Origin of the sequence: Actinomadura montaniterrae (assembly GCF_008923365.1) — a bacterium.
Lineage (GTDB): Bacteria > Actinomycetota > Actinomycetes > Streptosporangiales > Streptosporangiaceae > Spirillospora > Spirillospora montaniterrae.
Window position 1 is genome coordinate 116,905 of the sequence record NZ_WBMR01000002.1, and the last position, 57,671, is coordinate 174,575.

Consider the following 57,671-nt stretch of genomic DNA (forward strand, 5'->3'; position numbering starts at 1 on the left):
CGCGACCGCTGGGCGGTGGACCTGGAGGACGCGGGAGAGGACCCGCGCTGGACGATCGTGCTGCGCGCGATGATCTCGCAGACCTCCGCCTCGGCGTCGCCGCTGCGCTACGAGGCGTTCGCCGAGGCCGACCTCGCCTGCGTCTTCCTCGTCGACGCGATCATCGCGTTCCGCAGCGACCTGACCTTCTTCATGGCGGTGCGCGGCTGGTTCAACACCAACTACGCCGACTACGTCGACAACAAGGAGGGCGCCCGCGAGAACCCCATCCTCAGCGGCTTCGTGCTGCTCTCGCCGCGCCAGAAGCGCTTCCTGGCCCACATCTCCAAGCCGGAGGGCGGCAAGCCGGGCGTCCACCCGCCGCTGCCCGACTTCGTCCGGGACGCGATCGCCGGCAGCCGCTTCTCCGCCACCCTGCTGATCGAGCCGGGCCTGTTCCACTACGAGCTGGGCTGGCCCAACATGCTGCGCTGGCACACCACGCTCGGTCCGCTGGCCGTCGAGGTCGAGGGCGGGTTCATCTTCCGCGTCTCCACCACCGAGATGGTGCTCGGCACCAGCTTCCTCGCCCGCGGACGGCTCGACCTCAGCGCCGGCGTGGACCTCGGGCTCGTCGGCATGCGGATCACCGCCACCGCGCGGGTGGCCTTCGGGGCGCGCTACATCGGCGTGGTCGACTTCCGCGACCCGCTGAACGACTCGGCCGTCTACGGCGCGATCGGGCTGGAGGTGCAGGTCTCCTTCGCCATCGAGTTCTGGATCAAGATCCCGCTGGTGTTCACCACCATCCGGCTGTCGTTCGGCTTCAGCCTGGAGATCACCTTCAGCGCGGGCCTGGAGATCGGCGTCAAGGGGCTGAGCATTCCCGGCGTGCGCGGCACCGGCACCGTCGGCGTCTCCTGCTGCGGCCACAGCCTGCAGGCCACCGTCAAGATCGCCTTCGAGGAGGGGAACGTCGAGGCGGCCCTCGACCGGACGAGGCAGTTCCTGTCCCTGGGGCTGGAGGCCACCGAGGTCGAGCCGGTACCGGGCACCGGCGGCGCGCTGGACGCCGCGCCGCGGTTCACGTCCGCGCTGGGCGCGCGCCGTGCCGCCCTGCCGCCGCGCGCCCTGGCGGCCGTGATCGGCGAGCGGGCGGCCGCACCGGTTCCCGATGTGTTCCACGTGCCCGGCTACGTCCTGTTCGTTCTGCGGGACGCGCCGAGCTGGGACGCCGACCACCAGATCTACTTCGTCCTGCTGCCGCAGGCCGAACGGCTGCACCGGGACGCGCAGGGACGGCTGGTCCCGGACGAGGACGGCTTCCCGATCACCGAGCCCGAGCTCGGATTCCTGCCGCCACCGCCCGCCGACGGCACCACGGTCGCCAAGGACTTCTCGCTGCGCGTCCCGAAGCCGGCGGCCGGAGAGAGCTACACCCTGCGGCACTTCGAGCCCCTGCCCACGCCCCAGTTCGTCGACGTGACCAGCGCGGTCACCGCCGGCGCCCCGATCACCTGGGCGGTGAACTGGGCCGCACGGATGTACACCGGCGGCTCGGCCGAGCGCCGCGTGGTGAACCCGACCACCGGCCAGGCGAGCGACCCCGCCCCCTTGCAGGACGGGCTCAGCCTGGCCCAGCACCTCGGCAACGCCTTCAAGCAGACCTACACCGGCGCGGGGGACACCGCGGTCGCGCACCCGGTCGGCGATCCCGGTGCGCTGCCCGGCTACCGCCCGCCCGTCAGCGACCCGCGCGTGCAGAACCCGTCCGACAGCTCCTTCGAGGCGGCCGTCCGCGGAGCGTACGAGCAGTTCCGCGGCTCGCCCTTCCTCAAGCGCGACCCGCAGGAGCTCTACGAGCAGCTGCTGGAGGCCGCGTTCGACCCGAGCACGACGATCTACGCCGCCGACGGCGCCGCGCAGGACGGCGGCGACCCCGGCACGGTCGGCGCCGTCCAGGCCGACCAGCAGGCCCACCAGCTGCGCGGCGTGATCATCCACGACATCATCGCCGACCTGCGCGCCTTCCACGCCGAGCCCGACCCGGCCAGGCGCGCCGCGCTGGCCGCCGGGTCGCTGGCCTTCCAGATGGGCCTGGTGTTCGCGGTGCGCACCGCCGACGGCCGCCGTCCCGCCTGGCTCGACCAGGTGGCCACCGGCCTGGACGCCCAGCCGTCCATCAGCCAGCGCGAACGGCCCGACGCCACCGGCCCCGGCGCCGCCGGCCAGGACGTGCGGTCCTTCAACGTCGCCCAGACACGGTTCGACCTGTTCCCGCCCGAGTTCCAGCAGGTGCGGCAGTACAGCGACGCGAGCACCATCGCCCTGGCCTGGGACCTGAGCTGGCAGCGCCAGGCACCGCCGGGGGTCAGCCGCGTCCAGAACGACCCCGACCACCACCTGGCCCACTACCTGGTGCGCCGGCGCGCCCTGGACGGTGACGAGGCCGAGCGCACCACCACGGTGAAACCGGTCAAGGTGCTGCACCGCCACACCACCGACGTCGCCGCGGCCGGCCAGGTCACGCCGACCGACACCCTGTCGCAGCTCCAACCGCGCTTCCAGGTGGTCGACCACTTCCCCGACACCGCCGCCGACCGCGCCGCGCTGCCGCGCGAGGGACGCGGCTACGTCTACACCATCACGCCGGTCGACTTCGCCGGCAACGCCGGACGCCCGCTGACCCTCATCGCGACCCGCTACCCGTCCACGCCCCCGGCAGTGCCGGTGGACGGCGACCTCACCGTCAGCTACAGCATCGCCCCGTCCGACCTGGCGCCGACCGGCGCGGTGACCCCGCAGGTGATGGAGCCGCGCCAGGTCCACGTCGAGTGGAGCGAGGCGGCCCGCCAGGACGGTCCGGCGGTGCCGATCCGCACCTACCGGCTGGTCTTCCGCCGCGAGAGCACCGTCCCGATCGGCTCCTACGGCCTGGACAGCACCACCCAGCGCGGCCGCACCGCCGGGCTGCCCACCTCCAACGCCCGGCCGCTGCCCACCGACATCAAGATCGACCTCGACCATGTCTTCGGGCCGCCCGGTGCGCGCGCGGCGGTGGTCCCGGTCGCCGCGCTGCGGGACGCGGGCGTGCTGCCCGACGGCGCCTGGCGTCCCGAGGCGTGGCGGGTGTTCTTCCAGACGATCTGCGACCGGGACGTGCCGTCGGCCCTGGCGCCGGTGCAGCTCCTGCTCGCCGCCGAAGCGGTCGCCGCGCCGCCCGCCACGCCCGCGCCGACCGACCGCGTCGAGCACTCGGGCAACCCGCGCGAGGAACGCCGCCCGGCCGAGCTGGAGTGGCTGCCGCGCCCGACCGGCTTCGCGGTGGTCCGGCCCGAGGACGAGCGCGCCGAGCCCGGCCTGGCGCACGCGCCCATGCCGCTGCCCGGTACGGCGGACGGCGGCCCGCCGCCGTTCGTGTTCACCGGCGACATCGGCGCGGGCGTCGGGTTCCGGCCGCATCCCCTGGGCATCCGGGCGATCCGGTTCCGCTGGAACCAGGGACCGAGCGGCGACGCCGCCTACCCCCTGGAGCTGAACGCCGGGTACCGGCTGTACGAGCTGGACATCGACGCGGCCACCACCGACACCTTCGCCAGCGCCGCCCGGCTCGGCGCGGAGCTGCGGCTGCGGCAAGAGGTCCAGATGCTCCCGGCCGGCGACCTGCCGCTGGTGCCCGGCGACACGCTCGACACCAGCCAGTGGGAGGCGTGGTACCCCGGGGCCGTCCAGCGGCGCCGCCCGCCCGACCCGTCCGCCCAGGGCGTGCGGGACGAGCGCGGTCCCTGGTACTCCTGGCAGGACTCCTACCTCGAATGGCCCGAATGGCCGGGCGTCACCCAGCCCGGCGGCAAGCGCGAAACGCCGCTGCATCCGCTGCTGGAACGCCTGGTGGAGCGACTGCGCGCGCTGCGCCCCGGCAGCGTCACCGACCCGCGGGGCCGGGTCGCCGACGGCTACGCCGCCGCCCTGCAGCTCAGCCCGCCGACACTGCCGAACGACCTGGCCGGTTTCCTGGCCAGTTGCCCGCCGGGCGCCGACCGCTACGGCTGGGGCGCGCTGCAACGTCTCGGACTGTCGGTGACCTTCAGCCTCCACGACCCCGACACCGGCGCCGTGCTCGGCCCGAAGCTGCTGGAACTGCTCAAGGAACTCTTCGCACGCCTGGAGAGCACCCCCGCCGACCCCGACGCCGCGGCCTTCGCCGCGCTGCGCCGGCATCTGCACGTCGAGCTGCTGTTCCAGCCCGGACGCAGCATCCAGCTCGGCGAACGTCCGGCCGCGGGCGACGACCTGCTGGCGCTCGTCCAGATCAGCCTGCGGCCGGCCGTGCGTCAACGGCTGCGCTACCGCGCCGTCACCCTCACCGGACGCTCCAACGCCGACATCGAGGTGCGCCTCACCCTCTCCGCGCCGTGCAGCCTGGTCATCCGGCCCGACGGCGGCGCCGGGCAGCAGGAGCTCGAACCGCGGCCCGCGCCGATCGCCCGCACGATCCGGCTGCCGCTCAACGGCGAGGCGGCCCTGCTGCTGCGCGGCGCCACGCTGCCCGCGACGGTCGAGGTCCGTCCGCAGGCCCGGCTGACCACCGATCCCGCGCCGTTCGACCCGGCGATCGCGCCGCTGCTGGACTACGACCCCGGCCGCAAGCTGCTCAGCGCCCGCACCCTGCTCAGCGCCGACCAGCTGGCGCTGCTGCGCCCCTCGCTCGCCGCCGCCGACCTGCCGGCGGCGGAGAACCTGGCCGGGACGGTCCGGACCGAGGACTTCGGCCCGGCCGACGAGCGCACCCACCACTTCACCGTCGCGACCGGCGCGCTGGCCGCCGCGTTCGCCGGGCCGGGCGACGGCGTCCCCGAGCACGTCCAGTGGATGCGGCTCAAGTACTACCTGGAGACGTTGAACAGCAACGACCCCAAGGTGCCCGATTCGGGCAAGGTCACCCTCCCCGCCGACGCGGCCGGGATCGCCAAGGCGCTGCCCGACGTCCTCGCCTGGACGGCGCGGTTCTTCGACGCGAGCGGCGCGGTGAACGTGGGACCGGACGGCCTCGGCGCGACCGGCGCCGGTCCCTGGACCGCCACGGCCTACCCGCGCGCCGGTTCGCCCGCGCCGGCCACGCCCGGCGCCGACGGGCGCCTGACCTACACGCAGCTGATCGAGGACCGCTGGGCGCACACGCTGCGCTACTACCTCCAGCCGTACGGCCGCTACGACCTGCTGTGGCAGAGCCTGCGCCGCTCCCCCACGCTGTTCCCCGGCCGCGCGGCCGCCGAGGCCGACACCCCTGCCGTGCAGGTGGATCCCGACGCGGGCGGGCTGGACGTGGTGCTGGACCGAACGCAGGCCGTCGACGCCCCGCTCGTCCTCGGCTCGCGGCGGCTGGACGAGCCGGCCACCCCGGCGCGTCCGCCCGCACCCGGCGCGATCTGGGAGGTGATCGTCGCCCAGCACCACGAGCAGACCCTGGCCGAACGCAACCAGACCCTGGTCCGCCGGCTCTCGTTCCGGCAGGTCGCCTTCACCCTGCTGCGCCGCTTCGGCTACTCCGACTGGTACGCGTGGGTGCGCGGCTTCGCCAAGGAGCACCAGCGCGAGCTTCCCGTCCGCCTGGTCGAGGACGCCTACCCGCCCGTCCCGGACGCGCTGCCGGGCGCGCCGGACCATCTCGTCCTGGACGGCACGACGGACCAGGACGAGCTGCGCGGCCTCGACCTGCCCGAGCGCGTCGGCGACTTCTCCCAAGGCGTCCTCGCCCTCCAATGGCGGGCCCTGCCGTTCTACTACGAGCACCGCCTGCTGGTGATCGCCCAGACCGACGGCACCGTGTCGCCGGTCAACGGCGTCACCCAGCGCGACCTGACCTACCGCTCGCCACTGCCGAGCGCCACTGTCAGCGGAACGGACATCGTGTGGCACCGGCTGCCGCCGTTCCCGCCCCCGCTCCGCGCCGACGGCATGTTCCAGCAGGACACCCGCGTCCGCACCATCACGATCCCGCTGCGCCGGTTCTGGGACAGCCTGCCCGACGAGGCCCAGCGGCGCTGGCCCGCCGAGGCGCCCGACGCCGCGGGCGGCGCCGCCACCGCGCGCAAGCCGGGCGCCCTGCCCGACCCCGAGGTGGTCTACCAGATCGTCGAGTTGTTCAGCGGCAACATCGAGGTGCAGGCCGAGTGCTTCTACGACCCGGTCGCGCAGAGGTTCACCCACCGCCAGCTCGGCAAGCACTTCCTGGTGGCGCAGACGACGCTCGCGCCTCCGGCCGGCGCGCTCGGCGACTTCCCGCTGGCGGTCGATCTCGTCCAGGTGAGCGAGGAGCAGCTGAGCACCGGCTATGACACCGGCGGCCTGCCACTCGACACGCGCAACCGGGTCGCCATCGACGCGCACGGACGGCTGCTGCTCGCCGGAGTGATGACCAGGGGCGACCGCGACGCCCTGGTCCGGCTGATGCGCGCACCGGACGCGGCCAAGATCCGGAACCTGTTCGACAGGTGGTACACCACCGAGCCGGTCAGCGCCCCCGCCGCGAACCTGCCCGACCGGCTCCGGGCGCTCATCGACTTCCTGCCCGCGCCGGCCCTGACCCTGGTATGGCAGGGCCCCTCGGACGCGGCCGCCGCGGACCTGCGGCGGCTCCCCGGCGACAGCGCCTTCACCGGCGCGATCGCGCAGATCATCACCCAGGCCACCGGTGCGGCCCCGGACGCCGTCACTCGCGTGGAGATCCCCGCCGGACCCGAGCAGATCCCGGACGAGCTCCAGAACAAGGTGGCGCTCGCCCGCGACGCGTCCGGAACCCGGTACACCGGCATCACCTGGACCGGCGCGATGAGCGGCGACGACATCGCCGCGCTGCGCCGCTGGGCCCGCTTCCCCGAGTTCGCGGACGCCGTCGAGAAGCTGATCACGGCCGTACACGACGCGAGCACGGGCACTCCGCCGCCGTCGGTCACCGTCCCGTTCGCCGTCGCCGTCCGTCCCGTCCAGGGTGGGCTCAGCGGCGCCCTGGCCGACAAGCTGCTGCTCGGCGCGGTGCTGATGCGTTACCACGGCATGATGCGCGCCGACGATCCGGCCGCGCTGGCGGCGTCCTATCCGGGACGTCCCGACCAGCTCGCCCTCCGGCGGCTGCACCGCACCAGCCAGGGCAGCGGCATGCGCGGCCGGTCCCTGGTGATCCGGGCCCGGCGCGGCAGCGCCGCGCCGAGCGACCCGCGACCGATCGATCCGACCGACCTGTGACGGCCCTTTCACGGCCGGAACCGGCGGTGCCCGCCGGCCACGAGCGGACCAGGAGGAGCAGATGGCGAAACTTCCCGACCTGCCGAAGGTGAGGATCGCGGGCCCCTTCTGGACGGCCGAGGCCGACGTGATCCGGCTGGCCGACCCGGCCACGAACTTCGCCTTCCGCACCCTGTTCGCGGACACCACACCCCGCAAGGCGGCAGGCGAGAACAACGTGCTGCTGCCGGGCTCCCTGCTGGCACTGGTCTACGTCACCAGCGTCACCATCAACCCGACCAACGGCGCGACACCGCAGTACGAGTGGACGCGCAGCGGCACCAAGCCCGACGGGCACCTCCCGCCCCAGGCGATCCGCGCGGCGATCAGCGCCGGCACCGCCGGCCTGCTGCTGCTTCAGGCCCCCGCCGACGGGTGGCCCACCGGCATCACCGGCAACCTGCCGGTCCTCACCTGCCTCGGCGGCGAGATCGTCCTCGACGCGATGACGCCCCAGGCCGGCGCCGTCCAGCGGCTGTACACCGCGCTGGGCCTGACCCCGGCGGCGATCGCGCAGCGGACCGGCCCCGCCCATCTGCTCGGCGGCCCTGGCCGTCCACTCCGGGGGGCTGTCGGCCTTCGGCCAGATCCGCCTGCTCTGGGACGGCGCACCGGTCAGTGCGGTGTTCCAGCTCGCCCGGATCGTCCCCGACCCGGCTCCGGCGACGGGGCCGGCGGTGCGCGGCTTCCGGATGACGATCGAGACCGAGCGGCTGACCGGCGCCGAGCAGGCGGCGCTCCTCACCTCCTGGCGGCGGCTCAACCGCTATCTCAACCCCGGCAACCCGCTGAACGGGCCGGGTCCAGCCGGTGCCCGCACCGCAATGGGCCACCCTCGAGCCCGCCGACCCGCTCACCGTCCCGCGCCTGTTCTGGGAGATCGCGCCCTGGCAGGAGCAGCCCGGCACGCGCCCGATCGGCTTCCCGGGCGAGACGTTCGGCCTGCTGAACGGGCAGTTCGACATCCTCACCGTCGCGTCCGACGACGCGCACCGCAACGTCACGCTCCAGCAGAGCAAGGGCCTGCTCGACTCGTCCAGCCTGGACGCCTGGCTGCGCACCGACGCCACCGACGACACCGGCGCCCCCGACCTGGCCACCCCGGCCGGGTCGCTCGGCCCCGCCCTGACCCACCTGGCCTTCACCCGCTCCGCCGACGGCCGCGCCCGGATCTACCTCAACGGGCGGCTCACGGCCGAGCACACCGTCGGCGGAAGCCTGTCCGCCTGGAACGACCGGTTCGAGCTGGCCCTCGGTGACGAGATCACCGGCGGACGGGCCTGGCTGGGCACCTACCGCATGGTCGCGCTCTACGACCGTGCCCTCACCGCCGAGGAGGTCGCCGCACGCTTCGCCTCGGGCCCGGCTTCCGCGCCGATGACGACCCGGGGCCAGGCCCTGGCGGCCGCGCTGACCTTCAACCTGATGGCTCCCGGGGCCGGGGCGGGGAGTTTCACGCTCGACGGCGCGAACCTGTTCGACGACCTCACCCTCGCCGTCACCCTTCCCGACGGCTCGCCCGCCGCCCTGGCCGGCGACACCACGCTCCAGTTCGGATGGAACGGCTACAGCGCCCCGCACCCGGACGGCCTCCAGTTCCTGCCCGGCATGCGCCTCGCCGACGCGGGGACGCCCGGGATGAGCCAACGCGCCGCCCCCGGCTTCGCCACGGTGACCTTCCGCGCCACCGCCCGGCCGGACGACGTGCCCCGACTCCCCCTCACCGGCGCCTTCGTCGAGGCCCTGCTCGTCGCCCACTGGGGCCGTTCGCTGCAGGATCCCGTCCCGAACCGGACCGCCGACGCGGCTCGGCTGTACGGCTCCTCGGCCGGCGACCTCGTGATCGGCTACACCTCGCGCCTGGACGCCGCGGAGTGGCAGGAGCGCTTCCTGCTCAACGGGATGCTCACCGCCACCGACCTCGTCTCCTGGCCGCAACAGCTCGGCTACGACGCGTCCAACGCGCGCATCACCCTGCCCGCGGCCCGCGCCGCCGGAGCCCCGCCCCTGACCCACCTGCGCCACACCATCCGGGTGCTGCTGAACCAGCACGAGCTGCCCGCCTCCATCCTCACCGGCGCGGACGGCCCGCTGCTGTTCACCTTCGCCCCGGGCCAAAGCTGGCAGCCCCTGGCCCTCGTCGAACACCAGCTGGTCGAGGTGACCCCGGCGGCCGACGGGAGCGGCGGGACCCTCGGCCGCGAGACCCGCTGGACGTCCGTCCAGGAGGTGCGGCTGCTCGCGCCCCAGCGCGCCGCTCAGTTCCTGCGGGGCCTGACCGGCCTCCAGACCACCGACCCCGTCACCGGCATCAGCCCGCTCGGCGGCGTCAGCGGCGGCTACCTGGCCGCCGGCCTGTCGGCGCTGCTGGCCGACCCGGGCGCGGCGCTCGACGCGCTGCCCCGCGACACGCTGCTCATCGAGGCGAGCGGACACCACCTGGTCGGGCTCGTGCCCGCCCCCGACAGCACGGCCACGACCCTGCAGCACCTCCCGACCGGCAGCCAGGGCGCCCTGCTCAGCAGCCCGGCGGACTACGCGCCCGGCGACCCGGCCGACCCGCGCTGGCTGCTGCTGACCATGCCGTTCCTGGGACGCCTGCAGGACACCTCCCGCGACCTGGCCCAGCCGCCCGCCGGGCAGCAGCCGAGCCCGCTGCAGACCGACCCGCTGCTGCTCATCTCGCGCCTGCGCGCCGGCGCCCCCACCACCGCCCTGCCCGCCCTGGCCCTCGCCCTGTGCGGCTGGGCCGACAGCACGCCGCTGCCCATCACCCTTGCCGGCCTGGACACCGCGGTCGGCCGCGGCTTCGCCCGGCTGGACCCGCCGGCCCTGGAGGAGAGCTGGTTCCGCGCGCAGAACCCGCCCCCCGAACCGCAGGACGACCTGCTCCAGAGCGTCCTCGCGGCGCTGCCCGAGACCCCGGCCCGGCTCAGCCGCCCGGCCGCCCTGCGCCAGGCCTTCGACCCGCGCCGTCCCTTCTACCCGCCCCGGCCGTCCGGTCTGCCGGACCTGCCCGGACCCTCGCCGTACGCGGACCCGGTCTGGCGCGAGGACGAGCTGCTGCTGACCCAGTCGGTGAGCACCCTGACGCCCACCGGCAAGCCGCCCTACGGCTGGGCGCTGGCCGCGGCGCTCATCGCGAGCAGCGGACTGCTCGCCCAGGCTCCCGCCGACGGGCCTCGCCGCTATCCCGCGGCCACGCTCATCCCCGCCCCGCTCTCGCTCGACGGCGCCGCCAACCCGCGTCCGCTGAACATCGTGGTCAGCCCGTACCTGGGGCTTCAGTGGCGTCCGGCCCCGACGGTCCCGGCGGACGGGCCGTCTCCGCTGGCGCCTCGGCTTCTGGTGGCTGAGCTGCTCTGCCTGGCACCCGGGACCGCACGGCTGCAGCCGGTGGCGAGCCGCATGTGGAGCGTCCAGCCCGACAACCCCGACCTGGCCGACGAGAGCCACCTGCGCGCCCAGGCCCAGAGCTGGGCCGCGCAGTCGCAGCGCCTGCTGGCGCCGGAGTCGCCGATCGCGGTGCTGCGCTACCGGATCATCAGCGACAACACCCGCCCCGACAACCTGGGAGAGGCGGCCCTGACCACCGGCTACGCCTTCGCCCTGGTCCCGGTGACGAGCGCGTCGCCGCTGGCGAAGCGGTTGTTCCGCATCCGTCCCGCCCTCGCGGCCCTGCGCTACCGCGAGGGTCAGTGCAACATCGCGGCGCTGCCCGCCGGCGCCCGCGACTTCGAGCTCGCACCGCCGCAGACGGTCGGGGTGCAGCCGCTCTACCTCACCCAGCGCCCTCGCACCGACCTGCCTGCGTGGCCCTGGGGTCTGAGCGCCCTGCGCGTCGGCGTCCGCTACACCAAGGACGAGCAGGGGGCCATCGGCACGGCCGCCCCAGGCGCGGCAGGCCAGACGCTCTGGTGGCAGACCGTCCAGCGGACGGTGCAGTTCCGCTCCGCGCTGCACACCGACCGGCCTACCGGCGGCCTGCCGCGCCGCTTCCGGGCGCCCGCCGTCCGGAGTCTGCTCCCCGCACCGCCCGACCCGCCCTTGCCCGCGCTGACCGGAGATCTGTTCGACCAGCCTCCCCTCGCTTCGCCGGGCGCTCCGGACGACCCGGCGCTGGACCGTTGGCAGCCCGTCCTGCCCGGCGGGCTGCGCTACCTGGTGACCGGCATCCGCCCCGGTGTCTTCGTGACGCTGCGCAACCAGCTCCTGCGCCAGAGCGGCATCGTCCTGACCGGCGAGCACGTGCGTCCGCGCGGCCTCGGCATGCTGTCCGGCGGGCTGCCGGTACAGCACCGCGCGCCGCGTCCGGTACCGCTGCCCGCCAACGTCGACGGACGGCAGACGGTCGCGCTGCGCACCTGGGCCGGCCACTTCGACCCCGACCAGCTCGCGCTGGTCACGCCGTCGCCCGCCGACGAGGCGTTCCGCGCCTCCTTCTCCGACCCGCCGGACAAACCGACCTACCGGCAGACCGCCCAGCGCCTTCGGATGCAGCTGGCCGCGGGCGAGCGCCACACCCTCGACGTGGCGTGGGACGGCGTCCTGACCTTCATCTACCGGATCGACGGCAGCGTCCCCCTGGTCGGCGGGCAGCAGCCGGAGACCCCGGCGTGCGGCATCCGCGACTGGATCCTGACCCTGGAACTCGTCGCCGCCGGACAGGTCACGGCCCTCCAGGACATCACCACCCCGGCCCTCGTCCTCACTCCGTCACTGCGCGCCCAGCTCACGGCGGTCGGCGTGGCCGTGCCGGACGCCGACACCATCGACACGACAAAGTTCTCGATCCGCCAGTTCGCCCTCCCGGGCGACCCTGGCGCCCGCGCCGCCCGAGCCCGCCAGCTGATCGCGGCCCTGCCCTCTGGCGCTTCCGTCCTCGCGCGCGCCACCGCGCAGTTCGCCCCGCACCAGCCCGGCGCCGAGGGGTACCACGACGGCTACGGCCACGAGCTGCGCTTCCCGCTCCGCGTGGCCGACCCGAACGCGCCGTCCCTGCCCCTGGTCCCGCGCCACGTCCATTTCGAGGACCCCGAATACAACCGGCGCCTCGCCTCCCCGTCCGCCCACGCCGGCGTGTCGGTGCAGTTCCCTGGACCCGGCACCAGCCCGCAGCGCGCCCTCACGCTCTCCGCCGAGCGGCGCGAGTGCAACGCGACGAGCACGCTGGCCCTGCGTTTCGACTGGGACGAACCGCCCCCCGGCACCCCGGACGTCACGCTGACGCTCCAGAAGATCGACCTGGACCAGACCCCGCGCGACCTGACCGCCCTGAACCCCGCAGGTGCCCTCGTCCCCGGGAAGCTCTACCAGCTCTCGCTTGCCGCGATCCAGGATCTGAACGGCCCCTTCAGCCCGGGCGAGCGGCTACGACTCGTCCTGCACGTCGACTCGGGACCGGTCGAACCAGCCGCGGTGCGGCTCGACATCACCATCGTCGAGGCGCCGGTCATCCCCGCGCCCGAAGCGGCCTACGCCCTCCTGCGCAGGCAGAAGACCGGCGACCGCGCCTACGTCGAATGCGTCCGCTTCGCCTGGGCCCCCGAAGCCCAGCGCGTCGAACTCGTCAACCCGGCCGACCTCCGCACGGAAGTGGTCCGCCGCCGCGCCGTCTTCCACCTCACCGACTCCGCCCGCCCCACCCGCGACCCGCAGTACACCCTCCAGAAACTCACCCCGTCCGGCTCGACCCACATCCCCCCGGCCACCTGACCACCTGACCACCGCCCGCAGTCACCCGCCCCGACCCCCACGACGCCCGGTCTGTGCGCGTGGCATCTGCTGTGGGTGTTGGCGCGCTCGCAGAGGCGCGCTCAGGGGCTTCCGAGGAAGATTCGTTCCACCGCCCGCGCGGCCGCATGGCCGTCATCCCAGGGGCAGAACCGGGCACGGAACGTGTCGCGGGCCTTGGCAGCGGTGTCGTTCCACGGCTCGCCGGTCCGGAAGGCATCGATCAGCTCCTCTTCGGTGCGGGCGACCACACCGGGCGGAATTGCTGTGACGTCGACGTTGACGCCCCTGGTGAGCCGGTAGGTCTCCCAGTCGTTGGCGAGGACGACGATCGGACGGTCCTCCAGGACGGCATAGTCGAACATGATCGAGGAGTAGTCGGTCAGCAGCACGTCGGAGGCGATGCACAGGTCCTCGACCGACGGATGACCTGAGACGTCCATGACCATTTCCGGGTGCCGGCCGTTCCCCGCCGCTGAATAGTAGTAGTGGGAGCGCAGGAGCAGGACGTACTGGTCGCCGAGTTCGCGCACGAACCGCTCGACGTCGAACATGGGCCGGTAGCCATCTCGATACTCCCGATGCGTCGGGGCGTAGAGGATCGCTTTCCTGCCCTCAGGGATTCCGAGGCGTGTGCGCAGCCGGGCCTGCTCGTCGCGGGTCGCCGCTGCGAGCCGGTCGTTGCGCGGATATCCGATCTCCAGCAACTCGTAGCGGCAGGGGAAACTGCGGCGCCAAGCCTCGCTGGAAAGCGGATTGGAGGACAGAAGGAAGTCCCAGCGGTCCGCGCGGGCGAGCTGGGCCTTGAAGTCCAGGCCCTTGGCGCCCACGGGGAAAGGCAATTGGTCCAGCCCCATCTTCTTCAGCGGGGTGCCGTGCTGGGTCATCACGTGCACCTGCCCGGGACGCTTGATGATTGCGTTCGGGAAGGTGACGTTGTTGACGAAGTACTTCGCCCGTGCCATCACCCGCCAATACCGCAGGGTGCCGGGTGCGACATGGTCCACACCGTCCGGCACGGGTCCGGGGGCTGCGGGCTTCACGATCCAGACACCGCGCAGGTGCGGCGCGATCTCCGTGGCCTTTTCGTAGATGGCGGCCGGATTGCACGAGACACCGCGATACCAGTAAGCGGCGTACACCACGAGGTTCTCGTCGATCGGCATGCGCAGTTGCACGCGGTAATAGAGCCTGCCGAGCAGCCGCCTGCCCGTCCGCCCGGCGCTCCGCGCGGACCGTACGGCCGTCCGCGGCAGCGTCTTGGCTCCCCGCCGCGCCCCGACGAGTGTGACGGCCATCCGGTAAGGCCGGTACGCACCCCTCTCGAGCAGGCGATACTTCACGGCCTTCAACCGTCCGCCCTGGGGGCCGCCACCGACCGGACGGCGGCGGCGGTAGAACTCGGTGAGCCGGCCGAAGAATTCGGCGCGGTCCGGCGGGGAGATCCGGTCGCCGCGTTCAAGGATCATCAGCGCGTGCCCGATCACCCGGTCGAACATCAGCCCGCGGAACGGCTCGGTGCCGGGATGGGCGTCCATGAACGCGAAGATCCGCTCGTACTGGTCGAAGGCGTCGAAGTGGCGGCGGCTCGCGCTGCTCGTGATGCCGCCGGACCGGCGCTGGCGGTAGACGTAGCAGACCCGGTCAAGCAGGCTCAGCCGTCCGCCCGCCATCAGCAGCGGGAAGGAGACGTTGAGGTCCTCGTAGTAGCCGGCGCTGAAACGCAGGCCCAGGTCGAGCAGGTACTCGCGGCGGATCACCTTGTTCCAGACCGCCATCATGATCCGCAGGACGCTGGGACGCTCCGCGCAGGTGAAGGCGTCGGGCGCGGGCGGGTCCCGGAAGTGGCGGCCGCCCGAGTTCGGCACGCGGGCGCCGTCCCACAGTTCGCGCTCGTGGTCAACGATCAGCACGTCGGGCCGGGTCGCCTCCAGCCGGTCGAGGACCGCCCGGACGGCTCCCTCCTCGGCGTGGTCGTCGCTGTCGAAGAACCAGACGTAGTCACCCGCCGCCATGTCGAGCCCGGTGTTGCGGGCCTGCCCGAGCCCGACGTTGCGGTCCAGATGCCGGACGCGGAGCCGGGGGTCGGCCGCGGCCATCTCGTCGAGGATCGCGCCGCAGTTGTCGGGCGAGCAGTCGTCTATGGCGATGACTTCCAGGTCGGTGACGGACGGGTCGAGGATCGACTCGAGGCACTGGCGGACATAGCCCTCCACCTCGTAGACGGGCACGATGACGCTGAGAACGGGGCCGCCGGATCGGGCGGGGCTTTCGGGTGAGGACATCGCCGGTCCCTGGGGACGAGGAGCGGGTGGTCGGCTTTCCGGGCTTGCGCGATCGGCCGGCGACCCGTCCGCGCCCGAGGCGTCCGCTGCGTTCACAGCCTGGATATGCGCTGCTCAGCCCGGCGCAAACGTGTCACATCGACCATTCGCCCCGCAATCTACTATAGCGATCGTAGTTCGTCCCCCGGCTGATGACTCGGCCATCCGGCCCGCCGAGCACGCGACCCCGCCGACCGGCCGAGGGCGGCGCGGACGGCTTCGCCAACTCTTGCCGGATCTTGCCGGGATGGTTGACCTTGGAGGGGCGAAGCCAAAAGTAGGCTACAGATCGTGATTATTCAGAGACGTACCGTATTGGCCGGTGTGGCCGGACTGGCGGGCGCGGGACTCTGCGCCGCCTGCGGCGGGAGCTCTCGGCAGGACACGGGTACCGTCCACCGGCACGCCGCTCCTGAGGCAGGATCTGCCGCGGCGGCTCGGCCGGCCCGATCGCGGCCGGAGGAGATCGTGCACGGGGCACGGACCTCCACCGCTGTGGCTTTGACTTTCCACGGGTCCGGCGACCCGGTTCTGGCGCAGCGCCTCCTCCGGGAGGTGAACGCCGCGGGTGCGCGCATCACCGTCATGGCGGTCGGGAGCTGGCTGGACGAGGAGCCGCGCATGGCGCGGTCGTTCCTGGACGGCGGCCATGAACTGGGCAATCACACGCAGAACCATCGCGACATCGACGCGATGCCCGCGGCGGCCTCCTACGCCGAGATCGCCCAGTGCGCCGAGCGGTTGCGAAAGCTGACCGGTACGCCGGGCGCCTGGTTCCGGCCGTCGCAGGCCCCGCACGCGTCCCCGCGGGTCCGCGCTCAAGCGGCGGCATTGGGGTATCGCGGCTGCCTGTCCTATGACGTGGACTCGCTCGACTTCACCGATCCGGGTGCGTCGGCCATCACCCGAAAAGTGCTCCGCGAGGTGCGCGGCGGCTCGGTGGTGAGCATGCATCTGGGGCACGCCGCAACGGTCGAGGCCCTGCCGTCCCTCCTGGACGGGCTCCGGGCACGCGGGCTGCGGCCCGTCACCGTTTCCGAGCTGGTGGCCGCATGAAGCGCCGGTGGTTGATCCTGGCCGCCGCCGGGGTTCTGGCGACCGCATGTTCCTCGGAAAGCCCCACCGCGAAAAGGGAGCCACAGGCGCCCAAGAGCGCCGTCGCGAAGGCGGCGAATTCGCCGGTGGACCTGTACGAGCACGACCGGCCAGGTCTGCTCGACCCGGCCGTGCGCGACCTGCCGCCGCGGGTGTACATACCCGACTCGGAAAGCGACGACGTGATCGTGCTCGACCAGAAGACGTTCAAGCAGATCGGGCGCTTCAAGGTCGGCCGCAAACCGCAGCACGTCGTCCCGTCCTGGGACCTGAAGACGCTGTGGGTCAACGACAACGACTCCAACGACCTCGTCCCGATCGACCCGCGCACCGGAAAGCCCGGCAAGCCGGTGAAGGTCGACGACCCCTACAACATGTACTTCACCCCGGACGGCCGCTTCGCGATCGTCATGGCCGAACGGCTGCAGCGCATCGACTTCCGGGACGCGCACACGATGCAGGTACACAAACGCGTGAACGTGCCGTGTACCGGCCCCAACCACGCCGACTTCTCGGCGTCGGGAGACTTCTTCCTCACCGCATGCGAGTTCTCCGGCGACGTGCTGCGCCTCGACACCCGCCGGGAGAAGGTCACCGGCGTCGTCAAACTGGCGAACGGCGCGATGCCGCAGGACGTGAAGACCTCCCCCGACGGCAGGACCTTCTACATCGCGGACATGGCCACCAACGGCGTCTGGACGATCGACGCCGCGACCTTCCGCAAGACCGGCTTCATCCCCACCGGGAAAGGCGCGCACGGACTGTACGTCAGCCGCGACTCCTCAACGCTCTACGTCACGAACCGCGGTGAGGGCACGATCTCGCTCATCTCGTTCAAGACCGGCCACGTCACCGAACGCTGGCGGCTGCCCGGCGGCGGCTCACCGGATATGGGCGGAGTCTCGGCGGACGGGAAGGTGCTGTGGCTGTCGGGCCGCTACAACTCCCAGGTGTACGCGATCTCCACCTCCACCGGCCGGCTGATCCGCCGTCTCAAGGTCGGCAGCGGCCCGCACGGCCTGTGCGTGTTCCCGCAGCCAGGCCGCTACTCCCTCGGCCACACCGGCGTCTTCCGCTGACCCGGACGGCCGGCGGTATCGTCGTCCTTCTCCTGGCGGACGTCGGCTGGCCGGTTGCGGAAGATTGCCCTGGCGGCAGGCGGGTTCCTGCCAGCATGAGAGGATGAATCGGTCGCTGTGGCTCGTCGCGGTGACGGGCGGGGCCCTGGTCGTGGCCAGCACCGCGTACCTGCTGACGGGCGGTTTCTCGCTCGGCGACGCGGACAAGGTGTCCAGCGTCGTGGGCGCGGTGGCGGGCGTGGTGTCGCTCGCGGTGACCTGGGCGTCGTTGAGGGTCTCGCAGCGACGGCAGCGGGATCCGGTGGAGGCGCTCGACATGCTGGCGAGCGTGGTCCGCGACCATTGGAGGGCGGAGCTCGCGAGGTCCGGGCGGGACGTCTGGGCGCGGCTGGCCGTCCCGCTGTCGGTGCGCGGCCCTCATGAGGGGACCCCGCGGGAGGGCGAGCCCGCGGCGCTCGGCGACCTTTCGGATATCGGAGCGATCTTCCAGCGCCGGGTGCCACCGCGTCTCGTCATCACCGGGCCCGCGGGATCCGGCAAGACGACGGCCGCGGTCCTGTTGCTGCTCGATCTCCTGGAGCTCCGCGAGCGGTCGGGGCCCGTCCCGGTACTGGTCTCCATGGCGGCCTGGGACCCCGCTCGACGGCCGTTCGAGGACTGGCTGGCCGAGCAGATCTCCCATACGTACTCTCTCGTCCCTGAAACAGCCCGCGAGCTCGTCGGCCGGCGGAAGGTCATCCCGATCCTGGACGGGTTCGACGAGCTGCCCGCGCAGAAGGCCGGTCAGGCCCTGCGCCGGATGAACGCGGGGCTGCACGGGGACGACCCGCTGGTGGTCACCGCGCGGGAAGGCGCGCTCGAACGGGCCGCCCGCAGCAGGCAGGGCGAGGTCCTCCAGCACGCCACCGTCCTCCGGCTGGGGCCGATCAGCCCCGGGGCGCTCGTCCGCTATCTGGAGCGTGTGCTCCCGCAGGAGGACTACCCCGGCTGGGTCCAGTGGCGGGAGCGGCTGCTCGGCGAGCCCGGCGGCCCGCTCGAGCGTGCGCTGAGCCGGCCGGGGAACGTCGACCTCGTCCGCCGGGCGTACCTGGACGCCCGCCGCCCGCTGCCCGACCTGGGTTCCCTGACCGAGCCGGAGATCATCGAGCGGCTGCTCTCGGACTGGATCGACCGGCCGTACCCGCCCGCGGGGCGGGAGCGGGCGTGGCTGGGCACGGTCGCCCGGGAATGGCGCGGCGAGTTCGTCTGGTGGCGCCTCTACCAGCTCGTGCCGCGCTGGGCACTGGTCGTGTCGGTGGGCGTCCTCCATCTGGTCTTCTATAGCGCTTCGCTGGCGGCCTGCTTCGGCTCGGTGGCCGCGACCGGTGACCTCGTCTCGGGCGTGGCGTCCGCGGAGTGGCTGGCCCTGCTGGTCGCCGCAGGCTTCTGGGACGAGTTCGCCGACGTCAGAGGTCCCGCGCCGGACACCACCGAGCCGGTCGCACGGCTGCGCCGCGAGGTCGTCGTCCGAGGGGTCGCCGCGGTCGTCATCGGCGTCGCCGCCGGGCTCGCGGCCGGGTTGTGGGGGCCGGACGCCGGCGTCCGAGGGGGCGTGTTCCTGGGGGTCGTGACGGCCTTCTTCGTCATGCTGGCCTCGTCCGTCGGGATCTACGCGGTGGCCGTCGCGATCCTCGCCGGCGGAGCGAACCTGCCGTGGCGGCCGCTGGCGGTTCTGGAGGAGGCCCGGCGGCTGGACGTAATGCGCGCGGCGGGCGGCGCCTACAGGTTCCGGCGGGAGCAGGTCCAGGATCTTCTCGCCGCACCCGAGCCCGAGCAGCACCGGGAGGCGGGGTTCGAGGGCCGCCCGGTCCCGGACGTGACGCAGCGGCCTCCGGCCGGGCCGGTGCAGGAGACCCCGCGCGTTGAGGAACGTCCAGCCCCGCGGGCCCACGAGACCGAGACGCCGCCGGTTCCACAGCCGTCACCGGTCGGGGACCGTCCGGTGTCCCGGCGCGAGCGCCTGGACGTGTTCGCGCGCGAGGCCGTCCTGCGGGAGGTGCTCGTCCTGCCGGAGTTGCTGCGCCGCGTCGACCAGCGCGACCCCGTCGCGTCCCGGGCGTGGCTGCGGACGCTGGCCGCATCGCTGCTCGACCACGACCCGCTCGCCGTGGAGGCTCCCGCCCGCGATCGGGGACAGCGGTTCGACGAGGCGCTCGAGGCCTTCGAGAAGGCGGCGGCCCTCCCGTTCCTCAGCCGGTTCGTCACCGCCTACGTCATCACCGCAGGGGCGGCGGGCGCGGCCTTGGTCGGGCTGTTCGTGGCCCAGCAGTGGTGGTCCTGGGCGCCCGACGCGACGTTCGCCACGTCGGTGGTGCTGCTCCTCTCCGTGTTCCTCTGGCTGTCGTTCCGCAGGAACGCGGCGCAGCGCCGGGCACTGCGGTCGCGCGATCCGGCCGAATGGCTCCAGTTGGATGAGCTGCCGCACCTGAGGCTCGCGCTGGACCGCACCTACCGGGACTGGATCCGGGCCATGGCCCGCGACGGCCTGCTGCCGATGCTGACCGAACGGCTCGGCGAGGAGCCGCCCGCGTACACGACCGAGCTGCACGGGCTGGAGCTGGAGCCGCTCAGCGGGACCGACGACCGCGACGACCACTTCGTCGAAACCGACGCCAGCCGCCGCGTCTCGCTGCTCATCGAGGAGCTGAGCAGTGCCAGCATCGGCCTGAGCGGCGCTCGCGGCGCGGGCAAGAGCACGGTCCTGCGGCACCTGTGCGACCCGGAGCGGCATCCGGACAACGACCTGCGGCTCCTCGTCCACGCTCCGACCGCCTACGACTCCCGCGAGTTCCTGACGCACCTGTTCATCCGCGTATGCGAGCGGGTCGTCGGGAGCCAGGGCCCCCGGCCCGCGCCCGTCCGGCGGCTCCGGATGCTGGTGATGCGCGTGCTCCCCTGGGTCTGCGCCGGCGCGGGGCTCGTCCTGATCGTCGGGACGCTCTACCGGGGGCGGATCCGCGCGCTGGCGGACCATCTGCCGGACGGCGCGCGGGTCTATGTGCTCGCGGGCGGCGGCCTGCTGATCCTGTCGGGCATGGCCGCCGCGCTGCTGGTGAACCGCCGGCCGCAGCTGAGGAGGATGACACAGGCGCAGGTCGCCGCGCACGCCCACCTGCGGCGGCTGCGCTACCTGCAGGCGGTGACCCGGACCGCGGTCGGCGAGACGGCGATCCCGGGCGGTTCCAAGATCGGTGGCCAGCTCGCGGTGCAGCGGACCGAGCAGGCCGAGAGCCTGCCCGGCCTGGTCGCCGGGTTCCAGGAGCTGCTCACGATGGTCGGCACCGAGCGCCGGGCCGGCCGCAACAAGGTCGTCATCGGGGTGGACGAGCTCGACAAGATCGCCACGGCGGGCGAGGCGGAGCAGTTCCTCAACGACCTCAAGGTGATCTTCGGGGTGCCCGGCTGCTACTTCCTGGTGACCGTCTCGGAGGACGCCCTGGCCGCGTTCGGACGGCGCAGCCTGTCGGTCCGCGACACCTTCGACAGCGCCTTCGACACGGTCGTGGAGATCCCGCCACTGCGGGGAGGGGAGGCCCTGGACCTGCTGAGCCGGCGCGGCGTCCCGCTCCCGGTGCCGTACGTGTGGCTCTGCCATGTCATGACCGCCGGGCTGGCCCGCGACCTCGTCCGGTCGGTGCGCGGGCTCGCCGCCGTGTCGGCCGAGTGGCGTGAGGAGCCGCCGCCGGACGGGCGGCTCGGCGGGTCCCGGCAGGAACTGGAGCACCTGGCCCGCCACATGATCGCCGAGGACGTCGCGGCGGTCATGGAGGCGCAGCTGCGCAGGGCGGCCGCCGACGACGACGGGACGACCGCCCTGCTGGAATGGCTGGCCGCCTGCGCCGACGTCCCCATCGCCGCCGCCGGCATCGAGACGGGCATCGCCGCGATGCCGGCGGGCGAGCTGAGCTTCGCCGCGCGCACCCTGGCGGTGCAGACGAGGACCTACCTGGCGATCACCGCGATCCTCGTCCGGCTGTTCGTCGAACACCCGAAGGAGACGGCGGAGTGGCTGCGCGACATCGCCGAGCGGCCGCAGGACCGGCATCCGCTCGACCGGCTCGCCGAGATCAGGGGGCTCCTGGCGAACCATCCGCAGCTGGCCTGGCACGCGGTGCTCAGGCTCCGCCTCGAAGCCGCATGGCCGGTCCCGCAACCGCCCCTCGACCTGGCCGCCGCTCCTCCGCCGGCGTGACGGGACGGGCGAAGCGCTGCGGTCAGTGGCTCTTGCGTAGGGGGTCGAGCCAGGCCAGCGGGGCGGGTGTGGTGCCGGTCGCGATGTGCTCGGCCAGCAGCCGTCCGGTAAGCGGCCCGAGGGTCACTCCCCACATGCCGTGCCCGCCCGCGATGTAGACACCGTCAGTGGCCGACGGCCCGACCAGGGGGATCCCGTCAGCGGTCAGAGGGCGGGCGCCGACCCAAGGATCGGTGACGGACCGCCACTCGGCCCCTTCCAGCAGCGGACGCACCGCGCGAAGGGTCGCCGCGAGCGCACGCCGGTCCGGTGGGGCGTCGGGACGCTGGAACTCCATGATGCTGGTCACGCGCGCCGCGCTCGCGCCCCGCGGCGCAAGCGCGGCACGGGCGGCCGGGAAGTACAACGGCCCCTGCAACCGGCGACGCAGCGGCACGGTGAAGCTGTAACCGCGTCCGCCGTACTGCGGGACCCGCACGCCGTGGTCGCTGGCCAAGTCCGGCAGCCACGCACCGCAGGCGAGGATCACCGCGTCCGCGTCCCGATGCCCGTCCGCGCACCGGACGCGGACCCGGCCCGCGTGCCGGTCGACGCCCGTCACCGTCACGTTTTCGGTGATCTTCCCGTTCCGGGCCCGGACCTGGTCGGCCAGCGCCGCGGTGTAGGCGCCCGGATCGAGATACCGCTGCCCGTCGATCCGGACGGCCAGCGCGATCTCCCGGGAAAGATTGGGCTCCATGGCGCGTGCCTGCGCTCCGGTCAGCAGCCCGACCTCGATCTGCTGGCCGGCCGACGCGACGCCCTCGAGTTCGTGCAGCAGTCCCGCCGCCTGCCCGGCCTCGGTGAACGCGGCCAGCACAGCGGCCTCGCGGAGGGGGGCATCCACACCGGCTTGCCGCTGCGCGTCGAACGCGTCGAAGATCTGGGCGTTGAGCATGCGATACCCGTCCATCGCCCGGCTCCAGCGGCGGCCCGTGCAATGCCGCACGAGCCGCACCAGAAAACGGACGAGCTCGGTGTCGGCCCGGACCGGGAGCCGCACCGGCGACCCCGGGTCGAGCACCGCACGCAGCCCGAACCGCAGCATCGAGGGCTCCGGCAGCGGCACCGTCAGCGACGGCGCGACATAACCGGCGTTCCCCCACGAGGCCCCTCGCCCGACCCGTCCTTTATCGAGCACCTCGACCTCGACGCCGTAGTCCTGCAACGACCAGGCGCACGACAGCCCGACCATCCCTGCGCCCACGACCACCACCCGGCGCGGCGTCATACGTCCGCCCCTACCGGCAAGCCGCAACCGGGCCGGTCAAAGGCGCGCGTAACCGAGGCGTGATGCTGAAGCGTTCTCATGATCCCTTTCTACTTCCGCCCGCCGCCCGGGGGAACCGGCGGAAGCGTCGAGTCGCAGTCACCGACCGCCGAAGCGGTGCGACTACTGCGCGGCTGGGCCGCCCCATCGGCAGGGGAACCGATCCGAACTCGGTGATCACGACCGTCCGACGGTCGCCGACCTCTCCCGACCGGGCGGTCAGGGGCGTTGCCCGGTCAGGAACGCGGTCGCGACCTTGGCCGTCTGCTCCGCGCTCCAGGGGCCGGGAATCGTGGCCATCAGCTCTTCGGCGCGCTCGGGTTCGGTGCGGGCGTAGGCTGCCGCGATCTCTGCCAGTGCCAAGCGGCGGTTCCCTTTGCCGGAGATCGCATCGGCGACCCGTTCGGCCCGTTCGGGATCGATGAGCGCCCACCCGGCCGCGACCTCGGCCAGTGGCCAACGCCGCTGCCAGCGTCCCAGCGCCCGCGCCGACCCCTCGGTCTCCTCCAGCAGCCGCACTGAGCGCTCGCGGTCGGACTCGGCGCACCCGGCGGCGACCCTCGCCAGGGCGATCCGGTGTCCTGGAACGCGGACGATGCCACGAGCCAGCCGCTCCGCCCGTTCGGGGGCGATCGCGGCCCACAGCACGGCGATCCGCACCAGCAGCGGTCCCTGCTGCTTGCCGTCGACCTGGCCGCGGGTCACCGTCTCGGCCTGCTCCAGCAGCCGCCCGGCCCGGTCGGGGCACGCCGCGGCCACGTTCAGCAACGCCTCCGCCTGCGCCCGAGGCAGGTCGATGTCGCGTGCCAGCCGTTCGGCGTGTTCGGGGTCGAGCACCGCCATCACCCCGGCGACGGCCGCCAACGCCGCCCGCTGCCCGTCGGGTCCATCGAAGGGTGAGGGGCCGAGGTCCTCCTCGAACAGGCTGCGGTGGTGGCGGACGACCGCCACGGCCTCGTTCAGCAGCCGTTCGGCGTCCCGGCGATCGTGCGACGTGTACGCCCGCGCGATCTCGGCCAGCGCGCATGCCCGCCGTCCTGCCACCCTGGCCTTCGCCGCGCGCTTTTCGGCCTCCACGAGCAACCGGTCGGCGCGCTCGGGATCCATTCGCCACCAGACCGCGGCCAGACGGGGCAACTCGGGCGGCGCATGCTCACTCGCATCCAGAAACCGCGCTCTGTCCTCGGCCCCGCTCAACAGCCGCCGCGCCACCCGCTCACCCATGCCCGACCGTGCGGCCACCTCACCCTCGTCGTCGTGCTCACCATTGGTGACGGATCGGGCGACCGCCTGCCGGCCGACGGTCTGCGGCATCAGGCGGGCGGCGACGGCCTCGGCGCTGGCGGGGCGGTCGGCCGGATCCTTGGCTAGCAGGTCCTGGGCGATCTGCTCCAGGTCGGCCGGGACATCCGGGCGGAGCTGCCGGAGCGGAGGCGGGTCGGCGTTCAGGTGCCGGGCCATCAGCATCGCAAGCGACTCACCGGTGAAAGGCGGGCGCCCCGTGAGCAGCGCGTACAGCACGCAACCCAAACTGTAGAGGTCGGCGCGCTGGTCGATGTCGCCGCTTCGCCACTGCTCGGGCGACATGTACAGCGGGGTGCCGACCTGCCGCCCATGCAGCGTCTGGGCCGTCGGCGCGTCGTGCCATCGCGCGATCCCGAAGTCGCAGATCTTCACCCGGCCACCGGACAGCGCCATCAGGTTGGCGGGCTTGAGGTCGCGGTGTACCACCCCGGCCGCGTGCGCCACCGCCAGCGCCTCCACCACCTGCACGGTCACCGACCGAACCCGCTCCACAGGCAGCCCGCCGGCGTGGCGGGCCAGCTCCGCCGCCACGCTCTCCCCGTGCAGCAGCTCCATCACCAGGTACCACTGCCCGTCGTACTCCCCGAAATCGTCGACCCTGGTGATCCCCGGATGCGTCAGCCGCACGGCGATCCTGGCCTCCTGCTTGAACTTCCCGAGCCACACCGGCCCGGCCTCGGCCACCTCCCGCCCCAGGAACTTGATCGCCACCTCCCGGTCCCTCAGCAGGTCGGTGGCCCGCCAGACCTCCCCGAACCCGCCCCGCCCCAGCACGCCGGCCAGCCGATACCGCCCCGCGACCTCCGCGCCGACCAGCACCGCACCCCGCCCGTCTCCACGACTCCAGACACCGCCATTCTCCACTCGGTGAACCGGCGGTGCGCCGTCTGCCAGGACACCCTGGAAATCGAGGCGGCAGCCGGTGGTCGCCACGAACACGATCGCGGCCGGCGGCTCGCGGTCATCGACCCGGTGCCGCGGTCAGAATGTGGCGATCGGGTTGACCGGGCTCCCGGAGGTTCCGGCGAAGCGGACCGGCGCGACCGCGAGGTGGAAGTCCCACTGGCCGAGCTCGGCCGCCGTCGCCGCGCACGCCTCCAGGTCGCAGTTGTCGAGCAGCCACAGACCCATCGCGACGAGGCCCACGGTGTGAACCGGCATCGCCATGTCCTCGTACCCCGACGGCTGAACGTCTTGGGGAGTGTCGGCGCCGATCAGCGCGACTCCCCGTTCATGCAGCCAGGGCAGGCAGGACGCATGCCAGCCGGCCTGCGTGAAACCGCCGGACGCACCGGACTCGTGCCGGACGCGGCCATAGCCGGTCCGCAGCAGCACCGCGTCACCGGACCGCACCCGCACACCCTGGCGACGCTCGGCCTCCTCGAGATCCTCGGGAAACACGCCCTCACCCGGTTCCAGCCACGCCACGTCGCGGACCTTCGCGATGTCCAGCAGGACACCACGCGTGACGATCCCGTCCGCCGCCGCCGTGACGGCCCCCCACGCCGATCCCGTCGCGGCGTCGACCAGCGAGTGCGACCGCCCGTTGTACATCGTGCCGTCCCAGAAGATGTGGCACGGCGAGTCGACGTGGGTGATGGTGTTGCCGTGGAACAGGATGCCGAGCCGCTCGTTCGAATAGCCCCAGTGCCGGTCATTGCGGAATCCGGGCAGAGGCATGTTCTCGACGCCCGGCATGTCGGCGAAGCACGGGCACGTCGTCGTCGACCGCTCCATCTCTTCCGGTACGGCCACCTCCCATGCGCACGACACGCTCCTGCCGTGGCGCACGGCCCGCGCCGCCGCCAGCCGGACGTCGTCGGTGATGTGGTTCAGCGTGCCGAGCTCGTCGTCGTCGCCCCACCGTCCCCAGTTCGACAGCGTGTCGAAGTACCCGAGCACGTCCTCCTGTGTAGGCATCGATCGCTCAACCGTCATCCCAGCATCGCCCCTCCGGTGAGCCCGTCCAAGTGCACTATCACTCTTCTCCTTGTCGACGAACGGTATCGGTGCTCTTCGGCCTAGGGGGCTCGGCGCTGTTGTGACCTGCCGGGTCGGTGGCACGGTCCTTGGCGTGGTGGTCCCGGATGGCGTCCAAGACCTCGGGGAGCTGCCCGCGGGCCGCGGCCGAGCGCAGGTGGTCAAGGTAGTCGCGGGATTCGACGATCTTTCCGTCCCGGACGCGCATGACGAAGACGGCAGGGATGGCGAAGGGTTCGCCCGTCTCCACCACGACGCCTTCGTACTGGAATTCGGCCACGATGACCTCGGGGTCGGCGGTCTGGTGAACATTGATCCGGGTCGGCCGACGCCGCAGGGTCGGGCCCTGGTACGGCCGTGGTCCGCCACCGAAATGGGTTCGCAGTTCTTCGCGGGAGCGCATCGGCGGCGCCTCCAGCGGGAAGAACGGATGGCGGACATCGGTTCGCTCCGCGTACAGGTCCACCACGTCCGCCCAGCGCTCTTCGCAAACACCGTGCACGAGTTTCAAGAAGACATCGCGAGGAGTATCGGTCACCGGCTCACCGTAACCGTTCTCGGACCGCGCCGACCCGCTCTTCACCTCTCCATCGCTGCTGCGTCCGCCGCAGCCCGTCGCGGCTTCCCAGGTAGCCTGAGTTGATGGCTGTGAAGGTTTCCAGAGACGACGTCACCGCGTTTCGCCTCCACTCCGGCCTGCTGTTGCGCTGACCGGTGCGGAAATCGGTGACGTCCTGACCGGACGCCGACTCGCCATCGACGAACTCGGCGCGGAGCTCGCCGAGCGGATCGTCCGCAAGCTGTCGAGGAAGCAGCGCGACATCTGGGAACACGAAGGTCCCCATGCCGCCGGTGGAGACCGCGCGCGCCGAACTGCTCCACCACGCGACCCCTATACGCAGTTGCGTGACCGCGAGACAATCATTGACAAGCAATATCATCGGGACGTGTGGCGGGCCGTAGGCGACCCGGGCACAGTGCTCGTGGACGGCGAGATCGCCGGTGTTTGGCGTCCGCGTAAGAGCGAGCGGAAGCTGACCATTCGCGTGACGTCTTTCGGCAGCTTGCCGGCTCGGAACAAGAAGCCGCTGCAAGCAGAGGCCGAACAGGTGGCGACACTGCGGGGCGCCTCGTCCGTCGACGTCGAGTTCGACTCCTATTGACCGATGCGGCACCAGCCGATGGCCTTGTCCAGGGGCGGCCGGGACAAGGCCATCGCGCACTTGGGCTTGGCGGTCGCCGGGAGCGTACCCCTGACGAGCGGCGCGTTTCTCGGCGCGGGCGAAGTCTCCTGTCAGGCGTCGATGCGGTCGTAGATGAGGCAGAGGGCGCCGCTCTCCGTGGCGGCGGTGCTGGTCAGGGACCAGGACGAGCGGGGCGTCGTGTCGTCGAACAGGCGGGCTCCGCCGCCCACGAGCTCGGGGCAGAGGGTGATGCTGAGCCGGTCCAGTTCGCCGGCTTCGATCAGGTTGCGGATGACGCTGGTGCTGGCCAGGACGATGATGTCGCCGCCCTCCTGGGCCCGCAGTTCCTTGACCGTGGCGGCGGGGTCGGCGGTGGCGACGCGCGCGTTGTCCCAGTCGGCGCGGTCCAGGGTGGTGGAGAAGACGACCTTCTCGACCGCGGTGAGCCAGCGGGAGAACTCCCGGTCCCGCGGGTCGGCGCCCTCGTCGTCGGCGACGGCGGGCCAGAATCCGGCGAAGCCCTCGTAGTTCTTGCGGCCGAGCAGGGCGGTGGTCGCCGTGCCGGTGACCGACACCATGTGGTCGCGGGCTCCGTTGGTGGTGGCGTGCGGCACGATCCAGCTCATGTCGTACTCGCCGCCCGGGCCGCAGATGCGGCCGTCCAGGGACAGCGTGATGTTCGCGGTGACCGTGCGGCGGGCGTTCTCTCCGGACATCGGATGGTTCCTTTGCTCTCGTCGGGATGACGCCTTCACCATCCCGTTTCCGGTGGCAGGCTGTCGTCGTCAGACTTGGTGACATTCGGTCCGGGCTTGGGGAGATGGTGACGGGTTCGGTCGTCAGTCCGGTCCTGGTCGGGCGGGACGGTGAGATCGCCGCGCTGAGGGCGGCCTACGAGCGGGCCCGCACGGGGCGGCCGGGGACGGTGCTGGTCTCCGGTGAGCCGGGCATCGGCAAGTCGCGGCTGGTCGCGGCCGGGGTCCGGGAGCTGCCCGGCGACCCCCTGGTGCTGTCCGGCGGGTGCCTGGAGCTGGGCTCGGAGGGTGCCCCGTACGTGCCGTTCGTCGCCGTCCTGCGGGATCTGGTGCGCCGGTTCGGGCGGGCGCCGGTGGCGGCGCTGCTGCCGCCGGGAGGCACCGCGCTCGGCGACTGGCTGCCCGACCTCGGGCCGGCGCCCGCGCGGTACGGGCCGACCCGGTTGCTGGAGGAGATGCTCACGCTGCTGTGCCGGGTGGCGGAGTCGCGGCCCGTCGTGGTCGTCGTGGAGGACCTGCACTGGGCGGACGCGTCGAGCCGGGAGCTGTTCGCCTACCTGGCCCGCAACCTCGCGGACGGCGCCGTCCTGCTGGTCGGGACCGTCCGCACCGGGGAGCCGGCCGCGGGGCACCCGAACCGGCGGATGCTCGCGGAGCTCGGTCGTGGCGGCGCGGTGGAGCGCATCGTCCTCGGCCCGCTGGAGCAGGGGGATGTCGCCGCGCTGCTCGCGGCCGTGGACGGGCAAGCGCCCGACCCGGCGCGCAGCGCGCGGATCCACCGGCGCAGCGGCGGCAACCCGCTGTTCGTCGAGGCGCTGAGCAACGCGGGCGAGGCACCGTCCGGCGACCTGCGGAGCCTGCTGCTGGCCCGGATCACCGACCTGCCGGGCCCGGCGCGGGAGGTGCTGGAGGCCCTCGCGGTCGCGGGGGCCGAGCTTCCCGACGACCTGGCCCGCGAGGTCGCCGGGGAGTCCGGGGACCGCGTCCGGGCGGCCATCGACGAGCTGAGCGGGCGCGATCTGGTGGTGGCACGGGACGACGGGTACGCGATCCGGCACGACCTCATCCGTGAGGCGGTGTACGAGGCGCTGCCGCCGGACCGGCGGCGGCACATGCACGCCCGGTGCGCCGAGGCGCTCGCCGGACGCGCCCGCGGCGGCACGGCCCTCGCGGAGCACTGGACGGCCGCGGGCGAGTTCGCGCGGGCGCTGCCCGCCGCCTGGCACGCGGCCGGCCTCGCGGCGCGACAGAACGCCTACGACGAGCAGCTCCACCTGCTGGAGCTGGTCCTGGAGCAGTGGGAGAAGGTGCCGGACGCGTCCGGGCTCGTCGGCGCGAGCCGCACGGCCGTGCTGGAGCACGCCGCGGGGGTGGCGTTCGCGGCGGGCAGGTCCGCGGCGGGCGTGGCCTACGGCACCGCCGCGCTCGACGAGCTGGACCCGGCGGCCGAACCGGAGCGGGTCGCGCGGCTGCTCGGCCTGCGCGGCCGGTTGCGGAGCCGGCTCGACGGCACGGGACGCGACGATCTGCGCCGGGCGGTCGCGCTGGTGCCTGCGGGATCGGCGGATCCGCTGCGCAGCGGCCTGCTGTCGGCTTCGGCGTTCACCGACATCATGGCGGGCGACGCCGGCGACGCCCGGCGGCACGCGGCAGATGCCCTGGACATCGCCGAACGGCTCGGCGCCGACGCGCTGCGCGCACCCGCACTGCTAGTCCTGGCGACGCTGCACGGCCAGGACGGCCACCAGGAGGAGACGCGCCGCACGTTCGCCGAGGCGCGCCGTACGGCCGAGGCCGCGGAGGACGCGCACACGTTCCTGACCACCTTCCAATGGGAGGCGAGCCATCTCACGGACGCGGGCCGCTACGAGGAGGCAGCCGCGCTCGCCCGCAGAGGGCAGCAGGCGGCCGAGCGGCTCGGCCAGGGCCGGTCCCGCGGCAGCATGCTCGCCGCCGTCCGCGCCGTCCCGCTGTGCTCGCTCGGACGCTGGGACGAGGCGCTGGAGGTCACCGGCGACGCCCTCGCCCTGGCACCGCCTCCGCTCTACACCGCCTTCCTGCGCCTCATCACCGCGGAGGTGAGCCACCGGCGGGGCGAGACCGGCCGGTTCGAGACGCTGCTGCGCCAGCTGACCGAGTTCGTACAGCACACGCCCGGCGCGGTCGAGGCGACCTCCTCGTTGGCCCTGCTGCGCATCGTCCACGCGCTCGGCAGGGACGACCTCGAAGCCGCCGACCGGATCGTGGGCGAGCACCTGGCGGCCGCGGAAGCCTGGCCGCCGCACGACACGGCGCGGCTCGCGGTGCTCGGGGCGCGGGCGCAGCGGCTCCGGCGGACGGCGGCGCCGCGGAACCGGCGGATCGCGGACCAGGCCGCGGACCGGCTCGGGGAGCTGGCCCGTATGCTCGACGCCCTGCCGGCCGTCACCCCGGTGATCGACGCCCAGCGCCGCACCTTCCACGCGCTGACCTCACCCGGTGAGCTGCCGGCCTGGGACGGGGCCGCGGACGCCTGGCGCGCTGTGAGCGACCCCTACGAGACGGCCGTCGTGCTGGCCGAGGGCGCGGTCGCCGCGCTCGCGTCCAACAACCGTCCGGGCGCCCGGGCGCGGCTGCGGGAGGCCCGTGCCCTCGCGACCACGCTGGGCGCCGCGCCGCTGCTGGCCCGCATCGACGACCTGGCGTCCCGGGGCCGCCTCGGCGACGTCGCGGACGCCCCGGCGGGCAACGGCCTCGGCCTGACCCGCCGGGAGCTGGACGTGCTGAGGGTGCTCGCCCGCGGCCGGTCGAACCCGCAGATCGCCGCGGAGCTGTTCATCTCGCCCAACACCGTTGCGACCCATGTGGCGCGCATCCTCACCAAGCTCGGCGTGGCCACCCGGACGGAGGCCGCCGCCCGCGCCCGCGAGTACGACCTCCTCGACCGCTGAGCCCCGCCCTCGCAGGGAAGCGGGGCCGTGCCGACTTGAGCGGTCTCCGAGGGGAACGCGAATCGTCCGATCCAGGGTGGAGGCGACCGCCCCGGCCCGGCCGGGGCACCGCCGCCCGCCCGAGGATCGCTGATGCGCGCACTGCTGCTGAGCACGCCGTTCGTCTCGCATGTCGCCCCGGTGATCCCGCTGGCCTGGGCGTTGCGGGCGGCGGGCCACGAGGTGATCGTCGCCGGGCAGCCGGACGTGGCGGACGGCGTCCGGGCGGCGGGACTGTGCGGCGCGCCGATCGGCGAACGCTACGGCGGGACGGAGATGATGGCGCTGCACCTGCCCCCGGACACCCGCCCCCTCCAGGTCATGGGCCCGGGCACCGCGGAGACCGCGGCCCTGGAGGCGAGGGCGTGGCGCCGGCACGCGGAGTTCATGCTGCCGCCGTACCTGGAGTTCGCCCGGTCGTGGCGGCCCGACCTGATCATCTCCGAGCAGCTGGAGTTCGCGGGGGTACGAATCGGCGAGCGGCTCGGCGTCCCCGTCGTGCGGCATCGCTGGTTCGCCGACCCGTACGGCGAGCACCTGGCGGGGCTGCCCGAGCCCGACCTGACCCTCGATCCCTGCCCATGCCCGGCTCCCGGCGACTCCCGCGCCGCTTCCCGAGTGCAGGCGATCCGGCCCGTGCCATGGAACGGCACAGGGCCGCCCCCGGCCGGCCTCGAGCCCGCGACCGCGCGCGACCACCGCGTCTGCGTCAGCCTGGGAAACCAGACTCTCACCCTCAACGGCATGCCTCTGCTGCGCGGCATCGTCGCCGCGTTCGCCCTGATGCCGGACGTCGAAGCCGTCGTCACGGTGGACGAGGCGTACCGTGCCGGCCTCGGCCCGGTGGCGGGAAACGTCACGGTGATCCCGCCGACTCCCCTCGTCCACGTCCTGGACGGCTGCGACGCGATCGTTCATCACGCCGGCGCCGGGACCGCGCTCACCGCCACGGTCGCCGGGCTGCCGCAGCTCGTCCTCCCGCAGCTGGCCGACCAGTTCGCCAACGCCGACAGGCTCGTGGCCGCGGGCGCCGCCGTCTCCGTCGCGACGGCCGAAGAGCAGGACGACCCCGCGGTCCTCGCGGACCGCCTCCGCGGTCTGCTCGACGAGCCCGCCGCCGCCGCGGCCGCGACCCGGCTGGCGGACGCCGTACGGACCATGCCGAGTCCCATCGAGACCACCCGCCGCCTGGAAGGGCTCGCCTCCCTCGAGGTGGCAGGACGGAGAGAACGATGAACGCGAAGGCGCCCGCCGGGGAAGAGGTCCGCGCGGACAGACCGCTCCCGCCCGGGATGACCGAGCTGCGGGTCCTGCTGTTCAGCATCGGCATGATGCTGACGATGGTGCTGGCGCTGCTGGACCAGAGCATCGTGGCCGCCGCCGCCCCGCAGATCCTCACCGACCTGCATCCGGTGGGCGGCGTCGGGCAGTTCCCCTGGCTGATCACCGCGTACATGCTGGCCGCGACCACCGCGCAGCCGCTCTACGGCCGGCTCAGCGACAACCTCGGCCCGAAGCGCATCTACCTTGGCGCCCTCGCGGTCTTCCTGCTCGGCTCGGTGCTCTGCGCGTTCGCCCAGAGCATGCCCCAGCTCATCGCCTTCCGGGCGGTGCAGGGCCTCGGCGGCGGCGGGCTGATGAGCATGGGCCTCATCGTCATGGCGACCCTCTACCCGCCCAAGGAGCGCGGCACCGGCGCGGGGATCGGCGGGCTGCTCATCGCCCTCTCGCTGGTCGCGGGGCCACCGCTCGGCTCCTGGCTCAGCGACCGGTTCTCCTGGCGGTGGATCTTCTACGTCAACCTGCCGATCTGCGTCGGCGCGTTCGTCCTCATCGCCCTGTCCCTGCGCCTCGCGCCGCCCCGGGGCCCGCGCCGCGGGCTCGATCTCATCGGCGCCGCCCTGATCGGCGCCGGCGCGAGCGGGCTGCTGCTCGCCGCGAAGGAGGCCGGGGAACCGCACGTGTCGGCGTCCGGGCTGCTCGTGCCCGGCGCGGTGGGGCTGGCCCTGACGGTCGCCTTCGTGGTGCGCCAGGCGACCACGGCGGAGCCGCTGATCTCGCTGTCGGTGTTCCGCGACCCGGTGTTCAGGCTGCTGGCGCCGCTCCAGTTCATCGGCGGGTTCGCGCTGCTCACGCTGCCCATGTTCGTCGTCACCTACCTGCGGGTGATCCGCAATGACACCGCCGGATCGGTGGTCGTGCACATCGTCCCGATGGCGATCGGCATCGCGCTGGTCTTCCTGGTCTGGGGCCGGGTGCTGGCCCGCACCGGCCGCTGCAAGCCCGTCCTGGTGGCGACCACGCTGATCAGCGCGGCGGCCGCCGCGCTCGCCGCCCTGCTCCCGATCGACACCGACCCGCTGTTCCTGGACGGGTGCCTCGTGCTGCTCGGCGTCGGAGTGGGCGGGGTCACGCAGGTGGCCCTGTTCGCCACCCAGGCCGCCGCCCCGCCCGAACGGCTCGGCGTGATCACCACCGCGGCGCGGTTCGCCACGACGCTGGGCTCGGCGGTCGGCAGCGCGGTGCTCGGCGCGATCCTGAACACCCGGTTCGCGAGCGCGCTCTCGGGCACGCGGGTCGGCGCGACGGACGAGGACGCGCTGTTCGAGCACCTGCGCACGGCGTCCGGCCCGGTGCGCGACCGGCTCGTGCACGCCTACGCCGCGGCCTCGGACGCGGTGTTCGTCACCTCCGCCGTCATGATCGCGCTCGCGGTGCTGCTCGCCGTGCTGGTCCGCGACATCCGCGTGAACGTGGCCGAGCCGGACGCGCGTGAGCCGGACGCGTGTGAGCCGGACGCGCCCGCGGCGGACGTACCCGCGGCGGACGCGCCCGCGCCGAACGTGGCCGAGCCCGACTCGGCCCCCCACCTCTAGGAGCCTCCGTTGCGCGTCCTCATGTTGAGCACGCCCGTGTCCACACACTTCGCGTCGATGGTGCCGGTCGCCTGGGCGCTGCGCGCGGCCGGTCACGAGCTGGTCGTCGCCGGGCAGCCCGACATCGCCGCCGCGGTGCGCGACGCGGGCATGAACTACGCCGTCTTCGGACCCCGCTTCCACGCCCTCGACCTGCTGCTGCCCTTCCTCGGCGGCGGCGACCGGCCGCTCCAGATCCTCGGGCCCGCGACGGCGGAGTCGCTGGAGAGCGGCACCCGGCCCTGGGTCCTGCACAGCCGCTACCTGCTCCCCCGCTACCTGGAGTTCGCGCGGTCGTGGCGGCCGGACCTGATCCTCTCCGAGCAGTTCGAGTTCGCCGGGCTGGTCATCGGCGGGGCGCTCGGAATCCCGGTCGTGCAGCACCGCTGGGGCGTGGACATGCTCGCGTTCGCGATGCGCCCGGCGGCCGAGGAACTGCTCGCCGGGGCGTGCGAACGGCTCCGCCTCGCCCGGCTGCCCGAGCCCGAGCTGATCCTGGACCCGACCCCGCCCGAGCTGCAGCTGCCCGAGCTGCCCCCGGCGCAGCCCGTCCGTCCCGTGCCCTTCAACGGCACCGGGTCGCTGCCCGGCTGGGTACACGAGCCGTTCCCGCAGAGCCGCCGGGTGTGCGTGAGCCTGGGCAACCAGACCCTCGCGCTGAACGGCGTGCCGCTGCTGAAGAACATCATCGCCGCGCTCGGCCGGCTGCCCGGCGTGCAGGCGGTCGTCACCGCGGAGCCCGAGTACCACGAGGAGATCGGGACCGTGCCCGAGCACGTCCTGATCGTCCCGCCGACGCCGCTCTCGCACTTCCTGCACACCTGCGACGCGATCGTCCACCACGGCGGCGCCGGAACGACGCTCACCGCCCTCGCCACCGGCCTGCCGCAGCTCGTCCTGCCCCAGGTCGTGGACCTGGCGGGCGAGCGGCTGGTCGCCACGGGAGCGGCGGTCAGCATCCGGGATCCGAAGGAACAGGACGACCCGGACGTCGTCGCGGACCGCCTGCGCGCCGTGCTCGACGAGCCGCACCGCGCCGAGGCCGCGGCGGCCTTGCGGGACGCCGTCCATGCCATGCCGTCCCCCGCCCAGCTCGTTCCCCGGCTCGAGAAGCTCGCCGGGCCGTGACCGGTCCGGCCCCGCAAGGAGTCCACATGCGCGTACTGATGCTGAGCACGCCGTTCCCCACCCACTTCACGCCGATGGTGCCGCTGGCCTGGGCGCTGCGCGGGGCGGGCCACGACGTCGCGGTCGCCGGGCAGCCCGACGTCACCGACGCCGCCCACGCCGCCGGCCTGCCCACGGTCGTGATCGGCGAGCGTTTCCACGCGTCCGACATCTTCAGCCGCAAGCTGCCCGCCGGGAAGCGGCCGCTGGAGCTGATGGGGCCGCCGACGCCCGAGCTGCTGGCGTCGACCTCGCGGATGTGGGAGATCCACGCCCGCTACCTGGTGCCCCGGTATCTGGAGTTCGCCCGGGACTGGCGTCCTGATCTCATCGTCACCGAGCAGATGGAGTTCGCCGGCCGCATGATCGGTGGCGTGCTCGGCGTGCCCGTGGTGGCGCACCGCTGGTTCATCGACCCGCTCAGCGGCCCCACGGCCGGCTCGGTGCGGGCGTTCCTGCACGGCGCCTCGACGCGGCTCGGGCTGGAGGACGGGCTGCCCGAGCCCGACCTGATCCTGGATCCCTGCCCGCCGAAGCTGCAGGTGCCCGGCCTGCCCGAGGGGCTGCCCATCCGGCCCGTCCCGTCGAACGGGTCGGGGCCGCTGCCGGGCTGGGCCCTCCGGCCGCGCATCCGGGAGCACCGCGTCTGCGTGAGCCTCGGCAACCAGACCATCGCCCTGAACGGGATGCCGCTGCTGAAGAACATCATCGCCGGCATCGCCCGCCTGCCCGACGTCGAGGCGATCGTCACCGCCGCCACCGAGTTCCACCCGGAGCCGGCGGAGGTGCCGGACCAGGTCAAGGTCGTGCCGCCGACGCCGCTCAACCAGTTCCTGCACACCTGCGACGCCGTCGTCCACCACGGCGGCGCCGGCAGCTCGCTGACCGCGACCGCGATGGGCGTACCGCAGCTGGTGCTGCCGCAGATGGTCGACCAGTTCCCGAACGCGCTGCGGCTGGCCGACAGCGGTGCGGCGATCGCGGTCGAGTCCGCGGCCGGGCAGGACGACCCGGGCGTCGTGGCCGGGCATCTCAGGGAGCTTCTCACCGAGCCCTCCTGGGCCGCGGCGGCGGCCGAGCTGAAGGCCGCCGCCGACGCGATGCCCTCCCCCGCGCAGGTCGTGCCGCGGCTCGAAGCGCTCGCGGCGACCGGCCGCCACGCGACCGACGGCCAGGCGACCGACCGCCATGACGAGGAGCGTCGATGCGCGTCCTGATGCTGAGCACGCCGCTGTCCACCCACTTCACGCCGATGGTGCCGCTGGCCTGGGCGCTGCGCGGGGCGGGCCACGACGTCGTGGTCGCCGGGCAGCCCGACGTCACCGACGCCGCCCACGCCGCCGGCCTGACCACCGCCGTCTTCGGCGACCGCTTCCACGCCGTCGACCTCTTCAAGGCCGGGCTGCGTCCCGGCCGGCGGCCGTTGCAGGAGTTCGGGCAGCCCACGCCGGACCAGCTGAACAGCACCCCTCAGGTCTGGCGCAACCATGTCTCCTACTACCTCGACGACTATCTGGAGCTCGCCCGGGCGTACCGGCCGAACCTGGTGGTGTCGGAGCAGATGGAGTTCTCCGGACGGGTGATCGGCGCCGTCCTGGGGGTCGCGTCGCTCCAGTTCCGCTGGGGCGTCGACCCCTACACCGGCGCGGGCGAACGGCTGGTCGGGCTCTTCATGGGACCGATGTGCGAGCGCCTGGGGCTGGGCGGCGGCCTGCCCGATCCCGACCTCATCCTCGATCCCTGCCCGCCGGGCCTCCAGCTGCCCAACCTTCCCGGCGCGCAGCCGATCCGGCCCGTCCCCTACAACGGCACCGGCCCGCTGCCGGACTGGGTCCACGAGCCGAAGGGGCGCGCTCATCGCGTGTGCGTGAGCCTCGGCAACCAGACGCTGGCGCTCAATGGGATGCCGCTGCTGAAGAACATCATCGCGGCCCTCGCGACGCTGCCCGAGGTCGAGGCGATCGTCACCGCGGCCGCCGGCCACCACGCCGAGCTGGGAGAGACTCCCGCGAACGTCAGGGTCGTCGCGCCGACGCCGCTCACCGGCTTCCTCGAAGGCTGCGACGCCATCGTCCATCACGGGGGCTCGGGGACCTCGCTCACGGCGTGCCACGCGGGCGTGCGGCAGCTGGTGCTGCCGCAGATCATCGACCAGTTCGCGACCGCGAGGCGGCTCGTGGCGACCGGTGCCGCGCTGGCGCTCGACACCGCGAAGGACCAGGACGATCCGAAGGTCATCGCCGAGCGGCTCCGCGCACTGCTCGCGGGCTCCGGCCATGCCGAGGCCGCACACCGGCTCGGCGTCGCGGCCCGCGGCATGCCCACCCCCGCCGCGCTGATCCCCGCCCTCGAGGAGCTGGCCGCCTGACCGGCCCCCGGACGAACGAGAGGAGGCCTGCACGGGACGGACATCCCGTGCAGGCCTCCGCCCTCGCGTGCAGGGCTCCGGGTCAGCCCGCCCGAGGCGGTCTCAGGACGGACGTGGACCGTGCCACGCCGACCCCGCCCGCCGCGCCGAGCCGGCGCTCGGCGGGCTCGCCCCGGGTGCCGGAGATGAGCCCCGCGGCCGTCGCCTTGTTGACCGCGTCGATCCGCGACTGGGCCCCGAGCTTGCTGAAGATGTTGCGCAGATGGCGCTTGACGGTGCCCTCGACGATGGAGAGCCGCGAGGCTATCTGGGCGTTACTGAGGCCCTGCGCCACGAACTCCAGCACCTCGCGTTCGCGCGGCGACAGGGGCCCGTCCTCGGGCTCCCCGGCGCTCAGCAGGCAGTCGGCCGAGACCGACAGCACCATCTTGCTTTCGTTGCCGTAGACGCCGCGGATCGCGCTCGCAAGCTCATGGCGATTGGTGTCCTTGGGCAGATATCCATTGATGTCCAAGGACAATGCGTGTTGCACGAAACGTGGATTGTCATTCATCGAGAGCAGGATGATCCTGCTTCTGGGCGACGCCTGCCTCAGCCGGCGCACCCGGTCGGCGACCTCGTCGACGGGCAGCTCCGCGTCGACGAGGATCACCTCCGGGTGTACCGAGAGCACGATGGCCAGGGCCGTGGCCAGGTCCCCGGCCTCACCGACCACGGCGAAATCGCCTTCCATGAGAAGCACCTGGGCGAGTGCCTCGCGGAAAAGCGTCCGAGCGTCGACCAGGAGTATCGCGATACGATTTTCAAGAGCCCACAAGGCGATTACCCCCCGCCGATTCAGCCCCGAGATCACAAGATAAAGTTGATCATAGCGCAAGCCCACTCGGCGAGATGGCCGGTAGCGGACAGAACAAATGACAGGAATGACGTCCTGCACATCGTGCGCTGCAGAGTGTGATGAGAACGTCCTGCTGCGACCCGCCCGAGTAAGCAACGCGAGAGCGACGGAAACTCGGCCACGATTCGAATAGGGCGGCAACAAGTTGAATCTTCACGTTTTTGCGCCGGCCCCGCGTCCGGCGCTTTCCATGTGTCAGGAATTGCGTCAGATATAAAACGCCTGGCCGCCGCGAACCCGCCGCGGCCCGGCCGGCGGGGCGAGTCGGGAACGTTCCGACTCGCCGCCCGCCGGCGCGCCCCGTGGACGGCCTTCAACGCCCGGGCAATGACGCCAGTTCCCGGTCGAGTTCGTCCGCCAGCCGGGCCCGCGCCGCCTCGAGATCGGCACCGTCCGCGAGGACGACCGCACGGGACGCGATCACCCTGCCGTCCGTCAGGCGGTAGGTGCCCGTCAGCGAGTGCGCGTCCTCCGGGGTCTTGCGCGACTTGTAGGCGAGCGTGTGCTCGGGAAGGCAGGCCCGCGCCCAGGTCCGCTCGTCGCTCGTCGCGCCGTCCAGCAGAGCGGCGTACACCGCCGGCCGGGGGGCGTCGGTCCGTACCTCGACCGTGCGGTCGACCGTCCGCGCGCGCAGCCCCTCGATCCCCGCCGCCAGCTTCGCCAGGTGCCGCAACTGCATCGGCACCTTCTCGTCCAGGTCCGCGCCGATCCGCCCGGCGACCGCGGCGGCGTCGGCGGGCGCCTCCAGCGTGTGGCGCACGCGGACGAACGTGCCCGCCCCCTTCTCCTCGAACGTCCACTCACCGCGCAGGCGCTTGAGCGGCGGCCGGGGCGGCGCGTGCTCGAAGACGATGCGGCGCGCCGCCTCGTCCGCCTCCCGGTGGAACCGCCAGCTGCGGACCGAGCCGCCGTCCAGCACCCAGCGCTCCACCAGGTCCCGGCCGCCCTCGACGGCGAGGATCTCCGCGTGCAGGTGCGGCGGGAAGTAGCGGGGCGCGGCCACGACATCGGCGACCAGCTCGTACACCGCGTCCGGGGCGGCCGCGACGGTGGTCTCGTGGGACAGCTCGATCATGACGCCTCCTCCTCGGAACGGGTGAGCCGGGAGGCGGGGCCCAGCGGGTCCTCGGTCAGCCTCGGGTCGCGCCGGACCGCGGGTTCGACCGCTGCCTCGATCCGCTCGACCAGGTCGTCGCCCAGGACCTCGTCCACGGCGGCGAGGGTCTCGGTCAGCTGCTCGGGGCGGGAGGCCCCGACGACGGCCGAGGCGACCGACGGGTTGCGCAGCACCCACGCCAGCGCGAGCCGGGGCAGCGTGAGCCCGGCCTCGGCCGCGATCGGCGCGAGCCGGCGCACCGCCGTCAGCACGATGTCGTTCAGGTAGTCCCACCGCCCGATCGACATGGCGCCGCCCTTGCTCGCGGCGCGGGTCCCGTCCGGTGCGGCGCCCCCGGGCGCGTACTTGCCGGTGAGCACCCCTCCGGCCAGCGGAGCCCAGGCCACCTGGGAGACGCCGAGCTCGTCGCAGGCGGGGATCACCTCCTCTTCGATGACGCGCCACAGCAGCGAGTACTGCGGCTGGTTCGACACGAGCGGGACCCCGAGCTCGGCGGCGAGCGCGGCGGCCTCGCGGATCGGCCCGGCGGGCCACTCCGACACCCCGACGTAGAGAACCTTGCCCGCCCGCACCAGGTCGGCGAACGCCTGCATCGTCTCCCTGAGCGGCGTCTGCGCGTCGTAGCGGTGCGCCTGGTAGAGGTCGACGTAGTCGGTCCCGAGACGGCGCAGGGACGCGTTGATCGACTCCATGACGTGCTTGCGCGACAGCCGGCCCTCGTTCGGCCCGGGCCGCTTGGACCGGCCGACCTTGGTGGCGATCACCAGGTCCTCGCGGCGCAGGCCCGCGATCAGCCGGCCGAGGACCTCCTCGGCCCGGCCCGCCGCGTACACGTCCGCGGTGTCCAGGAAGTTCACGCCCGCGTCCAGGGCCGTCTTCAGGCAGAGGGCCGCGGTCTCGTCATCCACCTGGTCGCCGTGCGTGAGGGAGTTGCCGTAGGCGATCCTGCTCACGACGAGCCCACTGCTCCCGAGCGGGGCGAACTGCATGGTGATCGTCCTCCTCAGCGTTTCTCGGCCACGACGAGATGGAGCGGGGCCTCGCCCACCGGCCGCACCTCGACGCCGGCGAACCCCGCTTCGCCGAACATCCGCCGGTAGGCCGCCACGGAGTGGGCCTCGCCTCCCGGCGTCCAGGCGAGCAGCATCAGCGACAGCATGTGCGCCGCGTGCTCGGCGGCGGGCGGCCGTTCCCCGGTGGTGAAGCCCACGGTGACGACGCGGCCGCCGGGCGCGGTCGCCTCGGCGAGCCTGCGGAGCAGGCGCACGCAGCGCTCCGGCGGGAACAGCGGCAGCAGGTTCGCCGCGACGACGACGTCATACGGTCCGCCGAGCGGCACGTCGAAGGCGTCGCCCGGCAGGTAGGTCACCCGGTCGGCCAGGCCCATGCTCGCGGCACGTTCGCGGGCCAGTTCCAGGACGGACTCGCCGTCCTGAGCCCAGACCCGCGCCCCCGGGATCCGCTCGGCGAGCCGGAGCCCGAACAGGGCGTGTCCGCACCCGACGTCCAGCACGCGCGGGCTTTCGCCGGGCCCGGCGTCCAGCACGGCCTCGACGAACGCCTTGGCCGCGGCCTCGGCGACGAAGGTGGTCTGGCCCGCGAAGTCCCGCCAGTAGGCGAAGGCGGGCGAGTCCGCCCCGTGCTCCAGCAGCGTGCCGCCGCCGCGCACGGCCCCGGCGAGGTCGGCGAGCGCCGCCCACTCCGCGTCCCCGGCGAGCAGCCGCACGGAGTCCGCGGCGTAGTCCGGGCTGGCGCTCACCAGCAGCCGGTCGCCGCCCTCGGGGAGGCTGAACGCCGTGCCGTCCGAGCCGAGCAGGCCCACGGCGGCCAGCGCGCCGAGCAGCACGCGGACGCCGCGCGGATCGGCGCCGACCGCGGCCGCCACGGCCGCCGCGTCCCGCGGCCCGCCGGCGAGCGCGTCGAACACCTTGAGCTCGACCGCCGCGCGCAGCAGCGCGGTCCGCTTGAACGCCTGGGCGGTCTCCACCAGGTCCTTGCGGGTGAACGCGGCGCCCGTCATGACGCGCCGCCCTCGGTGCCGTCCTCGATCAGCGCCGCCGCGCGGGTCCAGCCGGCGCCCGCGCCCCTGATCTTCACCGGCAGGCAGGAGACGGTGAAGCCGGTCGGCGGCAGCGCGTCCAGGTTGCTGAGCCGCTCGATCTGGCAGTACTCGCGGGAGCGCCCGGCGAAGTGGGCGGGCCAGAGCACCGCCGTGTCGCCGGTCCGCCGGTAGGCCTCGATCATGTACCCGAACGGTGCGTCCAGGCTGAACGCGTCGGTCCCGATGACGCGGACGCCGAGGTCGAGCAGCAGCTCGGTCGCGGGCCCGTCCAGTCCGGGGAAGTCGGTGAAGTACTTCGGCGACCCGGCCAGCCGGTCCGCGCCGGTGTTCAGCAGCACGATGTCCATCGGCTCCGGCGTGCGGCCGATCCGGTCGAACTCGCGGCGGAGCCGGTCCGCGCCGATCTGGCCGACCGGCGCGCCGGTGAGGTCGAGCACCATCCCGGGCCGCAGGAACCAGTCCAGCGGCATCTCGTCGATGTGCCGCGCCGTCCCGCCGCCCGCGGGCGTCCCGTAGTGCGACGGCGCGTCCACGTGCGTGCCCGTGTGCGTGGTGAGCGTGATGGTGTCGAGGGTGAGCAGCTCGCCGCCGGGGAGCACCGACGGGTCGAAGTCGACGCCCCAGTTCTCCCGCATCCGGGTCGCCATGTGCTCGGCGCCCTCGACGGCCGACATGACCTCGTGCACGACCTCGTTCGGCTCCCAGCCGGAGGCGTCCACCGAGGACGACAGATCGATGACGCGCATGCCTACTCTCCGCTCTGCGATCGCGTGTCGGCGGGCTCGAGGCTCGGGATCAGGTGCGCGCCCGCGAGGACCGACAGCAGCTGCTCCGCGCTCACGATCCGGCCCTTGGCCGCCAGGTAGCCGTCCGGCCTGACCAGCGCGTAGTCGCCGGGCCGCAGTCCCAGCCCGGCGGCGAGCCGCCCGCCGGGGTCGGCCATCGGGCCCGGCCCCGTCCGGTCGCCGGCCTCGCGGACGACGGTGCGGACGGACACGGCCGCGCCGTGCCGCTCCTCCACCCGGCCGAGCATCGCGCCGAGGTCCGCCGGGGACCCGTCGCCCGCGAAGCCCAGCAGGCTCCACCTGCGGTCGGTCAGCTCGGTGCACATCGCGCGCCAGCCGGCGGACGCCCGCTCGCTCGCGCCGTCGCAGGCCACCCGGTGGCCCGGCTTGATCCCGGCCTTCTCGTAGCCGGGGTCGCACGTGGTGAGCGGGCTGTCGGCGTAGTTCAGCGGCAGCCCGCAGAACCCGCGGATGACCTTGCCCTCCACCTTGCGCTTCACCGGCTTCAGCGCGTTCAGCAGACCGAGCCCGACCGGCAGCACCACCGGCAGCGCGGCGTTGCGGAGCTTGACCAGTGCCGTGGCCTTCTCGGTCGAGCCGAGCAGCACCTCGCCGATCGGGACGCGCTCGGCTCCGTAGGTGTCCAGCAGCGCGTCGCCCGCGTGCCCGCGCACCACGTCGGCGAGCTTCCACGCCAGGTTGTAGCCGTCCTGGATGCCGGTGTTCATGCCCTGGCCGGACGCCGGGCTGTGCACGTGGGCGGCGTCGCCCGCGACGAAGCAGCGGCCGACCCGCATCCGCTGGATCATCCGCTGCTGCACGGTGAACACCGAGATCCAGGTCGGATCGGCGACCTTCACCCGGCGGCGCAGCGCGCGGGAGATCTTGTTCTCGAGCCGGGTCCGGATGACCTCCGGGTCGTCCGCCCCCTCGATGTCGAGGGTGTCCACGACCCGCCACTTGCCCGGGTCGGGGAACGGCACCAGCAGCAGCGAGCCGCCGCCGGTGTGCAGCAGGTGGTTGCTGTCGCGCGGCAGGTCGGAGCCGGTGATGACGACGTCCGCGTTCAGCCACGTCTCGGTGGTGTCGCCGAGCAGCCTCAGGTCGAGCGCCTTGCGCACGGTGCTCTTGCCGCCGTCGGTGCCGACCAGCCAGGGCACCGCGACCTTCTCCGTCCCGCCGTCCGCGTGCCGGAGCTCGGCGAGGACGCCGTCCTCATCGGCGTCGAAGCGGTCCAGCGCGACGCCCCACTCGACCTCGACGCCCTGCTCGGACAGCGCCTCCCGGAGCATGCCCTCGGTGCGGACCTGGTCCACCATGAGGCTGAACGGGAAGCGCGTCGGCATCTTGGTGTAGTTGGTGTCGAACGCCAGCAGGCAGCGGCCCCGCTGGTGGATCGAGAAGTGCTCGACCTTCTGGCCGAGCGGCAGCAGCCGGTCCACCAGGCCCATCTGGAACAGGATCTCCAGGGTGCGGGCGTGCGTGGCCAGCGCGCGGCTGCTGGTCGCGGGCCCCTCGGCCTTGTCGACCACGCGGATCGCGATGCCGCGCCGCGCCAGCTCGTACGCGACCGTGAGGCCGACCGGGCCGGCGCCGACGACCAGGACCTCGGGCTCAGCCATTGCGGGCCTCACCTGTGCGGGCCTCACTGGTGCGGGCCTCACCGGTGCGGGCCTCGACGAACTCCTTGGCCAGGTTCAGCGTGGCCACGCTGTTGCCCCCCGCGGCCTTGCGGATGAACTCCTTGGCGGTCTCGACCGTCGCGCCCTCGCCGAGCACGGTGGTGATCGCGTCCTCCTTGACGGTCACGGTGTGCCGCGACGTGGCGCGCACCCGCCCCTCGCCCTCGGCGGTGAAGGTCCACTCGCCCAGGTGGGCGGTCATGAGCGACGGCGGCACCAGCTGCTTGTAGACGATGCGCCCGGTCGGGAAGCAGACCCGCACCGACTCGGTGGTGTGCGTGGACCCGTCCTTGGTCCGGGTCTCCATCGCCATTTCCTGGACGCCGGGCTCCCCCTCGGCGAACTTCATGCTCGCCACGTGCGGCAGCCGCTCCGGCCAGAGATCGGCGCGGTAGAGGAAGTCGTAGACCTCCTCGGGCGTCCCGTCCACCACCACGGAGTCCTCGAAGGAGAAGGTCAGGTCGGCCAGCCGGTCCCAGCCCTCGGCGAGCGCCTTGATGTTGCCGAGCTCGGTGGTGGAGTTGCGGTCGGTCGCCTTGGTGATCCACTCGACGCCCTGGGGGTCGTCGTCCACGGCCTCGAAGTCGTGTTCCAGCACCAGCCGGGTCACCCCGTTCGGCTCCTGCGACACGATCCAGGTGCCGCCCATCGCCGCGACCGGCGGCGAGGAGACCTCCTGCCTGAACTCCACGCGGCGCGCGGCGGGGTCGAGCTCCCGCCGGGAGGTCCAGTGCTTCACCTCGCCGTTCCCGGTGGCCCAGATCTCCAGCCGCTCGGCGCCGGCGCCGAGGCCGGTGCGCTCGACGTGAACGGTCGGGACGAAGCGCTGCGGCCAGCCGGCGGCGTCGGCGACGATCCGGTACACCAGCTCCGCGGGGGCCTTGATGTCGACCTCGTGCGAGGTCGTGTGGCGTCCTTTCGGGGGCACTGCAAACCGTCCTTCGGTAGATGAGGTCGGGGATGCCGGCAGAGCCGCCATCGGCTGCCGTCAGAAGATGCCGAGGCCGCCGCAGACGTTGAGCGCCTGCGCGGTGATCGACGCGGCGGTGTCGGTCGCCAGGTAGCCGACCAGGCCCGCCACCTCCTCGGGAGTGGAGTAGCGGCCCAGCGGGATCTTGGCCTCGAACTGCTCCAGGACCGCCTCCGGGGTGCTGTTCCAGGTCGACGCGTACGCCTCGCGGATGCGCACCGCCATCGGGGTCTCGACGTAGCCCGGGCAGACCGTGTTGACGGTCACGCCGCTCGGGGCCAGCTCTTTGGCCAGCGCCTTGCTGAAGGCGATCACGCCGCCCTTGGAGGCCGAGTAGGGCGCGCCGAGCGGGACGCCCTGCTTGCCGCCCGTGGAGGCGATGCTGATGATCCGGCCCGCGCCGCCGGCGTCCATCAGCCCGCCGTTGGACAGGACCTCCCGGGTGACGCGGAAGACGCTGGTGAGGTTGGTGTCGATCACGTCGTCCCACAGCTCGTCGGTGATCTTCGCCGTGGGGCCGCCGCCGCTGCGGCCGGCGTTGTTGACCAGCACCCGGATCGGCCCGAACCGGTCGACCGCCGCGCCGACCAGCCGCCGCACCGAGCGGGCGGAGCGGACGTCGGCGTCCAGCCCGTCCACCGCCAGCTCCCGGTCGCGCAGCTCCTTGACGGTCGAGATCACGTCCTCGGCGGTGCGCGCGCAGATGAAGACCTGCATGCCGCGCTCGGCCAGCCGCTCGGTCACGGCCCGGCCGATCCCGCTCGTCGCGCCGGTGACCAGCGCGACCCCGGTGATCGTGCCCTCGCCTGTGGTCATCGCCAGCTCCTCCGGTGGTTCGACAGTGGCGCCCGCCCTCCACGGCGGGCCCTTCGCGATGCCGACAGCCTGGGCGCGGGCCCTCGATTCTCGTCGGAGAGCGGCTGGAGCTGGGGGTCTCGACGCGGCCTCCAACCGGGTTCGAGGAGCGGGAACGACCCTCGCCTGCGTACACACCCATCGGAGAGGGAGAGCCATGTCGCCATCGCTGTACCAGGAGGTCCAGCATTTCTACGGCCGCCAGATGCGCCACCTCGACCAGGGCGAGCATCGCGCGTGGGCCGAGACCTTCACCGAGGACGGGGTCTTCACCGCCAACGCGCATCCGGAGCCGCAGCGGGGCCGGGAGGAGATCGAGGCGGCCTCGCGCAAGGCCGGCGCCCGGCTGGCCGAGGAGGGCGTGCGGACCCGGCACTGGCTCGGGATGCTGGAGGTGAACGAGCGGCCGGACGGGTCCGTCGAGGCCCGCACCTACGCGCTGGTCCTGCGCACGCCCAAGGGCGGGCCGACGGCCGTCCACCTCAGCACGACCTGCGACGACGTGCTCGTCCGCGTCGGCGGGCGGCTCCAGGTGAAGCACCGGTCGGTGAGCCGCGACGACCTCCAGGGGTCCTGACCATGGCCGCACCCGATCTCGGCGTCCGGGCGAGCAGCCTGGTGTCCGGGCCTCCGCTGGAGGTGCTCGGCGACCTGCTCGGCGGCCCCCGCATCGACGACCTGCTGCGGCGCGCAGCGGAGCGCCGTCCCGGCCGCATCGCGCTGTGCTCCCCCGGGTTCACCGGTGCGCTGTCCGGCGATCTGACCTACGCGGAGTTGGAGGCGGCGGCCGAACGCTGCGCCCGCGCGCTGAAGACCCTGCTCGGCGAGCGGCCCGCCCGGGTCGCGCTCGCCCTCGCCCTGGAGCCGGCGTTCCCGGTGGCCTTCTTCGGGATCCTGCGGTCCGGGAACGTTCCGGCGCTGGTCAACCCGCTGCTGCGCGAGGACGGTCTGGCGCACGTGCTCGGCCTGGCGGACGCGCGCGCGGCGATCGTCTCGCCCGTGATGTACCGGTATCTGGAGAAGATCCGAGACCGGCTGCCCGACCTCGAGACCGTGGTCCTCACCCACGCCGCCGACGATCTGCCCGGCGTCCCCGTGCTGGACGACCTGATCGACCAGGCCCCGGAGTTGCCGCTCCCCCGCCCCGAGACCACCGACGTGGACGAGGTCGCGTGCCTCCAGTTCACCAGCGGCACCACGGGACCGGCGAAGGCGGTGCTGCTCACGCATCGCAACATCACCGTGAACGCGGCCCAGAGCGCGCACGCGCACCGGGTGGACGAGTCGGCGGTGCTGTTCAACTACCTGCCGTCGTTCCATCTGATGCACCTGACGATGGCCGTCACCGCGGCGACCACGCTCGTGCTCTGCGCCGAACCCGACCCGGCGGACGCCGTCGGGGTCGCCGCCGAGCACGAGGCGACGCACTTCTACAGCCTTCCGATGCGGCTGATCAAGCTGGGCGCGCACCCGCGCCTGGCCGAGCTGGGCGTCCCCACGCTGCGCACGGTCCTGTGCGGTGGGTCGGCGCTGCCGCCGCCGACGACGCGGGCGCTCGCCGAGCGGTTCGGCGTCCCGGTGGTGCAGGGCTATGGCCTGCAGGAGACCTCGCCGTCCACCCACTTCGAGAACCTGGACGACCCGAAGATCCGCTCCTCGGGCCCGCCGGTGGCCGGCACCGACTGCCGCGTCGTTCACCTGGACACGCGGCAGGTCCAGCCTGTCGGCGCCGAGGGCGAGATCCAGGTGCGCGGCCCCCAGCTGATGAAGGGCTACCACGACCGGCCGGCGGCCGAGGTCACCGATGCCGAGGGCTGGTTCTCCACCGGCGACATCGGCCGGATCGACGCCGACGGCCACCTGTTCGTCCTCGACCGGGTGAAGGACGTCTTCAAGTGCGACAACTGGCTGGTGTCGCCGACCGAGATCGAACGGGTCCTGCTCGGCCATGACGGGGTCGCCGAATGCCTGGTGTTCGACCATCCGGACGAGGTGAGCGGCGCCGTCGCCCACGCGATCGTCGTGCCCGCGCGCGACGGCGTGGACGTCGCCGAGCTGGCCGGGTTCGTGGCCGAACGATGCCCGTACTACGAGCACCTGAAGTACGTCGACCTGGTCGAGGCGATCCCGCGGTCGGCCACCGGCAAGCCGCTCCGCCGCCAGATGCGCGAGCGGTACGCCGGCGGCGCGGCCCTGACGGACGGCGGGCGATGAGCGAGATCGTGTTCCTGTTCCCCGGGCAGGGCGCGCAGCACCCGGGCATGGCGCGCGAGCTGTTCGGCCGCGAGCCCGTGTTCACCGAGATCCTGGAAGAGTTCTTCGAGCTGCTCGACGGCGAGGGGAAGCGGCTGCGCGACGACTGGCTCACCGACGATCCGGCGGTGCCGCTCGACGAGGGGCGCCGTGCCCAGCCGCTGCTGTTCATCCTCGGATACGCCCTGGCGCGGACGCTCGAAACGCGCGGCGTCCGCCCCGGCGTCCTGCTGGGGCACAGCATCGGGGAGCTCGCCGCGGCCGCGTTCGCCGGGGTCTTCGACCTGCCCGCGGCCGCGCGCCTGATGGAGGCCCGGTCGCTGGCCCTGGACGGCTCCCCCTCGGGCGGCATGCTCGCGGTCGGAGCCACGCCCGAGGAGCTGACCCGCTTCGTCGATCCGCCCGGCCGTCCCGGCGGCGTGGTGGTCGGTGCGGTCAACGCGCCGCGCCAGACCGTGCTGGCGGGTCCGGAGCCGCGCCTCGGCGAGGTGGAGCGAGCGCTGGAGGACGCGGGCACCCCGGGCCGGCGGGTTCCGGCGCTCCAGGCCTTCCACTCGCCGGCGATGGCCGAGGCAGCCGAGGTCTTCACCGCCGCGTTCGCGAAGGAGGAGCTCCGGCGGCCCTCCCTGCGGATCCAGTCCACCAGGACCGCGCGGGCCGTCCGGCCGGACGAGGCGACCGACCCCGGCTTCTGGGCCGGGCAGGTCGCCGGCGCGGTGCTCTTCTGGCCCGCGCTGGAGGCCCTGCTCGCCGAGGGCGACTTCACCCTCGTGGAGGTCGGCCCCGGGAGGCGCCTGTCCACTCCGGCGCGCAGGCATCCGGCCGTGCGCTCGGGCCGCAGCACCGTGATCCCGATGCTGCCGTCCACGGCCGAGGGCACGTGGGAGTTCTGGACCGCCGCGCTGGACGCCCTCGACGCCCTGCCCTGACGGCCGGCGGCCCGTCCTTCGCCCCACTCCCAACGACGCGAAGAAGCCCGGACCTCCTGCCGCGATGAGCGGTCAGGAGGTCCGGGCTCCCTCCTCGCCTGGATCAGTCCTTGGTCGCGTAGAGGACGGTGTCGTTGCCCTTGGGGAGGCGCTCGGCGTACTGGACGCGGAAGCCCGCCTCCTCGGCCCAGCCGCGGCACTCCTCGGCCGTGTACTCCGAGCCGCCCAGCATCAGGCCGACGTTCAGGCTGCCGATGAGGCTCGCCAGGTCGGGGTCGTCCCCGTCGAGCATCTGGTCGTAGACCACGATGGCCCCGCCCGGGGCGAGCGACTCGAAGGCCCGCCCGAGGAGCATGCGGCGCCGTTCGACCGACCAGTCGTGCAGCACGTGCCCGAACACCAGCACGTCGGCCGCCGGGAGCGGGTCGGTGAAGAAGTCGCCCGGATGGAAGTCGACCTTGCCGGTCAGTCCCAGCTCGTCCATCAGCTCGTGGAAGAACGGCTCGGCCTTCGGCAGCTCGAACACGCCGCCGGACAGGTGCGGGTGCGCCTTGACCAGGGTGCCCGCCACGTTGCCGCGGGCACCGCCCACGTCGATGAACGAGCCGTAGGCGGCCCAGTCGACGGCGTCGGCGAGCTGCGGGGCGACGAGCGCGTTGTTGGCGTCCATGTGCTTGAGGAAGCCGCGCGCGCGCTCGGGGTCGTCGTAAAGGGTGTCGAACGAGCCCGCCCCGCCCCCGGACTTGGGCAGCCCGTCCACCAGGGCCTCGGTCAGCCTGCCCCACAGGTGATAGTGCTTCTCGGCCGTCGTCCGGACCCGTGCGCCCATGTAGATGTCTCCGCCGGGCACCAGGAAACGGCTGGCGGAAGCCGAGTTGCCGTAGCGTCCCCCGCCCGCCCGCTCCAGCAGCCCGAGCGCGACCAGGGCGTTCAGGAAGTCACCGGTGAGGGCGGGGTTCAGGTCCAGCCTTTCGCAGATCACCGCGAGGGTCGCCGGTTCCCGCTCCAGGAGCTCGAACAGGCCGACCTGGACGGCGGAATGCAGGATCCTCGACTGCGCGTAGGCCGTGTTCAGCCGCGCGACCGCCTGCCGGTCGAGCGGTGCGCCGTCGGTCGGTGCCATGGGTGTCCCTTTCGGTGGTGGTCACAGGTCGAGCGTGATGCCGTACGAGGTCAGCCAGCGGTTGAACCAGAGCGCCAGCTCGAGCCCGCCGCGGTCGTAGGGCCGGCTGACCTCGCCGAGCGGCCGGTCCGCCAGCCGCCGCACCTTCTCGCCGTCCAGCAGCGGCAGCACCGGCGCGTTCGGGTCGGCGGCGAGGTCGGCGAGCTCCACGCGCAGCGCCCGCTCGTACGCCGGGTCCTGCGTGGCCGGGTAGGGGGTCTTGACCCGTTCGAGGACGCCGCGCGGCAGCAGGTCGGCGACCGCCGCGCGCAGCAGGCTCTTCTCTCGGCCGTCGAACGACTTCAGCTGCCACGGCGCGTTGAACACGTACTCCACGAGCCGGTGGTCGCAGAACGGGACCCTGACCTCCAGACCGACCGCCATGCTCATCCGGTCCTTGCGGTCCAGCAGCGTCTGCACGAAGCGGGTGAGGTTGAGGTAGGTCATCTCCCGCATGCGGCGTTCGGCGGCGTCCTCGCCGGGCAGGACGGGAACCTCGGCGATGGCGTCGGCGTACCGCTCCTGCCGGTGGCCGGGGATGTCGAGCTTCTCCTTCAGCCCGGCGTCGAAAAGGCCGAGCCCGCCGAAGTAGCGGGCCGAGCCGGACGTCAGCCACGGGAAGGTCCCCGCCCGAATCGCGCCCGGGTTGCGGAACCAGCGGTACCCGCCGAACAGCTCGTCCGCCGCCTCCCCCGACAGCGCGACCGTAGAGCGCTGCCGGACGGCACGGAACAGCAGGTACAGGGACGGCCACATGTCGCCCCAGAACGCGGGCGGCTGATCGACCGCCCGCAGGACGGCGTCCCGCACGCCGGGGGCGGCGAGGTCGCCGCTGTCCAGCAGCACCTCGGTGTGGTCGGTGCCGGCGTGCGCGACCAGCTCCCGGACGAACGGCGCGTCGGCGGCGCCGCGCACCGCGTCGGGCTGGAAGTCCCGCTGGGCGGCGTCGAAGTCGACCGAGAACGAGTGCACCGGGCCGTCCCCCTGCGCGGCGAGCGTCCGCGCCGCGAGCGCGGTCACCGCGGACGAGTCGAGCCCGCCCGACAGCAGCGTGCACAGCGGCACGTCGGAGATCAGCTGGCGGGCGACGATGTCCTCCAGCAGGCCGCGGACCGTGGCGATCGTGGTCTCGCGGTCGTCGGTGTGCTCGCGGGCCTCCAGCGTCCAGTAGCGGTGCTTGGCCAGGCCGCCGCGGTTCAGCCGGACCAGCTGCCCGGGCCGCACCTCGCGCATGCCGGAGAAGACCGCCGCCTCCGGGGTCTTGACCATGTCGAGGATCTCGCGCAGGCCGTCGGCGTCGACCCGCCGCGGCGCCATCGGGTTGGCCAGGATCGCCTTCGGCTCGGAGCCGAACAGGATCCCGTCCGGCGTGACCAGGTAGTAGAGGGGCTTGACGCCCATCCGGTCCCGCACGAGCAGCAGTTCCTCCGAGCGCGGATCCCACACCCCGATGGCGAACATGCCGTTCAGGCGGTCCGCGAACGCCGCGCCCCACTCCAGGTAGGCGCGCAGCACCACCTCGGTGTCGCTGGCCGTCCTGAACACGTGGCCGCGGCCGCCGAGCTCGGTCCGCAGCTCGCGGAAGTTGTAGACCTCGCCGCAGAACGTGATCACCGCCTGCGTGCGGCCGTCCGCCTCCGCCGCCATCGGCTGGCGCCCGCCCTCGAGGTCGATGACCGCGAGCCTGCGGTGGCCCAGCACGGCGTGCGGAGACGTCCACAGCCCCTCCGCGTCCGGCCCGCGGCACGCCATCGTGTCCGTCATCGCCCGCGCCGTCGCGCGCTCGCTGGTGAGGTCGCGCGCGTAGTCGACCCATCCGACGATTCCGCACATTGCCGCAGCCCTCCTGAAGTGTGCCCGTCGATGCCGGTCAGAGATGCTTCGCGATCTCGGCGAGCAGCTCGCCCGGCGTCCTGACCTCGGCGACGATCTCGTCGGAGAGCCGGATCCCGTAGTCGCGCTCGATCCGGTTCACGGTGTTGAACAGGGCCAGCGAGTCGTACCCGAGGTCCTCGAACGCGATCGCGGCGATGTCGCCGTCCAGGTCGATGGAGTCGTCCTCCCCGGCGCACTCGCGCAGCAGGCGGGTGAGGTCGTCCATGGTGAACGTGGTGGTGGGCATGGTGTCTCCTCCTTGTGGGTCGCGGGTCCGATCAGCGGCGCACGACGAGCGCCGAGTTGAAGCCGCCGTAGCCGCGCGCGACGACCAGGGCGGTGCCGAGAGCGGCCTCCCGGGGTTCTCCGGTCACCAGGTCGATCGCGTCGGCGTAGGCGCAGTCCACCGCCGCCGCGGTCGGCGGGATCACCCCGTCCCGGAGGGCGAGCAGCGCGCTCGCCACGTCGAGCGGGGCGCCGCCGCCGAGCAGCCGGCCGGTCAGCGACTTCGGCGCGGTGACCGGGACGCCGCGCGGCCCGAAGACCGCGGCGAGCACGGCGGCCTCGATCCGGTCGAGGTCGGGGACGCCGACGGCGTCGGCGAAGACCACGTCCACGTCGGCCGCGGTGACGCGCGCGTCGGCGAAGGCCAGGTCGATGGCGCGGCGCAGGCCGGGCTCGCGGCCGGAACCGGGGCGGGGGTCGAAGGTCGCGGCGTACCCCGCGATCTCGCCGAGGACGCGCGCGCCGCGCTCCCGCGCGGCCGCCCGCGCCTCCAGCACGAGGAGGGCGCCGCCCTCGCCCGGCACGTGCCCCGACGCGGCGGCGTCGAAGGGCAGGTAGGCGCGGTCCGGGTCGGTGACGGTGCTGAGCCGGCCCGACTTGGTCATGCACACCAGCGACCACGGGCACAGCGATCCGTCGACGCCGCCCGCCAGCATCAGCGCGGTGCCGCCGCGCACGTTCCGGGCCGCCTTGGAGATCGCGTCCAGCCCGCCCGCCTGCTCGGCGACCAGCGCCGACCCCGGCCCGCGCAGGTCGTGCCGGATCGACACCTGGCCGGTGTTGACCGGGTAGAACCAGGCGAAGGACTGGTAGGCGCTGACGTGGTTGCCGCCCTTGCTCCAGAGCGCCTCGAGCTCGCGCTGGCCGAACTCGAAGCCGCCGCCGGACGCCGCCGTCACCACGCCCGCGGCGTGGGCGGGCATCTCCTCCGGGTCGGCCCCGGCGTCCGCCAGCGCCTCCTCGGCCGCGATCAGCGCGAGCCGCGTCATGTGGTCGGTCTGCGGCAGCAGCCGGCCGGGCAGGTGCTCCTTCGGCTCGATGTCGAGCTGGCCGGCGATGCGCACCGAGTAGCCCGCCGGGTCGAACCGGGTGATCGGCGCGATGCCGCTCCGGCCGGCCAGCGCCGCCCGCCAGTACTCCTCGGCGCCGAGGCCGTTCGGCGCCGCGACGCCGAGCCCGGTGACGACGACCGGCCCGGAGCCCGGTCCGGCGCCGGCGCGTCCGGTGAGGGTGCTCGTGCTCATGCGGCCCTCCTCCCGGGCGCGGTCAGCACGATGGCGCTCTGGAAGCCGCCGAAGCCGCTCGCCACGCTCAGCACCGCGCCGAGCTCGCGCTCCCGCGCGACCAGCGGCACGAAGTCCAGGTCGCACTCGGGGTCGGGCTCGTTGAGGTTGGCGGTCGGCGGGATCACCGCGTGCTCGATCGCGAGCGCGCAGGCCGCCACCTCCAGGGAGCAGATGGCGCCGAGCGAGTGCCCGATCATCGACTTGATGGAGCTGACCGGCACGTCGTAGGCGTGCGGCCCGAGGCTGAGCTTGAACGCGGCCGTCTCGTGCCGGTCGTTCTGCTTGGTCGCCGACCCGTGCGCGTTGACGTAGTCGATGTCGTCCGGGTTCAGCCGGGCCTGCCCGAGGGCCGCGCCGATGGCGTCGGCCATCTCCCTGCCGTCCGAGCGCAGCCCGGTCATGCTGTAGGCGTTGCAGCGCGAGGCGTGCCCGGTGATCTCGGCGTAGACGTGCGCCCCGCGGCGCCTGGCGTGCTCGTACTCCTCCAGCACGAAGACGGCCGCGCCCTCGCCCAGCACGAACCCGTTGCGGGTCCGGTCGAACGGCCGGGACGCGCTCTCCGGCTCGTCGTTGCGCGGCGAGGTCGCCTTGATCGCGTCGAAGCAGGCGACGGTGATCGGCGAGATCGCGGCGTCGGACGCCCCCGCCACCATCACGTCCGCCATGCCGTCGCGCACCAGGTCCACCGCGTGCCCGACCACGTCGATGCCCGAGGTGCAGCCGGTGGAGACGACGCCCACCGGGCCCTCGGCCTCGGCCATCCAGGCGATCTCGGTCGCCATCGAGGACGGCAGGAAGTAGTCGTACAGGTAGGGGACCCCGTGCTCCTCGTCCACCAGCCACGTTGCGCCCTGGTCGCTGACCACGGCGTACTCACGGTCCAGGCTCTGGGTCATCCCGCAGGCCGTGCCGATCATCACGCCCGTCCGGTGCGGGTCCATCTCGCCGACCGCGCCGCTGTCGGCGAGCGCCTCCCGCGCCGCCACGACGGCGAACTGGGTCGTCCGGTCCCACCGGCGGATCTCCCGCCGGCTGAGGCCGGCCGCGATCGGATCGAAGTCGCATTCCGCCGCGATCCGGGACCGGAACGGCGTCGCGTCGAACAGTGAGATCGTCCTGGTGGCGGTGGTCCCGGAGGTGAGCAGCTCCCAATACTGCTTGGTGCCGATGCCTCCCGGGGCGACCACCCCGACGCCTGTCACCACGACCCGCCGCGGCCCGCGGGGTCGCTGCTCGCTGATTCCTGGCACAACGTCTCCCTCTGCGACCGGCGCGCCCACCCCACCGGCGGGCGGCCGGCCGGCGCCGTCACGGCCCGAAGCATCACCGGGCCGCCTAGAGCGGGCCTAGAAGCACGCTGGACGAGCACCATCGAACGGGCTCTCGATCGGCGTTGGATCCGCCCTCGAGCGGCCGCCCGGACGCTGAGTGACCGGCTCGGCACGGACGACCCTGCGGAGGACGGAGACGACCATGACCGACACCCTGACGGGCGGTCCCCCGGCCGCGGGGACGGGCTCCCCCGCGGCCGGCTGGCGCTGCTGCCCGGGCTGCCGGAGCGTGACGTACGGGCGGACGCTCGAACGCAACCTGCGGGTCTGCCCGGAGTGCGGGCGGCACCAGCCGCTCACGGCCCCGGAACGGCTCGCCATGCTGCTGGACGACGGGTCGGCCGTCGCGTTCGAGCCCGAGCTCGCCGACGCCGATCCGCTCGGCTTCACCGACACGCTCCCCTACGGCGAGCGGCGGGCGGCGGCGCGGGCCAGGACCGGGCTGGCGGAGGCCGTGCTGTGCGCCACCGGCACCCTCGGCGGGCGGCCGGTGGTCGCGGCGGTGATGGACTTCCGGTTCATGGGCGGCAGCCTCGGCGGCGGCGTCGGCGAGCTGATCACGCAGGCCGGCGAGCTGGCCCTGCGCGAGCGCTGCCCGCTGCTGATCGTGAGCGCCTCGGGCGGCGCGCGCATGCAGGAGGGCGCGCTGTCGCTGATGCAGATGGCCAAGACGAGCCAGATGCTGGGGCGGCTGGACGAGGCGGGCCTGCTCACCGTCTCGCTGGTCACCGACCCGACGTTCGGCGGCGTGGCCGCCTCGTTCGCGACCCTGGCCGACGTGGTCGTCGCCGAGCCCGGCGCCCGGCTCGGCTTCGCCGGGCCGCGGGTGATCGAGCAGACCATCCGGCGGCCGCTGCCCGCCGGCTTCCAGACCGCCGAGTTCCTGCTGGAGCGCGGGCTCATCGACCTGATCTGCCCGCGCGGCGAGCTGCGCGCGACGCTCGCGCGGCTGGTGGAGATGGGGCGTCCGGCCCCCGGGCCGGTCCCCCGGCCCGGACGCGCCGGGGCTCCCGGGCTGGTGACCGACCCCGGCGAGCTGCCCGAACGCGACCCCTGGGAGACCGTCCGCCGGGCCCGCGACCTCGACCGGCCGAGCACGCTCGACTACGCCCGGCTGGCCTTCGACGACTTCCTCGAACTGCACGGCGACCGCCTCGCCAAGGACTGCCCCGCGATCGTCGGCGGCCCCGCGCTGCTGGGCGGCACGCCGGTGATGCTGGTGGGCACGCAGAAGGGCCACACGGTCGGCGAGCTCACCGCGCGCGGGTTCGGCATGGCCTCGCCCGCCGGATACCGCAAGGCCGCCCGGCTGATGCGGCTGGCGGGCAAGCTCGGCCTCCCGGTGGTGACCCTGATCGACACGCCGGGCGCGCATCCGGGCCTGGAGGCCGAGGAGAACGGCCAGGCGTTCGCGATCGCCGAGAACCTGCGGCTCATGGCCGGGCTTCCGGTGCCGTCGGTCGCGGTCGTGACCGGCGAGGGCGGCAGCGGCGGCGCGCTCGCGCTCGCCGTCGCGGACCGGGTGCTGATGCACGCCGACGCCGTGTACTCGGTGATCAGCCCGGAGGGATGCGCGGCGATCCTCTGGAACGACGCGGCCGCGGCGCCGCGCGCGGCCGCCGCGCTGGGCGTCGACTCGGCGCGGCTGCTGCGGCTGGGCGTGGTCGACGCGGTGATCCCGGAACCGGGCCCCGGCGCGCCGGACGACGCCCTCGCCACCGCCGGACGGCTGCGGGACGCGCTGCTGGCGGTCCTCGCCGACCTGACCCGGGAACCCGCCGCCGAGCGCGGCGCACGCAGGTACGACCGATTTCGCGCGTTCGGCGCGAACCCGACGGAAGGAGGACCCGCGCGATGATGGTGGATGGCGGCGGCGACAACGGCCGGCTACTGACCACGGAACTGGCCGACGCATGGCTGCCGGTGTTCGACCGGGGCGGCGAGACGAGCCCCAGACAGCTCCTGCGGGAGGCCGCCGCCGTGGTCGCCGAGCTGCTCGCGCTGCACGACGAGCGGCCGGCGACGTTCAACGTGCGGATCGGTGACGTCTCGATCGAACTGGGCTGGGCTCCGCCGCAACGGCCCGCCCCGCCCGCCGTCCCGGCCGCGGTCCCGGCCGCGCTCCCGGCCGGGGTGCCCGTGGCGACTCCCGCTTCCGCGCCGGGGGCGGAGGCCCCCGCCGAGCCGGAGCCCGCCGAGGAGGGCGACCCCGTGACGGCGCCGACCGTGGGCGTGTTCTACCGGGCCCCCTCCCCCGGCGCCGAGCCGTTCGTGCGCGAGGGCGAGACGGTCGCGGCGGGACAGCAGCTCGGGATCGTCGAGGCCATGAAGCTGATGATCCCGGTGGAGGCGGACCGCGCCGGGACGGTCGCCCGGGTGCTCCGCGCGGACGGCGACGCCGTCGAGTACGCCGAGCCGCTGTTCCTGCTGGCCCCCGTCGAGGTGGGCTGAGATGTTCTCCTCCGTCCTGATCGCCAACCGCGGCGAGATCGCCGTCCGGGTCG

Annotated in this window: 38 protein-coding genes (2 of these 38 only partly in view); 19 read left to right on the forward strand and 19 right to left on the reverse strand. The window is 73.4% G+C overall.

Features of this window, described 5'->3' with window-relative positions; genetic code table 11:
• The 3 genes from F9B16_RS01895 to F9B16_RS01900 all read left to right on the forward strand — a co-directional run.
• A protein-coding gene (locus F9B16_RS01895) for a hypothetical protein (protein WP_151538048.1) crosses the window boundary here: on the forward strand, positions 1–7,224 show its 3' portion. The gene continues 2,748 nt to the left of window position 1, outside the view; 7,224 of the gene's 9,972 nt are visible here — the last part of the coding sequence; the start codon falls outside the window, past its left edge; it ends in the stop codon at positions 7,222–7,224.
• Positions 7,225–7,285: 61 nt separating this feature from the next.
• Complete coding sequence (locus tag F9B16_RS52300) at positions 7,286–8,212, forward strand: hypothetical protein (protein WP_225991253.1); 927 nt, start codon at positions 7,286–7,288, stop codon at positions 8,210–8,212.
• 104 nt (positions 8,213–8,316) lie between these two features.
• Entirely contained in the window at positions 8,317–12,978 is a 4,662-nt protein-coding gene (locus F9B16_RS01900; RefSeq protein ID WP_225991262.1) for a LamG domain-containing protein, read from the forward strand.
• Between the two features lie 101 nt (positions 12,979–13,079).
• Here F9B16_RS01900 and F9B16_RS01905 read toward each other — a convergent pair whose 3' ends face one another.
• A complete protein-coding gene (locus F9B16_RS01905) occupies positions 13,080–15,281 on the reverse strand; it encodes a bifunctional glycosyltransferase/CDP-glycerol:glycerophosphate glycerophosphotransferase (protein WP_151538050.1) in 2,202 nt (733 codons plus the stop codon).
• 534 nt (positions 15,282–15,815) lie between these two features.
• Between F9B16_RS01905 and F9B16_RS01910 the strand changes: the two genes are divergently transcribed.
• The 3 genes from F9B16_RS01910 (at position 15,816) to F9B16_RS01920 (ending at position 21,725) form a co-directional block, all read left to right on the forward strand.
• The gene (locus tag F9B16_RS01910; RefSeq protein WP_225991254.1) at positions 15,816–16,376 is read left to right on the forward strand and encodes a polysaccharide deacetylase family protein; all 561 of its coding nucleotides are present in this window, start codon (positions 15,816–15,818) and stop codon (positions 16,374–16,376) included.
• A 125-nt stretch (positions 16,377–16,501) separates the two neighbouring features.
• Complete coding sequence (locus F9B16_RS01915) at positions 16,502–17,494, forward strand: YncE family protein (RefSeq protein WP_225991255.1); 993 nt, start codon at positions 16,502–16,504, stop codon at positions 17,492–17,494.
• Positions 17,495–17,597: 103 nt separating this feature from the next.
• Entirely contained in the window at positions 17,598–21,725 is a 4,128-nt protein-coding gene (locus F9B16_RS01920) for an NACHT domain-containing protein (protein WP_151538052.1), read from the forward strand.
• Between the two features lie 22 nt (positions 21,726–21,747).
• Here the strand turns inward: F9B16_RS01920 and F9B16_RS01925 are convergent, their stop codons facing one another.
• From F9B16_RS01925 to F9B16_RS01940, 4 genes are all read right to left on the reverse strand, one after another.
• The gene (locus tag F9B16_RS01925) at positions 21,748–22,995 is read right to left on the reverse strand and encodes an NAD(P)/FAD-dependent oxidoreductase (RefSeq protein ID WP_192808566.1); all 1,248 of its coding nucleotides are present in this window, start codon (positions 22,993–22,995) and stop codon (positions 21,748–21,750) included.
• Between the two features lie 258 nt (positions 22,996–23,253).
• Positions 23,254–25,272, reverse strand: coding sequence for a serine/threonine-protein kinase (locus tag F9B16_RS01930; protein WP_192808567.1), 2,019 nt, complete (start codon positions 25,270–25,272; stop codon positions 23,254–23,256).
• A 48-nt stretch (positions 25,273–25,320) separates the two neighbouring features.
• On the reverse strand, positions 25,321–26,259 hold the full coding sequence (locus tag F9B16_RS01935) for a cyclase family protein (protein WP_151538055.1): 939 nt from the start codon (positions 26,257–26,259) through the stop codon (positions 25,321–25,323).
• 58 nt (positions 26,260–26,317) lie between these two features.
• Positions 26,318–26,857, reverse strand: coding sequence for a nuclear transport factor 2 family protein (locus F9B16_RS01940; RefSeq protein WP_151538056.1), 540 nt, complete (start codon positions 26,855–26,857; stop codon positions 26,318–26,320).
• Between the two features lie 262 nt (positions 26,858–27,119).
• Between F9B16_RS01940 and F9B16_RS01945 the strand changes: the two genes are divergently transcribed.
• On the forward strand, positions 27,120–27,482 hold the full coding sequence (locus F9B16_RS01945; RefSeq protein ID WP_264159671.1) for a winged helix DNA-binding domain-containing protein: 363 nt from the start codon (positions 27,120–27,122) through the stop codon (positions 27,480–27,482).
• A gap of 131 nt (positions 27,483–27,613) precedes the next feature.
• Here F9B16_RS01945 and F9B16_RS01950 read toward each other — a convergent pair whose 3' ends face one another.
• Positions 27,614–28,219, reverse strand: a complete 606-nt coding sequence (locus F9B16_RS01950) for a dihydrofolate reductase family protein (protein WP_151538058.1) — start codon at positions 28,217–28,219, stop codon at positions 27,614–27,616.
• Between the two features lie 104 nt (positions 28,220–28,323).
• Between F9B16_RS01950 and F9B16_RS53835 the strand changes: the two genes are divergently transcribed.
• The 6 genes from F9B16_RS53835 to F9B16_RS01980 all read left to right on the forward strand — a co-directional run bounded on the left by F9B16_RS53835 (position 28,324) and on the right by F9B16_RS01980 (position 37,677).
• Positions 28,324–31,188: an AAA family ATPase gene (locus F9B16_RS53835; RefSeq protein WP_192808568.1), complete on the forward strand. Its 2,865-nt coding sequence runs from the start codon at positions 28,324–28,326 to the stop codon at positions 31,186–31,188.
• 132 nt (positions 31,189–31,320) lie between these two features.
• The gene (locus tag F9B16_RS01960) at positions 31,321–32,463 is read left to right on the forward strand and encodes a nucleotide disphospho-sugar-binding domain-containing protein (protein WP_151538060.1); all 1,143 of its coding nucleotides are present in this window, start codon (positions 31,321–31,323) and stop codon (positions 32,461–32,463) included.
• On the forward strand, positions 32,460–34,103 hold the full coding sequence (locus tag F9B16_RS01965; RefSeq protein WP_151538061.1) for an MFS transporter: 1,644 nt from the start codon (positions 32,460–32,462) through the stop codon (positions 34,101–34,103). Before F9B16_RS01960 ends, F9B16_RS01965 begins: the two co-directional genes overlap by 4 nt.
• A 36-nt stretch (positions 34,104–34,139) precedes the next feature.
• Positions 34,140–35,270 carry a nucleotide disphospho-sugar-binding domain-containing protein gene (locus tag F9B16_RS01970; RefSeq protein ID WP_225991256.1) on the forward strand — a complete coding sequence of 377 codons (1,131 nt, stop codon included), beginning with the start codon at positions 34,140–34,142 and terminating at the stop codon, positions 35,268–35,270.
• A 26-nt stretch (positions 35,271–35,296) separates the two neighbouring features.
• Positions 35,297–36,526, forward strand: coding sequence for a nucleotide disphospho-sugar-binding domain-containing protein (locus F9B16_RS01975; RefSeq protein ID WP_151538063.1), 1,230 nt, complete (start codon positions 35,297–35,299; stop codon positions 36,524–36,526).
• Entirely contained in the window at positions 36,514–37,677 is a 1,164-nt protein-coding gene (locus tag F9B16_RS01980; protein ID WP_151538064.1) for a nucleotide disphospho-sugar-binding domain-containing protein, read from the forward strand. The genes F9B16_RS01975 and F9B16_RS01980 overlap by 13 nt, the downstream gene beginning before the upstream one ends.
• 82 nt (positions 37,678–37,759) lie before the next feature.
• Here F9B16_RS01980 and F9B16_RS01985 read toward each other — a convergent pair whose 3' ends face one another.
• The 8 genes from F9B16_RS01985 to F9B16_RS02020 form a co-directional block, all read right to left on the reverse strand.
• On the reverse strand, positions 37,760–38,530 hold the full coding sequence (locus F9B16_RS01985) for a LuxR C-terminal-related transcriptional regulator (RefSeq protein WP_225991257.1): 771 nt from the start codon (positions 38,528–38,530) through the stop codon (positions 37,760–37,762).
• 358 nt (positions 38,531–38,888) lie between these two features.
• Positions 38,889–39,650, reverse strand: coding sequence for an SRPBCC family protein (locus F9B16_RS01990; RefSeq protein ID WP_151538065.1), 762 nt, complete (start codon positions 39,648–39,650; stop codon positions 38,889–38,891).
• Positions 39,647–40,681: an aldo/keto reductase family protein gene (locus tag F9B16_RS01995; RefSeq protein ID WP_151538066.1), complete on the reverse strand. Its 1,035-nt coding sequence runs from the start codon at positions 40,679–40,681 to the stop codon at positions 39,647–39,649. The genes F9B16_RS01990 and F9B16_RS01995 overlap by 4 nt, the downstream gene beginning before the upstream one ends.
• Positions 40,682–40,695: 14 nt before the next feature.
• Positions 40,696–41,712: a class I SAM-dependent methyltransferase gene (locus F9B16_RS02000; RefSeq protein WP_151538067.1), complete on the reverse strand. Its 1,017-nt coding sequence runs from the start codon at positions 41,710–41,712 to the stop codon at positions 40,696–40,698.
• Complete coding sequence (locus F9B16_RS02005; RefSeq protein ID WP_151538068.1) at positions 41,709–42,500, reverse strand: cyclase family protein; 792 nt, start codon at positions 42,498–42,500, stop codon at positions 41,709–41,711. The genes F9B16_RS02000 and F9B16_RS02005 overlap by 4 nt, the downstream gene beginning before the upstream one ends.
• Before the next feature lie 2 nt (positions 42,501–42,502).
• The gene (locus F9B16_RS02010) at positions 42,503–44,161 is read right to left on the reverse strand and encodes an FAD-dependent oxidoreductase (RefSeq protein ID WP_151538069.1); all 1,659 of its coding nucleotides are present in this window, start codon (positions 44,159–44,161) and stop codon (positions 42,503–42,505) included.
• Complete coding sequence (locus tag F9B16_RS02015; RefSeq protein ID WP_225991258.1) at positions 44,154–45,149, reverse strand: aromatase/cyclase; 996 nt, start codon at positions 45,147–45,149, stop codon at positions 44,154–44,156. The genes F9B16_RS02010 and F9B16_RS02015 overlap by 8 nt, the downstream gene beginning before the upstream one ends.
• Positions 45,150–45,209: 60 nt before the next feature.
• Complete coding sequence (locus F9B16_RS02020; RefSeq protein WP_151538071.1) at positions 45,210–46,007, reverse strand: SDR family NAD(P)-dependent oxidoreductase; 798 nt, start codon at positions 46,005–46,007, stop codon at positions 45,210–45,212.
• A gap of 196 nt (positions 46,008–46,203) precedes the next feature.
• On the opposite strand from F9B16_RS02020, the gene F9B16_RS02025 reads away from it, so the two are divergent.
• From F9B16_RS02025 to F9B16_RS02035, 3 genes are read left to right on the forward strand one after another with little or no spacing between them, the layout of a single operon-like run.
• Complete coding sequence (locus tag F9B16_RS02025) at positions 46,204–46,623, forward strand: nuclear transport factor 2 family protein (RefSeq protein ID WP_151538072.1); 420 nt, start codon at positions 46,204–46,206, stop codon at positions 46,621–46,623.
• 2 nt (positions 46,624–46,625) lie between these two features.
• Positions 46,626–48,260 (forward strand): class I adenylate-forming enzyme family protein, encoded by a 1,635-nt coding sequence (locus tag F9B16_RS02030; RefSeq protein ID WP_151538073.1) that lies wholly within the window; start codon positions 46,626–46,628, stop codon positions 48,258–48,260.
• Positions 48,257–49,228, forward strand: a complete 972-nt coding sequence (locus F9B16_RS02035; RefSeq protein ID WP_192808569.1) for an acyltransferase domain-containing protein — start codon at positions 48,257–48,259, stop codon at positions 49,226–49,228. The genes F9B16_RS02030 and F9B16_RS02035 overlap by 4 nt, the downstream gene beginning before the upstream one ends.
• A gap of 103 nt (positions 49,229–49,331) precedes the next feature.
• Here the strand turns inward: F9B16_RS02035 and F9B16_RS02040 are convergent, their stop codons facing one another.
• The 5 genes from F9B16_RS02040 to F9B16_RS02060 are packed head-to-tail and all read right to left on the reverse strand — an operon-like array spanning position 49,332 to position 55,086.
• Complete coding sequence (locus tag F9B16_RS02040; RefSeq protein ID WP_151538075.1) at positions 49,332–50,351, reverse strand: methyltransferase; 1,020 nt, start codon at positions 50,349–50,351, stop codon at positions 49,332–49,334.
• A 21-nt stretch (positions 50,352–50,372) separates the two neighbouring features.
• Entirely contained in the window at positions 50,373–52,223 is a 1,851-nt protein-coding gene (gene asnB, locus F9B16_RS02045; RefSeq protein WP_151538076.1) for an asparagine synthase (glutamine-hydrolyzing), read from the reverse strand.
• Positions 52,224–52,260: 37 nt separating this feature from the next.
• Entirely contained in the window at positions 52,261–52,512 is a 252-nt protein-coding gene (locus F9B16_RS02050) for an acyl carrier protein (RefSeq protein WP_151538077.1), read from the reverse strand.
• A 31-nt stretch (positions 52,513–52,543) separates the two neighbouring features.
• Positions 52,544–53,794 carry a ketosynthase chain-length factor gene (locus tag F9B16_RS02055; RefSeq protein ID WP_151538078.1) on the reverse strand — a complete coding sequence of 417 codons (1,251 nt, stop codon included), beginning with the start codon at positions 53,792–53,794 and terminating at the stop codon, positions 52,544–52,546.
• On the reverse strand, positions 53,791–55,086 hold the full coding sequence (locus tag F9B16_RS02060; protein WP_318839210.1) for a beta-ketoacyl-[acyl-carrier-protein] synthase family protein: 1,296 nt from the start codon (positions 55,084–55,086) through the stop codon (positions 53,791–53,793). The genes F9B16_RS02055 and F9B16_RS02060 overlap by 4 nt, the downstream gene beginning before the upstream one ends.
• Positions 55,087–55,309: 223 nt before the next feature.
• Between F9B16_RS02060 and accD the strand changes: the two genes are divergently transcribed.
• The 3 genes in view from accD to F9B16_RS02075 are tightly spaced (at most 1 nt apart) and all read left to right on the forward strand, a layout consistent with a single transcriptional unit that may run on beyond the window.
• Positions 55,310–57,025, forward strand: a complete 1,716-nt coding sequence (gene accD, locus F9B16_RS02065; protein WP_151538079.1) for an acetyl-CoA carboxylase, carboxyltransferase subunit beta — start codon at positions 55,310–55,312, stop codon at positions 57,023–57,025.
• Positions 57,022–57,618, forward strand: coding sequence for an acetyl-CoA carboxylase biotin carboxyl carrier protein (locus F9B16_RS02070; RefSeq protein ID WP_225991259.1), 597 nt, complete (start codon positions 57,022–57,024; stop codon positions 57,616–57,618). The genes accD and F9B16_RS02070 overlap by 4 nt, the downstream gene beginning before the upstream one ends.
• Before the next feature lies 1 nt (position 57,619).
• Positions 57,620–57,671 carry the 5' portion of an acetyl-CoA carboxylase biotin carboxylase subunit gene (locus F9B16_RS02075; protein ID WP_151538080.1) on the forward strand. Its footprint extends 1,295 nt past the window's final position, so 52 of the gene's 1,347 nt are visible here — the first part of the coding sequence; its start codon is at positions 57,620–57,622; the stop codon falls past the right edge of the window.

What these genes read in the sequence shown, in the direction of transcription:
- F9B16_RS01950 (WP_151538058.1), bottom strand. Translation starts at nt 28,219, where the DNA reads ATGTCCGGAGAGAACGCCCGCCGCACGGTCACCGCGAACATCACGCTG.
- F9B16_RS01995 (WP_151538066.1), bottom strand. Translation starts at nt 40,681, where the DNA reads ATGCAGTTCGCCCCGCTCGGGAGCAGTGGGCTCGTCGTGAGCAGGATC.
- F9B16_RS01980 (WP_151538064.1), top strand. Translation starts at nt 36,514, where the DNA reads ATGCGCGTCCTGATGCTGAGCACGCCGCTGTCCACCCACTTCACGCCG.
- F9B16_RS02005 (WP_151538068.1), bottom strand. Translation starts at nt 42,500, where the DNA reads ATGCGCGTCATCGATCTGTCGTCCTCGGTGGACGCCTCCGGCTGGGAG.
- F9B16_RS01960 (WP_151538060.1), top strand. Translation starts at nt 31,321, where the DNA reads ATGCGCGCACTGCTGCTGAGCACGCCGTTCGTCTCGCATGTCGCCCCG.
- F9B16_RS02035 (WP_192808569.1), top strand. Translation starts at nt 48,257, where the DNA reads ATGAGCGAGATCGTGTTCCTGTTCCCCGGGCAGGGCGCGCAGCACCCG.
- F9B16_RS02020 (WP_151538071.1), bottom strand. Translation starts at nt 46,007, where the DNA reads ATGACCACAGGCGAGGGCACGATCACCGGGGTCGCGCTGGTCACCGGC.
- F9B16_RS01925 (WP_192808566.1), bottom strand. Translation starts at nt 22,995, where the DNA reads ATGACGCCGCGCCGGGTGGTGGTCGTGGGCGCAGGGATGGTCGGGCTG.
- F9B16_RS01965 (WP_151538061.1), top strand. Translation starts at nt 32,460, where the DNA reads ATGAACGCGAAGGCGCCCGCCGGGGAAGAGGTCCGCGCGGACAGACCG.
- F9B16_RS02000 (WP_151538067.1), bottom strand. Translation starts at nt 41,712, where the DNA reads ATGACGGGCGCCGCGTTCACCCGCAAGGACCTGGTGGAGACCGCCCAG.
- F9B16_RS01920 (WP_151538052.1), top strand. Translation starts at nt 17,598, where the DNA reads ATGAATCGGTCGCTGTGGCTCGTCGCGGTGACGGGCGGGGCCCTGGTC.
- F9B16_RS02010 (WP_151538069.1), bottom strand. Translation starts at nt 44,161, where the DNA reads ATGGCTGAGCCCGAGGTCCTGGTCGTCGGCGCCGGCCCGGTCGGCCTC.
- F9B16_RS53835 (WP_192808568.1), top strand. Translation starts at nt 28,324, where the DNA reads ATGGTGACGGGTTCGGTCGTCAGTCCGGTCCTGGTCGGGCGGGACGGT.
- F9B16_RS01975 (WP_151538063.1), top strand. Translation starts at nt 35,297, where the DNA reads ATGCGCGTACTGATGCTGAGCACGCCGTTCCCCACCCACTTCACGCCG.
- F9B16_RS02070 (WP_225991259.1), top strand. Translation starts at nt 57,022, where the DNA reads ATGATGGTGGATGGCGGCGGCGACAACGGCCGGCTACTGACCACGGAA.
- F9B16_RS01990 (WP_151538065.1), bottom strand. Translation starts at nt 39,650, where the DNA reads ATGATCGAGCTGTCCCACGAGACCACCGTCGCGGCCGCCCCGGACGCG.
- F9B16_RS02040 (WP_151538075.1), bottom strand. Translation starts at nt 50,351, where the DNA reads ATGGCACCGACCGACGGCGCACCGCTCGACCGGCAGGCGGTCGCGCGG.
- F9B16_RS02030 (WP_151538073.1), top strand. Translation starts at nt 46,626, where the DNA reads ATGGCCGCACCCGATCTCGGCGTCCGGGCGAGCAGCCTGGTGTCCGGG.
- accD (WP_151538079.1), top strand. Translation starts at nt 55,310, where the DNA reads ATGACCGACACCCTGACGGGCGGTCCCCCGGCCGCGGGGACGGGCTCC.
- F9B16_RS01935 (WP_151538055.1), bottom strand. Translation starts at nt 26,259, where the DNA reads ATGCCTACACAGGAGGACGTGCTCGGGTACTTCGACACGCTGTCGAAC.
- F9B16_RS02025 (WP_151538072.1), top strand. Translation starts at nt 46,204, where the DNA reads ATGTCGCCATCGCTGTACCAGGAGGTCCAGCATTTCTACGGCCGCCAG.
- F9B16_RS52300 (WP_225991253.1), top strand. Translation starts at nt 7,286, where the DNA reads ATGGCGAAACTTCCCGACCTGCCGAAGGTGAGGATCGCGGGCCCCTTC.
- F9B16_RS01905 (WP_151538050.1), bottom strand. Translation starts at nt 15,281, where the DNA reads ATGTCCTCACCCGAAAGCCCCGCCCGATCCGGCGGCCCCGTTCTCAGC.
- asnB (WP_151538076.1), bottom strand. Translation starts at nt 52,223, where the DNA reads ATGTGCGGAATCGTCGGATGGGTCGACTACGCGCGCGACCTCACCAGC.
- F9B16_RS02050 (WP_151538077.1), bottom strand. Translation starts at nt 52,512, where the DNA reads ATGCCCACCACCACGTTCACCATGGACGACCTCACCCGCCTGCTGCGC.
- F9B16_RS02055 (WP_151538078.1), bottom strand. Translation starts at nt 53,794, where the DNA reads ATGAGCACGAGCACCCTCACCGGACGCGCCGGCGCCGGACCGGGCTCC.